This is a genomic window from Bacteroidota bacterium (assembly GCA_016715945.1).
In the GTDB taxonomy this organism is placed as follows: Bacteria; Bacteroidota; Bacteroidia; order Bacteroidales; family F082; genus JALNZU01.
In genome coordinates this window covers 288358-346028 of record JADJXJ010000003.1, presented here as the reverse complement: position 1 = coordinate 346028, position 57671 = coordinate 288358, and the positions used below count along the sequence as shown (strand labels likewise).

The following is a 57671-nucleotide window of genomic DNA, read 5'->3' as shown; positions in this document are numbered from 1 at the left end:
ATTGTCAGCGTGACTGAAGACCGCACTGTTGATGGGCCGTATGTGTTGCCCGGGCTGGTGGATGCACATGTGCACATCGAGAGTTCGATGCTCACCCCGGCCGAGTTTGCACGCATTGCGGTAATCCACGGCACGGTGGCCACGGTATCCGACCCGCACGAGATAGCCAATGTACTGGGTTTATCCGGGGTGGAGTTTATGATAGACAACGGAAAACGGGTGCCCTTTCACTTCTATTTTGGCGCACCCAGCTGTGTACCGGCCACTGGTTTCGAAACTTCCGGCGCCAAACTTGGTGTGGATGCCCTCGATGTGCTGATGGCCCGGCCGGAAATCAACTACATGGCCGAAATGATGAACTGGCCCGGAGTGATCTTTGGTGATGCCGAAGTGCAGGCCAAACTCGCTCTGGCCAAAAAATACGGCAAGCCGGTTGACGGACATGCCCCGGGCTTGCGGAGCGAACAAGCAGCAAAATATGCTGCCGCAGGTATCACCACCGACCACGAGTGCTTTGAACTGGACGAAGCCCGCGAAAAAATAGCCCTTGGAATGAAGGTGCTGATCAGGGAAGGCTCTGCAGCCCGCAATTTTGAAGAGCTTCTGCCGGTGCTCGACGAATCGCCCGACATGGTGATGTTCTGCTCCGACGACAAACATCCCGACGAACTCGTGCAGGGCCATATCGATCTGCTTGTCAAACGTGCCATTGCTGCAGGATACGATCCGATGAAAGTGATCAGGTGCTGCACCCTCAACCCGGTCAGACATTACAGGCTCAACACCGGCCTGCTGCAACCCGGCGACCCGGCTGACTTTATTCTTGTTAATAACCTGAACGATTTCAAGGTGCGCGAAACATATGTTGGCGGCCGGATGGTGGCATCGCATGGCCAATCGCTTATAGAAAGGGTCGAAAGCCACAGGCCAAACAGGTTCGAGATCATCGAACTCTTGCCCGGGCAACTTAAAGTGCCCGATAACGGCAAACCGGTAAAAATCATCAAAGCCATTGAAGGACAACTGATTACCGAAACCCTCATCGGGCGTCCCCGCCCGGTGGATGGTTATCTGGAAAGCGATACCAGCCAGGACTTTCTGAAGATTCTGGTCATGAACCGTTTCGAACCAGCTCCGCCGGCCATTGGTTTCATTCATGGATTAGGCCTCAAACAAGGTGCCATCGCTTCGACTGTTGCACACGACAGCCACAACATCATCGCTTGCGGCACCAACGACGACGACCTGCTTGAGGCGCTCCGGCTGCTCGCACAAAGCAAGGGCGGCATTGTGGCCGTCGATGGAAAATCGCATGTGCTTGTCCCGCTGCCTGTTGCCGGATTGATGTCGGACAACGACGGTTTTGAAGTGGCCTCGAGCTACGAAAAAATCAATGCCTTTGCTGCCTCGCTGGGCAGCCGCATGCAGGCACCGTTTATGACACTTTCGTTTATGGCCTTGCTTGTCATACCTCAGCTCAAACTGAGCGATAAGGGCCTCTTCGACGGCAGCAAATTTGAATTCACAAGCCTGGAAGCAGACACGGTCAGTTAAATATCTCTCAGCCTGATCTTTAGATGTTTACTGCGCAGCAGCCGGGAAGAACCGTCAATAAACCCACTAAGGTTCAGGGGGTGCTAATTTAGATCACATCTGAATTAGCTTCATATGTGAATTTTTCCATGTGTTACTGTTCAAAAATTAACAGTATGGATTTACTTTTGCGGCATGGAGGAGCGACACATGGAAAACATTGAACTGAACGTATATAAGCTGGAACAACTCTCGGCCAGGCTGAAGGCCATGGCCCATCCCGTGCGTATTGCTATCATCGAGATGCTGACCAATACCCAGCAGATGAGCGTCACTGAGATTTACAATCAACTTTCGATTGAGCAGGCAGCGGCATCGCATCACCTCAACATAATGAAAAACAAGGGGATACTGATGGCAAGGCGCGAAGGCAAAAAGATTTATTATTCGCTGGTCAACGAGTCGCTCTCCGACATTATTCGTTGTCTGGGCAAGTGTAAAGAGGCCGATACAACCCGAACCAAGCAGATAGAGCGTCAGACCGCCTGACCGGTTCAAAAGCTAATGGCCCATTCCTCTTCGATGTCCCAGTTGGGCCGCACGTCCAGATCCTTCTCGAAATAGGTAACCCATTCAGGTTGCAGGCGTTTCACCACATCGCCCGTATCCCAGCGCTTGTTGCCATTGGCATCGTTTATGGCCTTGAGGCGATATTTCCCCTGCCGCAGCGGGCCAAAGGTGTATTGCCCTTTTTCGGTGATGGTGATGCGCTGCACGACCTCGTCCTTGGGATCGACCAGCTGGATGATAACAAGGCTGTGGGGCAGGTCGGTGATAAGCACCTTGATGGTACCGTATTCAGTCAAAGGTGGTATCTTGAATGAAATTTCTGTCCGTTCGTTTACCGTGCCGTTGAGCCCGAAGAATACGGAGTCGGGGATGATCATGCGGATGTTTTCGTTCATTTCCGGAATTGGACCGGCAAGCTCGAAAATCAGGCCTGTTTGATCCTTTGCCCTGAAATCAAGCACATTGAACAGGGTGTCATTATTGCGGATGAAGATGTTGGTATCGCGCATGGCATAGTGCAGCACTGGTTCGCTGAAGCGGAGCTGAAGCACATTGCCCGGATCGAGGCGCTGGCCACTGGTATTTGTGGTGATGTGCAGCAGGTTAGCAGGTTCATTCTGTGCTGTTCGCCGCACAGCCTGCTGCCTTGGTTTGAGGGCAAGTCGCAGCGTGTCGGCAGCTGTGGTATCGGTCTGCACCACAAGACGAAGGCTGTCGGCCAGCCCATCGCGGAAATACCACAACAGGGTATCGCCTGCCGGATTGCTCGTCTTCACCAGGCTGAATTCCTCAGGCAGACTATCCAATATCTTGATTTTCAAATCTTTGGCGGGATAACGAAACGCAAACCGTAGCAGACCAGTGCGGGGCACGTCGGCCCTGAGCAGCTTCTGCGTCGAGTCGACTTCGGCAAACATTCGCAGGCTTTGCAATGGCATGGAAGCGTAATACAGGCTGTCGGTAATTTGTTTGTATCGGATCCTGCCGGCGGCAGAGGTGATGGTATCGGCTGCAGTATCCGACACCGGCCTGCCTTTGAAAACCGGAAAAACCAGGCTGTCGGCAAACGCAATGTGCTCGCTTCCTTTATCGTAGAGCAGGTTGTTGTTCTTGTCTTCGATGGCAAAGAGGTGATAGGGCTCATTGCGCAGGTTGGTGAATCTGAAACGCCCTTGTTTGTCGCTTCGGGCTACATAATAAGGCTTTGCGCGAAATTGCAGGGAGTCAAGCGGAATGCTGTCGGGCTGCTGGCGGTAGAGCATCACAAACACGCCTTCGGCAGGTTTGCGGTTGAACGCAAATTCGACCTTGCCGGCCAACGACATGGAGTCGAGCACCGGGCCGGTGGAAAACACAAAGTTGAATCCCTCGATGGGATTGTTTTCCGTCAGGTCAACGATGGCATTGCCAAAAAACAGGGTGTATGTGGTGTTTTCGAACAGGTCTTCGACAAACCTTACCTGCAGGGTTTTGCCTTTGATGCGGTATTCGGGCCGCGTGGGTGGTGCGGGTGAGATGAGCGACTGCTGGTTGATCTTGTCGAGTTTGACGAATTCGTCGAAAGTAATGCTGACCATACGGCCGGTGAAGTTGACCCCGCCTGCCGGTGGAACAGCGTGCACTACCTGGGGAGGTGTAAAGTCCTTTTCGCCCCCCAAAGGCATCACAGGATTGGCACAACGCACCGCAAACAACAGCAGTATGCCTGCCAATGCTGTGGCCCGGAAAACAGTAAACAATGGCTGCATCATGCGGCAAAGATGCGAAATATAGGCTTAGGTTGGCTGGTCGTCGAGCCGGCAGAATCGGTAACCCAGTTCAGAAAAATGTTGCAATGTGTGCTCCAGCGCAAACAACATGCGCGGTGCAGCCTTGAGGCTGTCGTGAAACACCACAATGCTGCCATCGCCGGCATGACGCATCACCAGCTGCAGGCATTCCTCCCCGGTAATCTGCTGGTCGAAATCGTAGCTCAAAACCGACCACATCACAATGTTGAACTCCTTGCGCAAGGTATGTATCTGAGCCGGAGTGATGCGGCCGTAGGGCGGTCGGAACCAGGCTGAATTGACCAGCTCGCGGCATTTCATCACGTTATCGTAATACGTGCCCAAAGGAGTCTTCCAGCCATTGAGGTGGTTGTACGAGTGGTTGCCCTGCAAATGACCAAGCCTGGCTGTTTGGGCAAATACCTCCGGATGCCGTTCCACATTCTGACCCACACAAAAAAAGGTGGCCAGTGCATTGTAGCGCCCGAGCAACCCGAGCACAGCGGGCGTCACCTCAGGATCGGGGCCATCGTCGAAGGTGAGGTAAATTTTCTTTTCGCCGGCAGGCTTCTGCCAGATCAGACCGGGCACAAACATGCGCAGAAAAGCGGGAACGGTTGCAGGCTTCATGCTACAAATTTAGCCTTCGCAATCCAGGCTTCAAAGCGTCCTTGTCATAAATTTGCTCGACGAATTGCACGAACCTGATTATCCACCTAAAATAAGGAATTATGAAACGACTTGTGTTGATGCGACATGGCGAAAGCACCTGGAACAAGCTGAACGTGTTCACAGGCTGGACCGATGTACCATTGTCGGAACAAGGCATTGAAGAGGCCCGCAAAGGCGGTCAAACGCTTAAAGCTCATGGTTTCAGGCCCCGTATGGCATATACTTCCTACCTGTCGAGGGCCATCAAGACACTTTGGCTGGTGCTCGAGGAAATGGACATGATGTATATTCCCGAAATCAAATCGTGGCGCCTGAACGAAAAACACTACGGTGAGCTGCAAGGGCTTAACAAAGCAGAAACGGCGGCTAAGTTTGGCAACGAACAGGTGCTGCTCTGGAGGCGCAGTTTCGATGTGCCGCCGGCGCCTCTGGCCGAGGACGACCCGCGCAATCCGCGCCTCGATCCCCGCTACGCCGATGTGGAACCCTCCCTGCTGCCCCTGACCGAATCGCTCAAAGAAGTGATCGAGCGCATGCTGCCATTCTGGGAATCGGACATTAAACCCTCGCTCGAAAAGCATGACGAAATTCTGGTGGCAGCACACGGCAACAGCCTCCGTGCCCTGGTGATGCACCTAAAAAATATGACCGAAGACGAAATCATCGCCTTCAATATCCCTACCGCCATCCCCTACGTTTTCGAATTCGACGACGAGATGAACCTGCTGAAGGACTACTTCCTGGGCGACCCCGAAGAAATCAAAAAGCTCATGGAGGCTGTGGCCAACCAGGGCAAAGCAAAATAATCAGATCACCTCAATTTATGAAAAAGGCAGAAGCGTCGGCTTTTGCCTTTTTTGTTTCATCACCGGCTGTAAAAAAAGTGATAACTTCGGTGCGTCTATCGCAGCCCGACATGAACCAACGCAGCTGGGTAATCCCCGACATACATGGTTGCAGCAAAACCCTCAAAGCGCTTATCGAGCAGCAGATCAGGCCTGGTGCGGGCGATGAGCTCTGGTTTTTGGGCGACTATATCGACCGCGGCCCCGACAGCAAAGGGGTTGTGGACTACCTCATGAAGCTCGAGGCCGATGGATATAACCTAAAACTGCTCATCGGCAACCACGAAGACTACTGCATCAAGGCGTGGGAAAGCGACCGCAACACCAAGAGTTTTCTTGGATTCAGATTCAAATCCAAGACCCAAAAAATCTGGGAAATGCACGGCGGAGCGCAAACCCTGGAGAGTTTCGGGGTGGAGTTTGCCGGCGAAATACCCGAAGAATATATCGAATGGATGCGAAAACTAAGGTATTATGCCGAGCTGGAAAAACACATCATCGTGCATGCAGGGCTCAACTTCAGCATCGACGACCCGCTTACCGACCGTTTTGCCATGCTTTGGACCAAAGACTTCAAAGTGATGCCTGAAAAGATACGCCACAAAAAAGTTGTGCATGGCCACACCCCCATCGACCTGGAGTTTATGGACCACGTTATTCGCTCGGGCAAATATCACTTTATCGACCTGGACAACGGGGTGTATATCACCAACCGGCCCGGCTACGGAAACCTCACCGCATTTGAGCTCAAAACAGGCCAGCTGCTTGTGCAGCCCAACATTGATTTCTGAAGATCCCCGTGGGAGTCTCCATTCCTGCAACAGTCGTATTAAAACCTGAATGCGCCCTGAATCTAAGCGCATCAGGGCACAGACACAACATTGAGAATTTGCTTCAGGCTGCATTCCCCCCTGCCTTGTCGCCATTCGCCGACCATTTTCTCCAGCTGGCCGAAAAAACCTTGAGGCCGCCGCATCCCCGCCTTACTTTTGCGTCATATTCAACATGTTAAAAACCCTTAATCGCATGAAAACTCAAACGGGAAATTCAAGCACCTTAGACAGAAGAATGGTAGCCGGATTGCTGCTCATAGCCGGAGGCGCACTGCTTCTGCTCGATACGCTCGGTTTGATCGACGTCAACCTGAGCCACTACCTGATCAACTGGAAGACACTGCTCATCTTTATCGGGCTCATCACCCTGACCGGCAAAGGCAACCAAACCACCGGCTGGGTGCTCATCGGGCTGGGCGTAATCTTCTGGCTTCCGGAGCTTTTCGACTATCGCCTGCGCCTGCGCGATATCCTCTGGCCATCCGTCCTTATCGGCATCGGCCTGGTCATCCTCACACGCAACGACCGCAAACTGAACAAGAAAATGGAAGAAGCCGGAGAATACTTCCGGTCCAACTTTCATCAGGGCGAGAGCGATCAGGAATTCTTTAACGAGACAGCCGTTTTCGGCGGTGGCGATATGCGCTTTATCTCGGAAAACTTCCGTGGCGGAAAACTGACCAATATCTTCGGCGGCTCGGATATCAACCTGATCAAAGCCACCCCGGCTCCACAAGGATGTGTCATCGATGCGGTGGTCATCTTTGGAGGTTCAAACCTGATTGTACCCGACGACTGGCAGGTTAAAACCGAAGCCGTATCCATTTTTGGCGGAGTGAGCGACAAACGCATTATGCCGGCAGCCTTCAATCCGGATAAGACTTTGGTAATCAAAGGTGTAGTGATTTTTGGTGGCATCGAAATCAAAAGCTACTGATCGCAATTAAAAAGGCAGTGGCAAGCTGCTGAACCCCAAACCCACACACAAAGCCCAAAACCATGCTCAACCCCATCGTAAAAAACCGCAGCTACCTGATGGCCTACCTGATGGTGCTGTTTTTTGTCGTGGCGGTGCAAACTGTGGTGCTCAACTATTATCAGGACCTGGATGTGCTGGCCAGCCTGACCGATGCGCTGGTATTCAACCTGATGATGGCCATTATCGGATTTGTGCTCTGGTATGTGTTGCGCTTCAACCTGAAAGAAAAGACAGAGCTCTTCGACCTGGTGGTAAATCATGCCCTGGTGGCTATCCTGTCGGTGACCATATGGCTGGGAGGCGGTTATTTCATCATGCAGACCATTGAAAACAACAATACCGAATACCTCGACTTCCTTCAGGCTTCGCTTCCCTGGAGGGGTATCATTGGCAGTTTTTACTACCTGGTGTTCGTACTCCTATATTATATAATGATGTATTATGAAGACCTGCAGCACAAGATGAAAGCCGAAGCCGAGCTGAGCCGGTTGGTGCGCGAGGCCGAACTCAATGCCCTTAAATCGCAGATCAACCCTCACTTTCTGTTCAACAGCCTCAACTCGATCAGCTCGCTCACCATGACCGACCCCGACAAAGCACAGGAGATGGTCATCAAACTTTCCGATTTCATGCGCTACGCCCTCAGCCACGACCGGCACGAAACCACCTTGCTCCGCAATGAACTGGAGAATGCCGAACGCTACCTCGACATCGAAAAGGTCCGGTTTGGCAAACGCCTGAAATACAACGCCATCATACCCCCTGCCTGCCTCGACGCCCAGATTCCAAACCTGATTCTGCAACCGCTACTCGAAAACGCCATCAAACACGGAGTGCACAACAGCACCGAGGAAGTGCTCATCGAATTGCGCTGCGAACCCAACAACGATTTCATCGAGTTGCATATCATCAACGACTTCGACCCCGAGGCCACCCGCCCGAAAGGCGAGGGCATCGGCCTGAGAAACATCCGCCAACGCCTGCAACTGCTCTACCACCGCAACGACCTGCTCGAAATCAAACTCGGCAAAATAGAATTTGAAGTAATTTTACGCATACCCAGGCAAAGGATTGGGTGAAGGTTGGAGAAATTCGATGATTCAAAAATTCAAAGATTCAAAGATTCAAAGATTCTGAAATTCAAAGAATTTGGATGTGATTTGCAACCAACCCAGTAACCCGAACCAAGCATCCTGCGCCAAGCAACCTGAACCCAGTAACTGAACCCAGAACCTCAGCCCAGCAAATGCAAACACGAATCCGCACATTAATCATCGAAGACGAGGAGCCGGCACGCAACCTGCTTCGCAGCTTTCTGACGCAAATGCCTGAAATCGACCTGCTTGGGGAGTGTTCCGATGGTTTCAAAGGCCTGAAAAGCATACAGGAACTTCAACCCGATCTGATTTTTCTGGATATCCAGATGCCCAAGCTCACGGGTTTCGAAATGCTTGAGTTGCTTGATACCCTGCCGGAAGTTGTGTTTACTACGGCTTACGACGAATTTGCCATCAAAGCCTTCGAACTCAACGCAGTAGATTACCTGATGAAACCCTTTTCGCGCCAAAGGCTCAGGCAGGCAGTGGATAAGGTTGTGGAGCGGTTCAGGATGAAACAATCCAACCAGGCAGGCGTGGAAAAGCTTGTTCAGCAAATGGTTGCAACAGACAAACCCCTGGAACGCATTGTGGTGAAAAGCGGAAGCAAAATTCACGTCATTCCTCTGGAAGACATCCAACAGATTGAAGCTCAGGACGATTACGTAATGATCCACACGCCTGAAGGGCGCTTTATGAAAAAAGAAACCATGCAGCGCCTGGAGTCGCAGTTGCCGCAGGAGCGTTTCATCAGGGTGCACCGCTCGTTTATTGTGAACATCAACCAGGTGCAACGCATTGAGCAATATGGCAAAGAGAGCTACCTCCTTATACTTAAAAACGGCAACGAAGTAAGCGTGAGCAAGAGCCGCATCAAAGACCTCAGGCGGGAGTTCGACTTCTGACCCACTCCCCGGCTCATCAGCACCCAGTTGGATTCCACACGGTTTCTTTGGCTGGCATATCCGGCCAGGCTGCAACCCACTGATCTTAAAAAAAACCGATGCAAAGGCAACCATCTGGCCTTTGCATCGGTTTTGAATATAGCTTTCTGCTAAGCCTCGTAGTGAGGTTCGTGGCAGAAAAATCAGTAACGGTAATGTTCGGGTTTGTAGGGACCTTCCACGGGTACGCCTATGTAGGCAGCCTGTTCGGGGGTAAGCCTGGTGAGCTTTACTCCAATGTGTTCCAGGTGCAGGCGGGCCACTTCCTCATCGAGGTGTTTGGGCAGGCGATACACATCTACCGGGTATTTTCCGCGGTTCTTCCAGAGGTCGATCTGGGCCAGGGTCTGGTTGGTAAACGAGTTGCTCATCACAAAGCTGGGGTGGCCGGTGGCGCATCCCAGGTTGACCAACCTTCCTTCGGCGAGCACGAAGATGGAGTTGCCATTTTCGAAGGTGTATTTGTCCACCTGAGGTTTGATGTTGGTACGCACCACGTCCGGAGCAGCATTGAGGCGGTCCATCTGAATCTCGTTGTCGAAATGGCCGATATTGCAGACGATGCTCTGGTCTTTCATGCGGCGCATGTGTTCGAGTGTGATGACATCCTTGTTGCCGGTGGCGGTCACATAGATGTTGCCAATTTCGAGTGCGTCTTCGATGGTGGTCACTTCATAACCTTCCATGGCGGCCTGCAGTGCGCAGATGGGGTCGATTTCGGTGACCAGTACGCGTGCGCCATAGGCCCTGAGCGAGCGTGCCGATCCTTTGCCCACATCGCCAAATCCGAGCACCACGCAAACCTTGCCGGCCAGCATCACGTCGGTGGCCCGTTTGATACCGTCGGCCAGCGACTCGCGGCAGCCATACAGGTTGTCGAATTTCGATTTTGTCACCGAGTCGTTCACATTGATGGCAGGAACCAGCAGTTTGCCGGCTTCTTTCATCTGATAGAGCCGGTGGACGCCGGTAGTGGTTTCTTCCGAAACTCCGGCCCAGCTTTCCACCGTGCGGTGCCAATGCTGGGGATCAGCTTCAAAGGTCTCGCGCAGTATCTTCATGAAAGCAGCTTCTTCGGCATTGGAGGGCTTTTCGTCGAGCAAGGCCGGGTTGCGCTCTACGTCGTATCCCCTGTGAATCATCAGCGTGGCATCGCCACCATCGTCCACAACTAGGTGCGGGCCGAGGCCATCCTCGAAAGTCAGGGCCTGTTTGGTGCACCACCAGTATTCCTCGAGCGTTTCGCCCTTCCAGGCAAACACCGGGATACCGGCAGCAGCAATGGCCGCAGCGGCATGATCCTGGGTGGAAAAGATGTTGCAGCTGGCCCAGCGCACCTCGGCCCCAAGCTCAACCAGGGTCTCAATGAGCACGGCAGTCTGAATGGTCATGTGCAGGCTGCCCGAGATGCGTGCACCCCTGAGCGGTTTCTCTTTGCCAAACTTGGCGCGGAGCGACATCAGCCCCGGCATCTCCTTTTCGGCAATCTCTATTTCCTTACGGCCCCAATCGGCCAGCCTGATATCGGCCACTTTGTAGCGGAGATCAATGTCAGTTTGAACGTTTTGCATGTAAAATCAATATGTTGTGTAAAAACGGATGGCAAAATTAATTGTTTTAGCCACACCCAAACCAACGTTCGGCGCTTAGCTTTGTTCAAAAACAGCATTGGTGTACCAAAATTTAACTTTTGCGAAAAAACATTGAGCAGCAATGAGCTGCCATACCGAAAACAATTATTTTTGCCCCAACATCAATCCCTCCCTTTATCAGCTGAGGCATTGATTTATAAAGAAGAGCGGAGAGATTAGGCTCAGCGAAGCTCTAGCAACCTTCCCCCCGGGGAGTGGTGCTAAAACCTAATCCCGCCACGGAAGGTCCTTGGCGAGGAGATTATAAATTAAATGTGTCTGAAGTCATGTGCGCAGAACAATCGATTGCCTGTAGGGTTTAAGTTTCCTGACAACAGGAACGTATCTCTTTTGCCGGCATACGCCATTCGGGGCGCATGACACAATATGCTCATTATGAACACATCGAAACCAACTTTAAGCGAACTCATCAGGCAAAGGGTGCTTGTGCTCGATGGTGCCATGGGCACCATGATACAACGGTACAAGTTGCAGGAAGAAGATTACCGCGGAACGCTTTATCCCGATCACCCCCACAACCTCAAGGGCAACAACGACCTGCTTTGCCTCACCCGCCCCGACATTGTGCTGGCCATTCACCGGCAATATCTGCAGGCCGGAGCCGACATCATCGAGACCAACACCTTCAATGCCACCAGCATTTCGCAGTCCGATTACGGCACCGAGCGCTGGGTGCGCGATATCAACCTGGCAGCGGCCCGTCTTGCCCGTCAGGCTGCCGATGAATTTACCGCCCTCGACCCTTCGAAGCCCAGATATGTGGCAGGCGCAATAGGGCCTACCAACAAAACAGCCTCGATGTCGCCCGACGTTAACGACCCTGGCTACAGGGCAGTTACATTCGACCAACTGGCCGAGGCATATTACGAACAAGCCGCAGCACTCATCGAAGGCGGGGCCGACGCCCTGCTGGTAGAAACCGTCTTCGATACCCTCAATGCCAAGGCAGCCCTGTTTGCCATACAGCGGCTGCAGGAGGAGTTGGGGCGCAAGCTTCAGGTGATGGTATCGGGCACAATTACCGATGCCAGCGGACGCACCCTGTCGGGCCAGACCGTGACCGCCTTCCTGCATTCGCTTGCACATGTCGATTTGCTGAGCATAGGACTCAACTGTGCGCTGGGCGCAAAGGAAATGCGACCTTATATAGAAGAGCTTGCGCATCATGCACCTTTTGCCGTGAGCGCTTACCCCAATGCCGGACTGCCCAACCAGTTCGGCGAATACGACGAAAGCCCTGAGGAGATGGGCGAGCACATCCAAGACTTTCTCACCCATGGTTTTGTGAACATCGTTGGCGGCTGCTGCGGCACCACACCCGAGCATATTTCCCGTTTTTCCGGCCTGGCACGTAGCGCCCGACCCCGTCCGTTGCCCGACCGCCTCAGCTTTGAAGGCACTACTGTGGTCACTGGCCTTGAGCCTTTAAAAATCAGTCGTCAGTCGAACTTTATCAACATTGGCGAACGCACCAATGTGAGTGGCTCGCGCATGTTTGCCAGGCTGATCCGGGAAAAAAAATATGAGGAAGCCCTGAGCATTGCCCGCCATCAGGTGGAAGGCGGAGCACAGATCATAGATGTGAACATGGACGATGCCCTGCTCGATGCCAGGGAGGAGATGGTGCGTTTTCTTCACATGCTCATGTCCGATCCCGAAATAGCCCGTATTCCGGTGATGATCGACTCTTCCCGTTTCGAAGTCATCGAAGCGGGGCTGAAATGTCTGCAGGGAAAAGCCATCGTGAACTCCATCAGCCTCAAGGAAGGCGAAGAAGTATTTAAAACACAGGCCCGCACCATCATGAAATATGGCGCTGCCCTGGTGGTGATGGCTTTCGACGAGAAAGGCCAGGCCGACACCTTTGAGCGAAAAATAGAGATTTGCAGCCGGGCCTATCGCATTCTAACAGGGGAAGTGGGTTTTCCGGTACACGATATCATCTTCGACCCCAATATCTTAGCTATCGGGACCGGCATTGAGGAGCACAATAATTATGCAGTGGATTACATCCGGGCAACTGCCTGGATCAAGCAACACCTGCCTCATGCCAGAGTAAGCGGTGGGGTGAGCAACCTCAGCTTTGCCTTTCGTGGCAACGATACAGTGCGCGAAGCCATTCACTCGGTGTTTCTTTATCACGCCATCAAAGCCGGAATGGACATGGGGATTGTTAACCCCGGCCAGCTTCAGGTTTACGACACCATTGAGCCAGAACTGCTCGGGCTGGCCGAAGACCTGGTGCTGAATCGCCGGAGCGATGCCACCGAGCGCATGCTGGCCTATGCCGAAAAGGTGAAATCAAAGAGCACTGCAGGCGCAAAGGAAGATGAATCGTGGCGCCGGCTCAGCGTTGAAGAGCGGCTGAAACATGCTCTGATCAAAGGCATTGCCGAACACATTGAACAGGATGTGCTCGAAGCCAGACCTAAATATCAACGAGCACTCGACGTGATCGAAGGCCCGCTTATGGACGGTATGGCCGTAGTGGGCGACCTGTTCGGATCAGGAAAAATGTTTCTGCCTCAGGTGGTCAAAAGCGCAAGGGTGATGAAAAAAGCAGTCGCCACGCTGCTACCATACATCGAAGCCGAAAAAGTGAGCGACAGCAGCTCGGCAGGCAAAGTACTGCTGGCCACGGTAAAAGGCGATGTGCACGACATCGGAAAAAACATTGTAGGCGTGGTACTTGCGTGCAACAACTTCGAGGTGATTGACCTGGGCGTGATGGTTCCGGCCGAGAAAATATTGCAAACGGCCAAAGAACAACAGGTAGATATCATCGGCCTGAGCGGACTGATCACACCTTCGCTCGAGGAAATGGTGCACGTGGCATCCGAAATGGAACGCCTTGGGCTGCATTGGCCATTGCTGATCGGAGGAGCCACAACCTCAGAGGTGCACACGGCCGTGAAAATTGCACCCGCCTACAGCAAACCCGTGATTCATGTGCGCGACGCCTCACGTGTGACCGGAGTGATCAGCGAACTGCTTGCCCCACCCGAACGACGCGATAACTTTTTGCGCAGCATGAAGGAACGCTACCAAAACCTGAGACAGAAATACCAGAAGAGCAAAGCCGAGGAATCTTTCATCAGTCTGGACGAAGCACGCAAAAACAAATACATTGGCGTGTTCAATTCCACAACCGTTTACGCTCCTGCCAAACAAGGAATCACGGTTTTCAACGACTTCCCGCTCCAGGCACTTGAGCCCTACATCGACTGGACGTTTTTCTTCCATTCCTGGCGGCTCAGCGGCAAATTCCCGCAGATTTTCAACGATCCCGTCAAAGGCGAAGAGGCCCGCAAGCTCTACAACGATGCCCGTGCATTGCTTAAGCACATCATCGACAACAAATTGCTCCGGGCCGATGGCGTGGCCGGTATTTTTCCAGCCTTGTCCGAAGGCGACGATGTGGTGGTGTTCGACAGCCAAAAGCCCCTTGAACAGGTTTGCAGGTTCTCGTTTCTGCGCAATCAGCAACTTAAACCCGAAGGCATCCCCAACCTGTGCCTGGCTGATTTTGTGGCACCTCGCGAAGCCGCTATCCGCGATTATATCGGCGCATTTGTGGTCACGGCCGGGCATGGTGTCCAGGAACTTGCCAACCAGTTCGAAAAAGACAACGACGATTACAATGCCCTGATGACCAAGGTTTTGGCCGATCGACTGGCCGAAGCCTTTGCCGAGTGGCTGCACGAGCACGTGCGAAAGGTAATCTGGGGCTATGCTTCCGGTGAAAACCTCCACATCAGCGAGCTGCTCGCCGAAGCTTATCAGGGAATACGGCCCGCACCCGGCTACCCGGCCTGCCCGGAACACTCCGAGAAAGAAATTCTTTTCCAGCTGCTCGATGCACAAAAGCATACCGGCGTTTCGCTTACCGAAAATTATGCCATGCAACCCCCGGCCGCTGTAAGTGGGTTCTATTTTGCTCACCCCGACAGCCAATATTTCAACGTGGGAAAGATAGGCCGTGACCAGCTGGAAGACTATGCCCGACGCAAAAACCTGAGCATGGCCGAGGCCGAACGCCTGCTCAATGCAAACCTGAATTACAAATAGTTACGACATATTCACCTGTACACTGCACTCATCAAATCTCAGCTACCGGATTATGTTCAATCTACCTAAAGTAACCGAAAAAATTGCCGCATCGGATCGCACATTGTTTTCGTTCGAGCTTTTGCCACCGCTCAAAGGACAAAACATCGAAAATATCCAGAAAACCATCGACCCGCTGATGGAGTTCGACCCGGCTTTCATCAACGTCACCTATCATCAGGAAGAGTTTGTTTACAAAAACCTGCCTAACGGCCTGATAGAGCGGCGCACCATCCGCAAGCGTCCGGGCACCGTAGGCATTGCAGCAGCCATCATGTTTCGCTATGGAGCCAATGTGGTACCACACATCATTTGCGGCGGCTTCACACGCGAGGAAACCGAAAACGCCCTGATCGACCTTCACTTTCTTGGCATTAAAAATCTTCTGGCCATTCGTGGCGATGCCCAGGCCGGCATGAAATATTTTCAACCGGAAAAAGGTGGCCATGCCCATGCCATCGAGCTGGTGAAACAAATCGCCAACCTCAACAAAGGCATCTACCTCGAAGACGACCTGCTCAATGCCACACCCACTGATTTCTGCATTGGGGTGGCCGGTTATCCCGAAAAACACATCGAAGCCCCCAATATGGATTCAGACCTCTATTACCTAAAGAAAAAGATTGAGGCAGGAGCTTCGTTTGTGATCACCCAGATGTTTTTCGACAACTCAAAGTATTTCAGCTTTGTAGCGCGTTGTCGCGAAGCAGGCATCATGGTGCCAATCATCCCGGGGCTGAAACCTCTGGCCAGCCTGAATCAGCTCTCAACCCTGCCCCAAACATTCAACATCGACCTGCCTGAAGCCCTGATGAAAGAGGTGCGCAAATGCACCGACAACCATCAGGTGCGCAAGCTGGGTGTGGAATGGGCTGTGGCTCAGAGCAAAGAGCTCAAAGCTACAGGCGTGCCGGCCATTCATTACTATACAATGGGCAGGGCCGACAACATTGCAGCCATTGCACGCGAAATATTCTGAGACCAGCCAAAGCTGTGTTGAAAAACTTTTAAAACGAATACTTTCAAAATGGCTAAATTTGGGCAATCCAATTGCCCGCCATGCCTGTTTATGACCATTTTCTGAAGCCCGGCCGCAAGTTTGCCGTCCTGATCGATCCCGACAAACCGAGCGACAAATCGCTGCACACCCTTGCAGGTTACGCTGCTGAGGGGGGTGTGGACTTTTTCTTTGTTGGCGGTTCGCTGCTCACCAACGACAATCTCGAAAGCTGCATCAAAATCCTGCGTGCCGAAGCCAAACACATCCCGATCGTTTTGTTTCCGGGCAATTCCTACCAGCTGAGCAGGCATGCCGATGCATTCCTTTTTTTGTCGCTCATCTCGGGGCGCAATGCCGAAATGCTCATCGGCAGGCACGTGATTGCCGCGCCTTACCTCAAAATGAGCGGCCTCGAAGTAATTGCGACAGGCTACATGCTTATCGACAGCGGCCGGCCTACTTCGGTGAGCTATATGAGCAACAGCGTACCCATTCCGTCGGACAAAAACGACATTGCCATCTGCACGGCTATGGCTGGTGAGATGCTGGGCCTGAAACTGATATTTATGGATGCCGGCTCGGGCGCCTTCAACCCTGTGCCCACAAGCATGATCCGCGAGGTTCGCAAAAGCATCGGGGTACCCCTGATTGTTGGCGGCGGCATCCGTGAGCCGGAGCTGGCCGGCCAAATGGCCGCAGCCGGAGCCGATGTGGTGGTAGTGGGCAATATCCTCGAAAAACAGCCCGGGCTGACACCCCAGTTCGCAGCCGCTATCCGTCAGATATAAACCAAAAAACATAGAATATCTTCCTGATCATGAAACATTTGCTCAGCCTTGCCACCTGGCTTTTGCTGCTTGTTCAGCCCCGTGGCGCACAACACCTCGCGCTTACCCCCGAAGATGCCGCAGGCATAAACCCTGCCCTGTTTCCCCGCGGCCTGAGTCAGGTGCAATGGACCTCCAATGCCGGAGAATACACCTGGGTTTCGGATAATTACCTGATAAAAAACACTGTCAGTCAAATAGCGAACGACACCCTTTTCTCGCTTCAGCAGCTCAACAAAAGCCTGCGCGAAAGCGGTCTGGATAGCCTGAGGCGATTTCCCCAATTTCAATGGGTTGCTTCCGGCAAGGCCTTGTTCCGGAGCGGACAGGATTATTATGTTCTCATAATCAATCCTCTACAGGTCGAACGACTGACAAGCCTGCCGAAAAATGCAGCACAGGCCGAGATCCATCTTCCCACCCTGAGAATTGCCTACACCATCGAAAACAATGTATTCGTGTTTGATGGCTTGGAACACCGGCAGGTGAGCAACGAACCCCCGGGGGTGGAATGCGGCAAAAGTGTACACCGGAATGAGTTTGGCATCAACAAAGGACTGTTCTGGTCGCCCGATGGCAGCAAACTTGCTTATTACCGCATGGACGAACGCATGGTGACAACCTATCCCCTGGCCGACATCGCCCAACGTATTGCAAGTCACCAGCCCATCCGCTATCCTATGGCAGGCATGACCAGCCACCAGGTGAGTCTGATGGTGTACGACCTGGCCGAAACAAGCACTGTGGCCATGCAAACCGGCGAACCCGCCGAGCAATACCTTACAGCCGTCACCTGGCATCCCGATGGCCGCAGCATCTATATCGGTTTGCTCAACCGCGGGCAAAACCACCTGAAAATGAACCGCTACGAAGCAGCCGGTGGCCGGTTGATGGCTACCATTTTCGAAGAAAAGGCCGACACCTGGGTAGAGCCACTTACGCCGCTATACTTCCTGCCGGGGAACAGCGGACGCTTCGTCTGGCCCAGCCTGCGCGACGGTTTCAACCACCTGTATCTGTACGAAGTCGATGGCAAGCTCATCAGGCAGCTCACCTCAGGAGCCTGGATGGTGACCGAAGTGATCGGTTTTGACCAGAAAGCCACACAGGTCTTCTTTCTGGCAACGCGCGAAACCCCGCTCGAACAAAACGTCTATGCCGTCAACCTGAGAGATGGCAAACTACGCATGCTTTCCTCCGAGGGTGGCCAGCACAAAGCCATGCTTTCGGCCGACGGCAACCACCTCATTGATGCCTGGTCGAACATTGTGACCCCCCGAAAAACACAAATCATCGACCGCAATGGCAAAACATTGAAAACCATACACGAAGCCCAGAATCCGCTGGCAAATATCCTCATGCCCGACATTGAACTGGTACAACTCAGGGCCGAAGATGGGAGTACGCTTCATGCCCGGCTGATCAAACCTGCCGGTTTGATTCCGGACAAGAAATATCCGGTGGTTGTTTACGTATATGGCGGGCCACACGCCCAATTGGTGACCAACAGCTGGCTCGGAGGCGCAAACCTTTACATGCTATATCTTGCGCAACAGGGTTTTGTGGTGTTCACCCTCGACAACCGCGGCTCGGCCAACCGCGGAAAAGCCTTTGAGCATGTGATCCACCGCAGGCTTGGCCAGGTGGAAATGGCCGACCAGCTTGTTGGCATTGATTATCTGCAAAGCCTTCCTTTTGTGGATGCCGAAAGAATCGGGGTGGACGGCTGGAGCTACGGCGGTTTTATGAGCATCAGCCTGAAACTCAACCACCCGGAAATTTTCAAAGTGGCCACTGCCGGCGGTCCGGTAACCGACTGGAAGTACTACGAAATCATGTATGGCGAACGCTATATGGATACCCCCGATGAAAATCCCGAGGGGTACCAAAATACCAGCCTGCTGAATCAGGCCGCAAAACTTCAGGGCAAGCTGCTCATTATGCACGGCGACATGGACGACGTGGTGGTGATGCAACATAGCCTTGCCCTGCTGCGTCGGTTTGTGGAAGAAATGAAACTGGCCGACTTCTTTGTGTACACCGGTCACCCGCACAACGTGCGCGGACGCGACAGGGCGCATCTGATCAGGAAAATTACCTCATATTTCATGGAAAACCTCTAATGATAAACTTTCTGATTTTTGGAAGAAATTATTAAAAATGGAAAAGCCCTTAATTTGAACACCTTCTAATCATTTGTTTTATAGTCTTTTATGACTTTGGCACTTAATTTGGGATCGTTATATGTGACAAAACTAATTGAACCTGTCCATGATGTTTTCAGCAACCTTACCTATGACTGAGCGGCCAAAACAGATACAAAACTCAACATCAAACCTCAGGGTGCTGGTGGTTGACGATCTCAGGGTAAATTTCCTGCTGATCAAAGCCATGCTAAGCAGGCTGAGGGCAGAGGTTTACTGGTCTTCAAATGGTTACGACGCAGTCGGCCTGATCGAAGAGGGACAGCACTTCGACCTCATACTACTCGACTATAATATGCCAGGCATCGACGGCATGGAAACCGCGAAGCGGATCAAAAACATTACCAAGCGCATCCCGGTGATTTCGATGAGCACATTCACCGAAAGTCCGGCTTTCGACCGCACCAATGCCCCTTTCGACGGATATCTGGGTAAGCCCGTGGACAGCGAAGAACTGTTCAAAATCATTTACGACAAATCCGAAACCCTGAACTGAGCCATCATGGGATGTGCTCAGATGGTTCAAGACAAATTGTTGCTCCGGCCGAATATTCAATTAATTTTCTGATATTTGCCTTATTAAGCTCAATGCGAAAGGGATGTATTCACGGCCAGTCCTGTTTTTAATCATTTTACTTACTACTGCTTTCAGTTTTGCCAAAGCAACCAGTGCGCCTGAACTCCAAAGCACTTCAAGGCACCTGGACCGTGAAATCTTACTTCAAAGCCTGCTCGATTCCGCCCGGAAAGCTCGCAAATTCGATGTCCAATTCTCCCTGCGCCTGGCAAACCAAGGCATCGCCAAGGCCGACTCGCTTGCTGAACCCTTGTGGAAAGCCCGGTTTTATTGCAACAGAGGAATAAGCCTCCGCATGTTGAATCTCTACGACGAGGCAGTCAAGAGCCAATACGAAGCATTGTCAGTATTTCAGCAATTCAGCGACTCCACGCACATCGCAAAATCGATGTACGAACTCGGGCAGCTCTATGCGTTGACCAGGGACTACGACCGTGCCTTGTCTTACCATTTTAATGCCCTCTATTTGCGGGAGTACGATACCAACCTGATTGCAAGGGCAAAAAGTTATCTGGCCATAGGCGAGGTTTTGACTCTGATAAACGACAGTTGGAGAGCGTTGGATTTTTTGCTCAATGCCCGGCTGATTCTCGAAAAACGTCAGGAAACAAGCTTACTTGCTACCACCATGTTTCGTCTGGCCGAGCTGATGCTTCGAATGCAACGCTACAACGAGGCCCTCGACCACATCGACAAAGCTTTGGCCCTTGCTGCTGATGATGCCCGGAAATCAGAATTCCAACTCTTAAAAGCCAGGATACTTTGGCAGGTCAATAAAACAGATCAGGCCGTTGAAATACTCAGGGAAGTGCAACCCGGGCTGGAAGCTCGCCGCAATTTCGCCGCCCTGATCGAGCTGCATACTCTGCTTAAAGACATCAAAAAGAACCAGGGCAATTTTGAAGCTGCACTTGTCCATGCCGATCTGCTGAATACTTTCAGCGACTCTCTCCGAAGCCGGCAGCGAATCGAAGAAATATCCCGGCTTCAGTTGAAATTTGAAACCAGCCAGCTCGAAGCCAACAACGAAATACTCAAGCTCAAGCTCAAAGAAGCCAAATACGAAAACCGGAGGATGGCATTGATTATTGTCATCCTGGTGATGGGCATGCTGATTGTTATTGCCATAAGGGTAGTGATGCGCAACAGGCGCGCCAACCGCAGGCTGCAGGAAATGAATCAGCTGCTTGAGCAGAAGGTGGAGGAGCGCACCTCCGAATTGCGACAGCAGAGCAACAACCTGCAATCAGCCAATGATGCCCTCACAAAAAGCGAAACAATGCTCAGGGCTATCATCGAAACCGTGCCCCTGGGTGTGGTCGTAACTTCGCCTGATGGCAAAGCAAGCCTTTTCAACCCTCAGCTCAAGGACCTGGGCTTTAGTGCCGAAGAGCTTCAGAAAGCCGACTGGTTTAAGCATATTGTACCCGGTGAGCAGCAAAAAATAAGGGAACTCTGGTTTGGTGCGCACACTCATCACATGCCCCTGCCCGAGACCACATTCCGCATCATTCTGAGCAAGCAACTGAAATGGTTGCGTATGCGTGGCAAATGCCTGCATCTGGATGGCAATTTCAGCGGAATGGTAATCATCATTGAAGACTTCTCGGAGGTAAAAAAATACGAAACCGACCTGATCAAAGCCAAAAACAAGGCCGAAGAATCCGACAAGCTCAAGTCGGCATTTCTTGCCAATATGAGCCACGAGATCCGCACACCCATGAATGCCATCCTGGGATTTGCCGACCTGCTGCCGTCCGATGACTACGAGCCCGAAGAAAAGCAGGAGTTTATCAACACCATCCAATCCAGCGGCCAGCTGCTGCTCAACCTGATCAACGACATCATCGACATCTCGAAGATTGAAGCTGGCGAGCTGAAAATCATCCCCGCCACCTTCGAACTGGGCGCCCTGATGGAAACCTTGCAGCAAACTTTCAGAAAACAGCTCGACCTCAACGGGAAAAACGACGTTAAGCTTGTGCTCTCAAATAAAGAGGCCAGCGAGAACTATACCGTGCATACCGACAAACTAAGGCTCCAGCAAATCCTCACCAACCTGCTAAGCAATGCTGTGAAGTTCACACATCAGGGAAACATTGAGTTTGGTGTGATACGCGTGGACGACCAATATGAGTTTTATGTGAAAGACACAGGCATCGGCATTCCCGAGTCGAAGCTCGATGTCATTTTCGACCGGTTCAGGCAGGCCGACGATTCACATACCAAGCAATACGGAGGCACCGGACTAGGTCTGGCCATATCGCGCCAGCTGGCCCAGCTGCTTGGCGGCAAGATGTGGGTGGAATCCGTGGAGGGCAAAGGCACCACTTTCTATTTCACCATTCCCTGCCAGTTTACCGACAAAGATGCCCTCAAAGACTATCCCGACTATTCGGACAAGAAAGTATTGGTTGTCGAAGACGTCGAGGCCAACTTTCACCTGCTCAACAACATGCTCAAGCGATCAGGCATCACTGTGCTGCATGCCTCCAATGGATATACAGCCATAGAAATCGCCCGTGAAGAACAACCCGACCTTGTGCTCATGGACATCCAACTGCCCGAACTGGACGGGGTGGGCGCTTTACGTGCATTGCGCAAGGAAAAATATACCAAACCCATTGTAGCTATCACAGCCTTTGCACTGGCCGGCGATGCCCAATATTATCTCCGTCAGGGCTTCGACTCCTACCTGAGCAAACCACTAAGCCTGGAAAAGCTTTATTCCCTACTGCAATTGTTTTTCGATCCCGAAACCAGGCTCGGTCAACCTGTAGAATTCCTTCACGATGATCAAGGTGATGCTGCCCAATAGGACGTTCAGAACCTTATTGATCGCAGGCCTGATGTTTTCGTTGCCTGCGGTGGCTCAGGTGTTCCAGGCGGTAAACACCAAAGCGCCGGGGCTGGCGAATGCCAACGCCGTCTGGTTTAGGAGTGGCAACAGGCTTCATGTGCTTGCTACCGGTGAGGCAAAGGCGAGTCCCTCGGTCAGAACTTTGATTATCAGACAAATATCAAGAAACGAATTTGCATCACAAGCCTCCGGCCTACCCCAGGTGGTGCATGGTGCAGTGGATGCTGCCGACTTTGATGGCGATGACCTGCAGGATATTGTCATCAGCGGCTTCGGCCAGGGCGGTCAACCTGTAGCCGGCATCTGGCTTCAGCAACGCGATGGCTCATTCAAAAAATCTGCAGCCCAGGTACCCGCTCTGGCAGAGGGATCGGTGCATTTTGCCGACTTCGACCGCGATGGAAAAATTGACCTGCTGCTCACCGGCCGGGATGCGCAGGGGAACTTTCGCACCATCGTACTTAAAAACGAAAACGGCGCATTGCGCGAGATCCGAAGCAGCCTTCCGGGGGTAAAACATGGCCTGGCCATCTGGCAGGACGTAAACAAAGATGGCTGGCCCGACATCCTGATCAGCGGACAAACAACCAACGGACTGATAACCCGCATCTACACAAATGTCAATGGCACCTTCAGAGAAAGCGGCCAGTCGTTTCCCGGACTCAAATACAGCGCTGCAGTGTTCGCCGATTTTAACAGGGATGGCTATCCCGACTTTTTCATCACCGGCGAAACACGCAGCGGCAATCCTTTTTCGACCTATTATCTGGGCAGCGCCTCCGGAAGGTTCTCCGAGGGCAACAGGGCTGGTATTCGTCAGCTGATGCATGGCTCGGTGGATGCTGCCGATTACAACGGCGACGGATGGCCCGATGTGGTCATCACGGGCGAAAGCCTCGAACGACCTTATACCATTGTTCTTGAAAACCAGTCAGGAAAAGGCTTTCGCGACATTAAAGGAGGCCTTCCCGGCGTGGTTAACGGCGTGGCTCGTTTCGGCGATTTTGACAACAACGGGTCTCCCGATCTTTTCCTGGCCGGCATTGATGTGTGCTTCGACCTCCATGCCACGGTGTACCGCAACACCCTGAGGGTTCGACCCTCTGAGGAGGAATATCCTGAGCCACAACCACTTCCTATGGAAATTGCTCAGGGACCCAAGTATTATTTTGTGTTCTCATCGTGCTACTGCGACCCGGAGAATACGGGCAAGAAGGCCTACCATGGTTTTGTGAGCAACATACATCAGGAAAAGAAGGACTTCGATCTCAACTACGAATTCAACCACCGCCTGATCAGCCGCTATCCCGGCTGGGGGTGGGCCGACCGCGGGCACCGCACCAGCAATGCCTTTGTGAGTGTGCAGGATGCCGAAGAAGGCCGGCAAACCGTGATTGCCCGCTACCGTCAGGACGGCTACATCATTCACTACATTAACTGGTAAACACCAACAAACCAATATCTTGGCAGCGTCAGTCAACCACGAAACGCCGCTAAAGCTGGCCGAAGATTTCGTTAATTACACCAATACCCACATCTTTCTGACTGGTCGTGCGGGTACGGGCAAAACCACCTTTCTGCGCAGCTTGTCATCGCTCACCGCCAAACGCTTTGTGGTGCTGGCGCCCACGGGTGTGGCGGCCATCAATGCAGGAGGGCAAACCATCCACAGCTTCTTTCAATTGCCTTTGGGACCCATACCGCCCGGAACTGCGCTGAAACGCAATGATCCGAATGGCAACAAGTCGTTCGGGATGCAGATGCGCAAATCGAAGCTCGACCTCATCCGAAGCCTCGACCTTATTGTGATTGACGAAATCAGCATGGTGAGGGCCGATCTGCTCGATGCCATCGACGAGGTGCTGAGGCATTACCGAAAAGACAGCCAGCCGTTTGGGGGCGTCCAGCTTCTGATGATAGGCGATCTGCTGCAACTGCCCCCCATCGTCAAAAACGAAGACTGGGAGCTGTTGCGCGCACATTATTCCGACCTCTTCTTCTTCAACAGCATTGCGCTCAGCCAAAGCCGGTTTGTAACCATTACCCTCGAGAAAGTCTTCCGCCAAACCGACGATCGTTTCATTGCCATTCTGAATGCCGTGCGGGGCGGAAACCCGTCGAAACAGGTACTCGATGAGCTCAACCAAAGATTTAATCCCGACATGAGCCAATTCGAAACCGAAGGTTACATCACCCTGACCACGCACAACCGCATGGCCGACGAAATCAACCAATCGCGGCTGGCGGCCATCAGAGCACCTGTATCTGAATTTAATGCAAAGATTAAGGGCGACTTTCCGGAACACATCTTCCCCACCCAGCAGGTGCTCGAACTAAAGCCAGGAGCACAGGTAATGTTTGTGAAAAACGATCCGGGACCGGAAAAACAATACTATAACGGACTGATAGGCAAAGTTGTACACATTGACGAGGATGACAACACGGTGGAAGTGGCTTGCGAAGGGATCAGCGAACCCATCAGCGCGAGGCCCATTGAATGGCAAAACATTGTGTATGATCTTGATCCGGAAACGAAAAACGTAAGCGAGAAGGTTATGGGCACCTTTGCCCAACTGCCGCTGCGCCTTGCCTGGGCCGTAACCATCCACAAAAGCCAGGGCCTTACCTTCGACAAGGTAATCATCGATGCCGCACAGGCATTTGCACACGGCCAGGTGTATGTGGCCCTGAGCCGCTGCCGAAGCCTCGAGGGGCTGGTTTTCAAAAGCAGCATTCCCGCCCATGCCATCATCAGCCAACAAAACATCAACAACTGGCTCGATGAGCAGAAGCTTGCCATGCCGGGGCCTTCGGAATTCGAAGCACACAACAGGGCTTTTGTCGGTCAGCTGCTCACTGCCCTGTTTAGTTTCGGAGATATGCTGGCTGCACACGAACAACTGCTGCGACTCGCGCGACGTAACAGCAACAGCCTTATGCCGGGCTTAGCCGAAACACTGGCCGAATCGCTTGCCTTTGCCCGCAACCATCTGGAAGATATAGGTAAAAAATTCGAACCTCAACTAAACTACCTGGTCAACAAAATTCACCAACCATCTGGTGAACAAGCGCTTAAAGAGCGTTTGAAGCAGGCAGCAACCTATTTCAAACAGCAGTTGGAAATTTATTTCAAAGCATTACCTGAAAAGATTGAGACCGACGACAAAATGCTGCAAAAATCAATCGAAGAACTGCAAAAGGAAATCCGAAAAGCTGTTCACCTCAAACAAACTTGTCTGACGCAACTGGAAGAAGGTTTCAATCTGGGTAAATTTCTCCGGGTCCGTGCACTGGCAGTGATGGAAACTCCGTCCAGAGCCAGGCGCGAAAGCCCACAGTCTGATGAAGAAAGTTCGCTGCTCAAAGTGCTGCTCAAATGGCGCCGCGAGGAGGCACAAAAAAGAGGACTGGAACCATCGAAAGTGATTCCCCGCAGCAGCTTATACGAAATCGCCCGACGGATGCCGGCAAGCGTTTCCGGTTTAGCATCGGTAAAAGGAATGGGTAAGAAGAGGATTTCGATGTACGGCTCCACGCTTATGGCTTTGATGGATGAATATCTGAAGAGGCCAGCTTCCACACCTGACGTACAGGCGGCAAAAAAAAGCACCCGCGAGCTTACGCTCGAAATCTACCTGAACAATCCCGGATGCAGTATCGAAACCCTTGCAGCGCTGAGGGGCTTATCTCAAGGAACGGTATCGGAACACCTCGCAGCTGCAGTCGAAGAAGGAAGGATCGGTATTTCGGAGCTTGTGGATGCGCACAAAAGGCAGATGATTGAGGAATATTTCGAATCGGTGGACGACGACCGGCTGGGGCCGGCCCGCGAGGTGCTGGGCGAAGAATTCAGCTGGATTGAGCTCCGGCTGGTGAGGGCTGCCTTGCGGCATAAAGCCCGGTTCAAAAACAACACTGCACCCTGATTTTATCTTTGTTGGCGCATGAAGACCGCTCGCTTCACAAATGCAGGCGCTTCAACAAATTGTACCTTTGCCGCCTGCTGCAATTTACAAACCTGCCCTGCATGAAAGTCGCATTGATCCATTACCGCCTGATTCATTTTGGAGGCCTCGAAACCCGGCTCAAAAATTACATCAGCTATTTCCATCAGCAAGGTCATGAGGTGGACGTGGTATGTGCAAAGTACAACCCTGAAATAGTGTTGCCTCAGGGCAGCAAAGTGCATAAGATTGGGGCAGGCATCCTGCCCCGACCTTTCAGACAGCGGGGATTCGATCAACGCCTGGGAAGTTTCATGCGCCATCATTCCTACGATTTCAGCCTCTCGCTCGGGCGTACCAGCCACCAGCAATACGTACTCAGCCCCGGAAACCACCTTGGCTACCTGCGCAGCCTGGAACGCAAGGCCTGCTCGCTCAGCGACCTGGAACAAATTCGACTCGACAGGCGCTCGTTCGAACACTCCAGGCTGATTTTTGCAGCCTCGAGGATGATGCAGAACGAGATGGTTGAATTGTACAACATCCCGGCAAAGAAAATCAGGGTAATTTATCCGCCACTGAATACCCATAGTTTTGCCAGGGCCGATAGCCTGGAACGCGCGCAAATCAGAAAACGTCTGGGTTGGCAGCAGGACATACGATATTTTCTTTTCTCCTCGCTTGCCCATCGTCGCAAAGGACTGCCCCTGCTTCTTAAGGTGTTCGAAAAACTCAGGAACACTAACAATGAGCTGATAATCATCGGCGCACCCGAAGTAAAAACAAACCTGCCAAATGTGCATTATCTCGGATTCTTCGATCATCCGCGCGATTTCTATGTGGCCGCCGATGCCCTCCTCCATCCGTCGGTGTATGAGCCTTACGGACAGATTGTTGCCGAAGCCCTGCAGTGCGGGACTCCTGTGATCATTTCGGACAAGGTGGGCGCAGCCGAAATAGTTCAGAGCACTGAAGGACTTATCCTTGCCCACAATCAGCCGGAACAGTGGATTGAGGCCATAAGCAATTTCGACAGAGAAACATTTTCCATCCCAGCCAATTTTGCCCAAACGAGGAAAATCACCCTGGAAGACCATATGGAAGCTATGTTGCACCATGCCGGAAAATCAGAGGAATAAAAAATCCCGCGCATTTCTGATTTGCTATGTAGGCCAAAGATGTTTAATTTTGCAGCCTTGTTTTCAGGGCGGGGTGTAGCGCAGCCCGGTAGCGCGCTTCGTTCGGGACGAAGAGGCCGCTGGTTCGAATCCAGTCACCCCGACAAAACCAAAAAGCCATCCAAAGGGACGGCTTTTTTGTTGTTGGACGGCTAAACGAAGTTTAAAGCCGGACAGCAGCAAAAAAGACGCGCTGCAGCGCAGCGGTGGCTTTTTGGGTTTGATTCACCCCCATTAACGGATCACCGAAGGTAATCCAGTCACCCCGACAAAACCAAAAAGCCATCCAAAGGGACGGCTTTTTTGTTGTTGGACGGCTAAACGAAGTTTAAAGCCGGACAGCAGCAAAAAAGACGCGCTGCAGCGCAGCGGTGGCTTTTTGGGTTTGATTCACCCCCACAATTGGATCACCGTAGGTAATCCAGTCACAACGGGTGTCGGATAAATAGCTAAATAACAGCCTATTATCCTAATTAAAAACAACGTGCGCAATATACAAAGCTCTGACCTCCAGCTCGCGTGATTCGGTTAACTTTGCAGCCGCATGAGCGCATTCCAATACTTCGTGATTTGCTGTCCGGCCTGCCATAGCCGGCTTTCTGGGGTTAAGATCAATCCAGAAGAGGTTCAATACTCGGAGCTGTATTCCGACGGCCTGATGTTGTGCGATGGCCTGATGGCAGAGGAACAGAAACTGATCTCCTGTCCGGCTTGTGCACATTTGTTCTGGGCGCCCACAGTCGAGAAGCATGCCTGCGATGCCGACACCTGCGAAACAGATCAGACCATTTATCCCCATGGGAGCTGGTATCAGTTTGGATGCAACACGAGCAACTGCGACGGCAAAATAGCCCTCATCGAACACTATCGCCAACTGCTGCAATGCATTCGCCCTCTGAACAGCGAGCTGGAGATCTACCTGCGCAAAAAATTGCTCTGGGCCATCAACAACCTGATCAGGCAACGCAGCGAAGCCAGCATAAGCCAACTGCTCTCGGGAAAATCAAGTTTTGCACACTGGCGGGCCAGCCGTCGGAATCAAACCAGGCAAAACCTGGCCTTTATGGGATACAGGCAACTGCATATCAGCAACATACAACGACTCATTGAACTATTGCGCAGCAACGAAGAGCGAGAGCAGAACCGGCTCTTCCTCTGTGAATTGTACCGCGAAAAAGGCAATTTTTCGAAATGCCTCGAAATGGTTCGCCAGCTGAAGCGGTCAACACACTTCCTCACGCTGATTGAGGAGAAAGCCCGCCTGCACAATAGCTTTGTATTCAAGGTGGCAGGATAAGTTTCAACGGCCGGCCAGTTGACGTACAACCACCGATGCGCACGCAATTCCGAAAGCTGCAGGCATGTAGGAAATCGTACCCACAGTGCTTTTCTTATTCAGCTCACCTTCAAGGAGTTGGATTGTATTTTTGCTTACCGTTTCCGGCGAAAAAACAGCAGTAATCCCTTCGTAAACCCCAAGCTTGTGAAGTTTTTTCCGGATGTAATAGGCCAACCGGCACGTATGAGTCTGGCTGATATCGGCCACCTGAATCAGCGTAGGGTCGAACTTTCCGCCGGCCCCCATGGAACTTACCGTGTTGAGTCCGAATTTTCTGGCGTAGTAAAGCAGATAAACCTTTGGCGCAAGCGTGTCGATGGCATCGATCACATAATCATACGGATGCAACTGCAACAGATCGATCAGGGGCTGATCTTTTACATATGCCCGGACCACATGCAGCTTAAGCCCGGGGTTGATGTCCATGAGCCTGTTGGCCATCACCTCAGTTTTGGGCTTACCTTCTGTGCTCATCAGGGCCGGAAGCTGACGGTTGCGATTGGAAGCATGCACGGTATCTCCATCCACAATGGTAAGGCTTCCGACTCCTGCACGTGCGAGCATTTCGGCAGCAAATGCACCAACTCCGCCAAGACCCACCACGAGCACATGGCTTTGGGCCAAAGCCGCAACACCCTCATTGCCAATAGCTAAAACCGTCCGGCTGTTCCAAACTTCTTCCATCAGGGCTGCAGACTGAAGCAGGCGGCAAAATTACGCCAAATGACTGAAGCCAGATCCAGTGCCCCAATACCCCTCAAGGCAGCTGCCCGGGCGTAAAGCTCCCTAAGTGACATCCCGTTATCGTCGGTTTCGAGAAATATCCTGTCGTCCGGACAATATCTGAAAGCTTCAGTTAATGCCTCATTTCGACGCAACAAGGCTGCTCCGAACGACAAATAAAATCCCGCATCGAGGTATTGGCAGGCGATAGACCTGCGCGACGAAAAGCCATGCACTATCCATGGTTTGGCAGGCCTGAAGCTTCGTTTTAAGGCGATAAGCTGCGTATGACTTCGCACGGCATGCAGAATCATGGGTTTGTTCAGGCCTGTGGCTATTTCAACCTGATTTTCAAATATTTTTTTCTGCGCCTCAGGATTTGGCCTGAGCATATCAATGCCACATTCGCCAATGGCAATTAGCCTGGGATGGCTGGTTAACTGATAGAGCCATCGAAACTGTGCTTCAGGGTTTTCCGTCCCGACCCTCCAGGGATGGATGCCCGAACTGAAATATTGCTTTTCGGGCGGGGCATCGCCCGGCATCAGGTTCAGGATGGCCAAAACCTCATCGTCTGACCCTTGCTTGTGGGTATGGATGTCGAGAAAGTTCTTTTGGCTGTGCATAAAAAAAATCTCCGGTCAGATGACCGGAGACGAAATTATGCAATAAAACAGCCCATTGGCTTATTTGGATGGCACCTGATAGATGTTTGCATCGTTGCGGTATCCGGCCAGGTTCTTGAACCAGTCGGGGAATAGCACCCCGCCACTGGTAGCCCAGTCGGCAAACTTGAGATGGGCATTCACAATATCCACCTTTTCGTTAGGATAATCGAACTGCTCGTAGATATCGATTGCCCAGGGAAGATTTGTCGCTGTTTTGTAAAAACGATTGGCTGAGGGCTGGGTGTTGTCGTCCCACATTCCGAAGAAAGATGGATCGGCCAGGTCGGTGGGTGGGTAATCGGGCAGATGCACTTCTTTTCCGCGCTCTTTGTTGATGATCAGGAAGGGATTGAAATTGGGTACATCCAGGCTGGTGTAAAGCGGACGAGGCGAGGCAAAGTTGATGGTAATCAGCAAGGTATCCGGTTGCACGTATGGCGCTCCGGGTGTGGTGTTCACGCCAAGTCCCGAGCCAGGATGAGGCAGGCGGCTGAAGGCATTGTCGAAGGCAATGATGGTGGGTTTCGACTGTCCGTTTTCCAGTCCGTTGGCTCCAAGGCTGATAAAATTCTCTGTCAGGTCGAAGCCTGTAACGCTTACGAGCGACTGATCGATGGCGGCATTTGGAAACTGATACCCGAATCCGTTCTCAAGCGAGGCGCCTATTGCCCTGACAACAAGTGTGTTATAAATCTCTACTACCTGATTCTGGGCATTGGTAACGGTGTGGAAGCGATAATCTACTACCAGGTCGTTGAAATCGTAGTCACCCTTGGCAGGCCACAAATCTTCGAAAGCAAGCGAGCCGAACCCATTGGCAGGGAAGTAGATGTTGTAGGCACGCTCTGGGTCGTTTGGATATTCATCTTCATCATCCGGCACCCCATCGCCATCCGAGTCGGTTGCTCCGCCACCGCCGCCACCACTTCCGGGCAGTACAGCACAATCTCCGCCATTGTTGTTCGAGGGGTCGGCAGCATAAATGCCCGGAATGCTCACATCATCCAGATGTCCGCGCGAGGTGCCTCCGGAACCATACCAGCTCCAGCGAACCTTGTAAATGCCATTCACTGTGATTGGAATGGTTTCGGTGAACAGGCTGTTGTTGGTGTAGGTATGCGAAAAAATCAGGGTTTGGTTGTTGTATTCATCAATAAGATAAACATCCAGATACTTACCCGCTCCATTCAGTACATCAATTTTGTGCTTGAACACCAGATTGCCGCTTCCGGGCATGTTCACCCAGGGCGAAATCAGGGTGTGCTGATTGGTCATGCTCGACATCTGGCCGGTGCGCATGCTGAACTGACCGGTAATGGCATTAGCCCCACCTACGATGTTGGTGCTGGCGAAAAACCAGCATTTGGCAATCTCTGCATTTCGCGAACCCGACTCAAAGTCCTGAGTTACCTGTGCACTGAGCGGAAACGCTGCCATAAAGGCTATGCCCAGTACGATTTTGGCACTTAATTTTGCTGCTATTGTTTTCATGGCTTAATCCCTCTGAATTTTAATCAATTATCTGTCTCAGGAAGATTGGGAATATAGTTAAAGACAACTTTCCCGTTTTGAATTGGGAGGGTTTTGCTGATGGTTCCAAAACTTACCTTTAGCTCGCGCAAATAGGCCGGCACGACGATGTTGTAGGTGACGTTGGCATTCATTGCCTGCATGCCTTTATAAAACACAGCCTGTTGCCCATCGCTGATCACAATGGTGCGCTGCACCTGCACCGGCAGCTGTAGTCCTTGCACCTGAACTTCGACGTTTTGGGTCGTTTTCCAATCAAATTGGTTGCTTACCTTGAGGTCCGCCATACTGCCAGGCTTTTCAGGTTTTATGATCGGATCCTTCTGGCACGATGAAAAACCAAGGATAAGTAAACCGGCTAAAAGGATGAGATATCTTTTCATGGCTTAGAGTTTTCTACGCAGGAAACAAATTTTGTACCATTTATCATAATTACTTTTTTATCAGACAATTGCATTTTATGCCCTTGATTAAAAAATTCCTGTAATGAATCAATTCTCCAATTTTGGGATATAGGTTATTGTTTGCTCGCGGTATCGAGTTTCAAATATAAAAAAAGCCGGGTCAATGGTAGCCCGGCTTTTTTTAACGGTTGCGTGTATGAAACGTTTGGCATTTCGAAGCGATTTCCTATCAAGTTACAACTACTTTTGATACGATCTATATCGCTCGATAAACCACTGACTGCCAAATGTTTTATACACGATGTTAGGTGCTTTTGTTATTTTTTCAGTAATAAATCAATCGTATGTTGAACTAAACTCATATCACCCCACATTCCATGATGTGGTATCACAATACTTGCAGTTTTATATTTTTCTTGTACTTTTTTCATTGATATAGGCCATTCAGCAATATTTGCATCCCCTGTAAATCCAAGATTTTGATATGATAAAGCTTTAACCATACAACCTCCAAATAATAAATTACATTCTTTTATATAAACCACTAAGTTATCCGGAGAATGAGTTTCTCCAGGAAAATACACATCAAAACTTAAATTCCCAATTTTTAAAAATATTCCTTCTTCAATTTTAAAGATTTTGTTCGGTTTTACAAAAACCATTTTTTCATATACTTTTTTTATTCTTTCTTGTTCAGGTTTCAACCAAGAGATAAGTTGTTGTTGTGTTTGCTTTCCTCTTTCGTCAATCAAATTACAAGTCTTATCAGCACCATAAATGTCTATTCCTCTTTCTCTTAAATATTGATTTCCTCCTAAATTATCAACAAGAAAACCTGTATTTAGTGCTGTGATTTTATCAGGATTCAAATTGGTTTCAACCCAGTTCAACATTAATGCAGTAGACGTGGTGTCATATGGTGTGTCAATTAAAACGACTTCTTTGTCAGACGCTTTAACAATTAATGAATTTGATTCCCAAGGAAAATAATGTGTAACCACATAAATTGTGTCTGTCAGTTTTGAAATAAATAATTCCTCACTTAGTTTTGTCTCAAATTGAGCGTAAATCGTGTTAGTATAAGTTATCAATACAACACATAAAAAAAAAACTTTTTCATCCTTTATATTATTATCTCATTGATATTTCGTTTCTTACAATTGCACCTAAATCATAGATAAATTTCAACAGCCTCCGGCAGCCTTTTTCACTTGTGGAGTGCCGGAAGGCAGCGCAAAATTGGCGGCAGGCGCCGTTGGCCTGGAAGCGGTACCAAAAAAACGGCTGAAGGCGTACCTGGCTTGCTCTGAGGTTGTTTGTGCCCATTTGGGAAGGTAGTTTTCAAGCACGTTTTTGGCAATGAATTCGGCATCGGTTGCAACAGCAAACACCTGGCCGAAACCCTTTGCACGCAGCAACCAGGCTGCCGCAAGTGCTTCCGATTCGTCGGGTGCCACCACGAGTGTTTTACCGGCAGATTTGATGAACTTCATGCTTTCGTCCGATAACAGTCTGTCGGTGGTCACGCTGATCTGGCGACCAAACTTTTCGCTTTGTGGGATTTGGGCACCGTTGAGCTGCACCAGGGCAAACTCCCCCAAGGCATCCTGCGCTTCAATTTCATGAAGTTGCCAGGGTTTAATCAGCATTTCGCCCGATGACAGCTGGCTATGCAGGCTGAGGTTATCGGTTTTGTATGCCGGAGCAAGCCACCATTGCAGCAGGAGGGCTGCCAGCAACAGCCCGACAAAAAGTACTGCCGCTGCGGTGAGCATTTTATCGTTTATATTTTGCATATCTCATTATGTTTTAACTGATTAACATCCACCTTCGGCGCGATTAACATCCACCTTTTGCGCCTGAGACAGTTTTCATACCAGCCGGAATGGCGGCAGGAGCGGCGGTTTTTGCACCTGCTGCCTGGCCGGTGCTGAACCTGCTGCGGGCTTCCTGACGGAAACGCTGACGAAACTGCTCGGTTTCGTCTTTAATTTTAGCGATGAAGTCATTGACAAAAATGTCTTCCACAAATCCATTCAGGCCGCCTTTAAGCAACCGGATATTTTCCAGGCCTGCCCTGCCTGCGGCCAGCCAGGCAGCCTGGGCATCGGTGGAACCATTGCTGATAAAAACAATTTGTCCCTTTGCACTGCGCAGGCTGTTGAGCGATGCAGGCTCAAGCAGCTCAGCAAGAGGAATATTGATTGAGCCGGGCAGGCTGAACAGGGCAAAGTCCTCCGAGGGTCGCACATCCACGATGTAGAGGTCGTTGCTTTGCGGATTGAGCAGTTTCCATGCCAGCTCGTCGGTATCGACATAGCTGGCCGGATTGGCCATTTTTTGGATTAGTTCTTCAGCTGCCACTTCGTTCCACCTTGCTTTGGGCCGCTCGGGAAGCACAAAAAACAACACAGCCAGCCCAAGCATCATTGCGAACGGCCCGGTGTAGGATGGATGAAAGATGCCGGCAGATACCGGTAGCCCGTTCACCTTGTCTTCAATTTTGCGGGTGATGATGAAAGCAGAAAGCGCAATCACTACAAGCAGAAGCACAAAAACATTGCGCGACAGCCCAAGCGATTCGTACACAAAAGGACTGCCAATAAAACTGCCTGTGTAAACAGGTTCGAAAATGCTGTAGGCTTCACCGAAGATGAAAATACCGATCAGCATGCCCAGCACAAACACCATGGCGTCAATTTTTCCGATCACGGCGGCAACCATGCTGGTTCCGGGGCAAAAACCGCCCAGAATAAAACCAAATCCCATGATCACGCCTCCGGCAATGATCGAATAAATGTACGTAGGGTTGATGTAGAGCAAGTCGAATTCGATCCAGCCGAGGTATCTGAACAGTTGCAGGCCAAGCATTGCGGTGATGGCGGCAGTGAAGAATACCCTGAGCACGACAAAATCGTAACCGTAGAAAACACCGGCGAGTTTACGTGAATTCGAAAACCCGCCCTGTTCGAGCACATAGCCAAATCCCAGACCAATCACAAAAGCAAAGAGCAGGTTCAGGTCGGGGTTGATAAATCCTTGTGGAATAAGTGGTCCCATAGTTGTGCTGCGTTAATGTATCCAGAGTTTACGGAAAAAGTAAGCGATGACATAGCCGGTTCCGAAGATGAAAATCATGGTCAGGAAACCGGCGGTGGAGAGCACAGCCATCCCGCTGAGGGCGGCGCCGCTGGTGCATCCGCGTCCGAACTGGGAGCCGATGCCAAAAAGTATACCTCCTAACAGCGCAAACAAAAGCCGTGTACCATTGCTGATGCGCGGACCTTTATCGATGGCCAATCCTGCCCTGCCGGACACAAAGCCCGAGAAAAATGCCCCGCCCAGCAATCCGGCCACCAGATAAACCAGCCAGTTTTTCATGGGACGGCCATCGCCATCGGCAAAAAATGCCGCATAAAACGAATTGGACTTTGCATGTTCAGGCGCCATGTGGCCCACTGTTTCAATAACTACGCTCTTGGCTGCACCACTGGCGCCAAGCCCGCGTCCGGTAATAAAAAACGAAGCCAGCAATACCAGTCCAAGCAGGAAACCTGCCAGGTAGGCATTCATGTAAGGTTTAGGTTGTTCGTTCATGGTCTTGAATTTTTTTTTATTTAACAGCCACCCTGAGCCGCTTTTTTGATTTCGCCGGCCGGATTGACAGGCAATACCGCACTGCTCGAAAGGGGGTATTTACGTTTCTGCAGTTCGCTCCATTGATGTGAGGCTGGCCAGCCATCCCGTTGCATCCTGCTGTGCATAAACGAGTTGGCACCATAAAGCAATGAGTAGGCATCGTAGCCCAACATGCGCAGATAGGCCACAGCATGTGCCGAATGATGTCCGGTGTAGCAATAGACAACAATCTTCTGTGTGGTGGGGATTGAAAGCAACTGTGCATCGATTGCAAGCGATTTTCGCGGGCTAAACTGCCTGGCAGCGGGAAGATGTCCGACAGTTTCGTAATCGGCCGGCGACCAATAGTTGATGATGAAGTACTCTTCCATGTGTTTTGCCAGCGAATCGAATTCGAGAAAATGAGAGGCGCTGCTTTCGGCCAGCAATGCGGCCGCCCTGTCGTGAGCAATCTGATATAGGCTTGATTTTCCAGTTGATACAACAGGCAGATCGTTCACAGCTTTGGGAAAATCCGGCATTCCTGTTACCAATTGGTCGGCCCATTTGTCGCTTATTGCTTTATCCCAGCCTTCGTTTGCCAGGGTAGCGTCCCAGGCATTCATGCCAAACCGGATCGAATAGGTATTGTCATAGCCCAGCAAACGCACAATGCCGTTGACCCATGCCGAAAGCTGCCCTCTTGAACACACGAAGACAACCTTGTCAAATGCATTGATATCCAGCCTTTTGTCAAGATAATCAAGTAATTCCTCCGGTCTGATGTTGATTGCATTGGGGATGTGTCCTGCGCCATACTGCGAGGCATCGCGCAGGTCGATAAACAAATTATTGCCATTCAGGAGCTCATACGCATCGTCGGCCGAGATGACGGCCGGCACCTTATCCGAGTTGATCCAGTTGCCGTTCTGGTTCAGCCATTGCACGAGCTGTGCTGATTCGCCCACAGCTGATGCGGGCGGGATAGCGGATTTGTTGCAGGAACTCAGCAATACCAGCGCCATCAACGCAATCCAGCCTGCGGAAACTATTCTCAGTGATTTCATTTCTCTTCTTCTTTTTTAGGTTCGTCAGCAGGGGTATCTTCATCTTCCTCGAGCTCTTCCCATCCGGTGATCATAGCTTTGAGGTTGGAAGTGAGGGTGTGCCCGGTGGTGATCAGATAGAGGTGCACCACCACAAACGAAAGCAGCACAAAAGCTCCGAGGGTATGCAGCACGGCCACAAGCTCAAGGTTCTGGATATTGGTAATCTCAATCCGGTCGCCCTGCGGATAGCGGTAAAACATATAGGCAAGTCCGGTGGTGACCATGACCGGGATGACCAGCAATTTAAGTCCGAGATAGACAAGGCGTTGCAGAGGATTGAGCTTGCTGAGCACGGTTTTTTTGGTGGGATGGGGCGCGTTGCGGAAAATTCCGAACAGGTAGAAATCGAGCTGAGCCTTAAGGTTTTGGGTTGTGGGCAGGTATTGTTTCCACTCGCCTGTCGTAAAGTGCCAGAAGATGGCAAAGATGATGAGCACAATGAATCCCCATGCCGCTTTGTTGTGAATATCCACAGCAGTGTCGTAGCCCAGAAGGTTGTAGGAACTGTGGATTTCGAAGCCTGTGATGGCGAGGATAAAAATCAGCAACGACTGGTTCCAGTGCCAGAATCGCTCGAATCCTTTGTAGATGTAAACCTTTTTAAAATTTTTCATGGCGTGGGTTGTTAGGCATTTTTACGGTTTTTTCTGGAAGCCATAAACCGGATACCGGCATGACCTGCCACTCCGACAAAAGACAAGATCAGCAGCAATCTGCCGGCAAAGTCTGCGGTGTCGTTGCGGTCGCGGCCGGGCATATAAAAGTCGCGAAGCTGTGCAAGCCGGCCTTCCTCACTTCGGGTGTGACACTCCTTGCACGACACAGTTTCTGCACTTGGCGAAACCATGTGGTTTACAGGAAGATAGACCTCTGTATCAATAAACGCATATTTTCCGCTGTAGGGCAGCCCTACGTACTCCATACCTTTAATAATTGCACTGTCCCAGTTAAGGTCGAGCCACAGGGCCCCCTGACCGGGCTGGCGGTCCCACAACTTGGCCTGCAGCACATGCAGGGTTTCGGGATCGTAGGGCTGGCGGCCACGATGAACTTTCACAGGAACAATCTTGCTTTTCTGGTCTTTGTATTCGCCAAAAAGTCTGTTGATTTTAACCACGCCCTCGGTGGTATCAATCTTATCGGTAATCAGCAGGTGATCGGCCGTGCCATTGAACCATGAGTATTCGGGTCTGACATTTTTCTTCCACACAAAGTCGCCCTTGGCCGAGGTATAGATGATGTTGCCATCCTCGTCCTTAACCTCAAAGCCTTTGCCATCGAGCTTTTTGGTGGCTGTGCTCCAGTCCCATTCCATTTTGGTGGCATTCACTTTGGCATAAACCGGGATATGGCAGGCCTGGCACGACACTTTGATGGTGTGTTCGTTGAGAATGCTGCGCACGTGCGGTGTGGAGGTGTGGCAATCTTCGCAGCTCAGGCGATTGTTGCCGGTGGCTGTGATGCCGAAATAGCGTCCTTTCATCTTGTGATTTTCTGCCGTGTGGCAATCCACACACTTCATGTGGATGCCATCGACACCCATATGCACATCCACCTGTCGGCCGGAGGTGAGCAAGGCAACCTCCAGATCACCATGCTTCACATTGTTTCCGCCCCCACCAAAAAAGTGACAACTGCCGCAGTTCTGGCTGGCCGGAATGCCCACACTGGCCAGAATAGCCTTGAAATCAGGGCCTTTGTCGCCCCCCATTTCCGGATAACCGGCCATACCCGACGCTTTCTGATAGGTTCCTGTATTGTCGTGGCAAACAATGCAGTCGATGTTGAATGGGTTTTTGAAATCGAACGACTTGTCGGCCCAGCCATAACCGGCGTGGCATTTCATGCAGCTCCCTTCGTTGGACTGAACCCCGGTGCAGAAATTGTTGATGAGGTTTTTCTTGCCGATGTACACCACCCCTTTTCCGGGGATGAAGTCTTCGCGTTCCCAGGTAAAGTGCGGGCTGGACAGCAACTCGTGCCCGCGCTCGGTATGACACGAAAGGCATGCTGCCGTGATCTGGTGCGGATTGTCGAAATCCTGCTGCAAAACCGCAAATTTGCCGTGATCTACCCCAGGCTGTCGAACTTTCGTGTACCTTTCACGCAATTCGTTGAGTCGGGTCTTGTCGTCGGCAGGCCTCCGCAATGCCAGGGTGATGATGACAAGCGGAGCGATGATGGCCAGGAAAAAGACCAATGCTTTTGTTACTGGTTTCATTATCAACCTATTTTAGTTATTCAATTGATTCAGAGTAAATTAACTTGATGTTAAACTTTGAACAATTTTTTCAGATAAACATATGCAAATGTATAGATATAATATCCGTACTTTTGTTGGCACAATAATTTACCGCTGTTCTAAATAAAATCGCAAGTTATTGAATATTAATTTTTTAAGTTGTATTTCCTTATTTAGAATCGTTATAAATTTCAGGTTTCTAAATCTGACGCGAGGAAAAAATTGAGCACATCCGGCCGAAGGTTTGTTTATGCATTCACACAAGCTTATAGCTTTGCATGGGGAATCATTCGCCGGATTGTCACCCAATGACGAACTAACTTCAAATTCACAGATCAATGGATGTTGAAATACTTTCACGGATTCAGTTTGCTTTCACAGTTTCCTTTCACTACATCTATCCCCCGCTCAGCATAGGTCTTGGGCTGATGATGGTGATCTACGAAGGTGCCTTTTTGCGCACCGGTAATAAGATGTACGAGCAGCTGGCGCGTTTCTGGACGCGCATTTTTGCCATCACCTTTGGGCTAGGTGTGGCCACGGGCATCGTCATGGAGTTTGAGTTTGGCACCAACTGGGCCACCTACTCCCGCTTTGTAGGCGATGTGTTTGGCAGCGCCCTTGCAGCCGAGGGTATCTTCGCCTTTGCGCTCGAGAGCGGCTTTTTGGGCGTATTGCTTTTTGGCTGGAACAGGGTCAGACCCATTGTGCATTTCATTGCAACCCTGGGGGTTTGGCTGGGCTCGATGTTTTCGGCCGTATGGATTGTGGTGGCCAACAGCTGGCAGCAAACGCCGGCCGGCCACCATATCGTGGGGCACGGCAACCAGATGCGGGCCGAAATCACCGATTTCTGGGCGATGGTTTTTAATCCATCGAGTGTCGATCGCATCCTGCACACCTGGATCGGAGCGCTTATTGCCGGCGCTTTTCTGGTGATGAGCGTACACGCCTGGTACATTCTCAAAGGCCGGTATGTGGAAATGTCGCGCAAGGCTTTCGGGCTTGCCCTCATTGTGGCCGCCTTTTTCTCGGTCATGCAGCTGGTCACAGGCCACAGTTCTGCCTCAGGGGTAGCTAAAAATCAACCCGAAAAACTTGCCGCCTTTGAGGGCCATTACAACCAAAGCGACCCGGCCCACCTGTATCTCTTCGGCTGGGTGAACCATGAAAAACAAAAAGTGTATGGTCCATATGTCCCGGGCGGCCTCAGCTTTCTGATACATGGCAACTTCGATACCCCTGTGCCCGGATTGAACGACTTTCCCAAAGATGAAATCCCCACCCAGGTGAATGCCATTTTTCAATTCTACCATTTGATGGTTGCTTTCGGCCTGTTTTTTATAGCCCTCACCCTGTTTGGTTTGTGGATGTGGTGGCGGGGCAGGCTATTCGAGACCAAATGGCTGCTGTGGATATTCGTGTTTGCCGTAGTGCTGCCGCAACTGGCCAACCAGTTTGGATGGTTTGCGGCCGAGATGGGACGTCAGCCATGGGTGGTATATAAACTACTGCGCACCAGCGATGCTTTTTCGCCCACCGTAACAGCACAAAACGTGCTTTTCTCCCTTATTCTGTTTACCCTGGTCTATGCCCTGCTCTTTGTGTTGTTCATTTATCTGCTGGACAAAAAGATCAAAGCCGGACCGTACGATGAGCGTAACGAGGAAGGCAGGCCCCTGCAGGAGGACATTGCTAATCAGTTGGTTAAATAAAGAATTCGTGAGCCATGGAAACTTTTTTAGGAATAGATTATCCCACCTGGTGGTTTTTGGTGGTAGGCGCACTCTTTTCGGGTTATGCCATTCTGGACGGCTTTGACCTGGGAGCAGGAGCATGGCATTTGTTCTTAAAGGGCGACCGCAACAGGCGCATTGCACTCAACGCTGTGGGGCCGGTGTGGGACGGAAATGAGGTTTGGCTGGTTATCGGAGGCGGTGCCCTGTTTGCCGGCTTTCCGGTGTTGTACGCCTCAGCATTCTCGGCCATGTACATACCTTTTATGCTGTTTCTTGTGGTGCTTATCTTCCGGGCGGTATCCATCGAATTCCGGAGCAAGGAAAAGATGTACTGGTGGCGCCAGAGCTGGGACGTGGCCTACAGCCTTTCGAGCATCATGATGGCGCTGTTGCTGGGTATTGTGCTGGGCAATGTATTGCAAGGCATGCCGCTCGACGCCGAACACCACTTCACCGGTCATTGGCTCGACTTCATCAACCCTTATGCAATCATGGTCGGCATCACTACCCTGGCCCTGTTTATGATGCATGGTGCGCTCTATCTGGCGATGAAAACAGAGGGACAGCTGTTCGAAAAGGTTAACCACCTGCTTCGCAGCGCCATGATCTTTTTCATCGTGGCTTATGCGATTGTGACCGTTTACACCCTCATTTACCTGCCACACCTTTCCGATACCATTTCCGAAAACACCGCCTTGTTTGTGGTACCTGCCCTGTCGATGCTGAGCATTGCCAACATTCCGCGGCTGGTCAGCAAACAAAAATATGTGCAGGCCTTTTTGTTTTCGGCACTCACCATGAGTTTTCTGCTTATTCTGGTGGCCATCGAACTCTATCCTGTGATGATCTTCTCGACCATCAATCCGGAATACAGCATCACCATCTACAATGCCGCATCGTCCGACAAATCGCTGGGCATCATGCTGTTGATGACGATCATCGGGATACCGCTAGTAGCTATTTATACCTTCTTTGTGTATAAGACCTTCTGGGGCAAGGTGAAAATGGACGAAACCTCGTATTGATTTTGTTCAACTGCAAAAGGCAGGCATACACAAACAGCCCTTGATTCACCAACCAGGGTGAATTGCCGCCATCTTCAAGCAGGAAATAAAGTATCTTTATTCCCTCAACAAACACCTTTTTATTTTATGCGGCAACATAAAATAGCTTTATTGCTTTTATTCCTGCCCTGGTTGGTCGTTGCCCAGATGCCCGGCAAGCTTCTCGTTGTGGGAGGAGGCAGCGAAAACTACAATAGCTGGAGCGATGCGCCCTACGCCTGGGCTGTTCAGCAGGCGCCCAACAAACGTGTGGCCATCATTGGCACCGAAACCAATCCCAGTTCGTGGCTCCCCACTTATTTTGTGGCCAGGGGTGCTGTGTTTGCAAAAAACTTCCCGGTAGCTACACAGGCCGCTGCCAACACACAGGCTTTGTACGACAGCCTTAGTACCTACGACATGATTTTTTTCCGTGGTGGCAATCAGGCCAATTACTACAACCGTTACCGCAACACCCTGCTGCAGCAGGCTGTGGAAGTGGTGTTCAACCGAGGCGGCGTGGTTGGCGGAACATCGGCCGGGTTGCATATCCTTTCGAAAGTGGTGTACACAGCTGTAAACGGGACCGTGTATCCCGACGAAGCCCTGGCCAATCCGCACAACCAGTATATGACCCTGAGCGACAACTTTTTCCAGTTTTTGCCGGGGGTTGTATTCGACAGCCATGTGGCTGAGCGGGGCCGGTTTGCACGCACCCTGGCTTTTGTGGCCAAGTGGAAATTCGACCAGAACCTGGACATCGTGGGCATTGGCGTGGACGATAAAACGGCCGTTTGCATCGACCAGAACCTCAATGCCACAGTTTATGGCACCGGAGCCGCCGGCATATACCGTAGCGGGCCTGGCAACCAGTTCAGCCTTGGAGGCACCAAGCTGCTTGCCAGCAATGTGCTGGTTAGCCAGATGATTCATGGCTGCACATTCAACATTGGCAGCATGGAAATGAACGGCCTGACACAGATGGTGCCGCCGCGTTCCGATGGCACACTTCCCGCATCGCATATCTGGTTAAGTGCCACCGAAACCCTTAGCAAGAATCAACTGATGTTGAGTCAGTTGGGGCAACACGGCAACCCAGGCGACACCATTGTTGTTGTGACCACAGGAACCGAAAGCAGTGTATCTGTCTATGTCAATTGGCTCACCACCAACGGCAAACCCACTTCAGTTCTGGTGGCATCGGCTGCCAATGGCAACAATGCCGGATGGCTGGCCAAAGCCGGACGCAGCAACAAATTCCTGTTTGCAGCATGCAGCTACCAGCCATTGATGGACTTTATGGTGACTCCCGTCGGGCAGGTGTTGCGCTCCCGGCTATTAGCTTTGGGCTCGGCAGTGGCATTTGTGGGCGGCAACAGCAGGTATGCGGGCCGCACCCTCTTGCTCAATTACGAGCAGGCCTACGCCAGCTACGATGGCCTGATGGATTTCCGGCCGGGCCTCGGTTTGCTGCGCTCGGCCATTGTCATGCCCAATACTTTCACTGGTTCGCCGACCACCGATGTGGAAAACACGGCCACCGGAGTACCTTACGCCATGGTACGCGACAGCCTGCAATATGGTTTCTGGCTGCACGACGACGCCATTGCCCACTTCAGACCCAATGGTGCACAGTTCGAACTAACCGCCTTCGGCAACTTCCCGCTTATTGTGGCCGAAAACCCGGGAACTACAGCTGCACTCACCACCCAGAGCGCCGTCAGCAGCGGACTCCCGCGTGGCGTTGCCGGCTTCAGCCAGTTCCACTTCAGCCTGATGGACCAAAGCACAACAAAAATCATTGACACCTATGCCTCGCTGACTGACAATACCCGAACAAGTGCTCGTTTGTGGATCTCACCCAACCCCTCCACATCTTTCATCCGTTTTGAAGGACTCGAAGCCGGAAGTTACCTGCTTCGCATCTACTCAATGAACGGAACCCTGATAAAAAGTGAAAAAATCTCCACTAATCGTCCGTTCGATATCAGCAGCCTGAAAAAAGGCTTGTATCTCGTCAGCCTGCAGGCCGATCAGGGTCAGACCAGCACCACTAAATTTCTCAAGCAATGAAAAAACCTAAGCTGACATTCTTTGCCCTGCTGGTTTTGATGTGTATTGGTTCCGGTGCAAGGGCTTTTTCGCAGGGAGCATTGTACATCATTGGCGGCGGCAAGCGCCCGCTCACCATGGCGGCCGAGATGGCCTCGATGGCCGCACTCGATCGGCCGGGACATTACGCCGTGGTGTTGCCCATGGCCAGCAGCGAACCTGATACCGCGTTCTATTACTTTAAAAAAGACTTTGTGGAACTGGGATTCGACAGGGTGTACAAATTAAACATGCCCACAGCCGGACACTTCACTTCGGCCAGGCTCGACTCGATCCGTAAGGCTTCGCTGATTTTTATCAGTGGTGGCGACCAAAACCGGTTTATGGAGCTGGTGCTGAACACCCCTGTGCACCAGGCTATTCTCGATGCACACCGCAATGGAGCTGTGGTGGGCGGCACAAGCGCCGGAGCTGCCGTGCAAAGCAAAATGATGATCACCGGCCGGCAACTGCTCCACCAGAACGATGAATCAGGCTACCGCACCATCGAAGCGGGTAATATTGAGATTGCGGAGGGCCTCGGTCTGCTTGAGGGCGCCATTATTGATCAACACTTTATCCGGCGTCAGCGGATGAACCGCCTGATTGCAGCCGCCCTCGAAAACCCCGGAACCCTGCTCGTTGGCATTGACGAATCGACCGCATTGGTGGTAGAAGGCCAAAAGGCAAGGGTAAGCGGCCTCTCTCAAATTATTACATTGAAATACAAAGACAGGAAAGCCAACCTCAAAGACAAACTCCTCGGAGGCCATGGCCTGGAACTGAATGTTTATCTGCCAGGTGAGGAGTTCGACCTTCAATAACAAAGAATGCCCGCCGGTTGAGCGGGCATTTTTGTTGACTGATGAGGGATTTCAACGACGAATCTGAATCTTTTTATCCACAGTTCCTTCGTTGGTGATGAGCCTGAGCAGATAAAAACCAGCAGGAAGGTGGTCAACCGCAATGCGCAGCTGAGCCTCGGCTGCAGGCGAGGCATACACCTGACGTCCGCGCAGATCGGTCAGCACAACTTGCAGGATTTCGGTCTGAGCGCTGATATTCAGCATGTTGCTTGCAGGATTGGGAAATATGGTCACCTGGGGTGCCGACATTTCGGCATTGCCCACAAATCCCACATACACCTGAGGGGTGATGAGCCAGTTGTCGGGGGTGAGCGGGTTGGTAGCCCACGATTCGCTGCGCAGGGCCGCATTGCCCTGGCGCACGCCAAAGAACCAGTTACGGCCGTCGTTGTCGGCGTCGATCTTGGTCCAACCTTCAGGCAACCATTCTTCACCGGCCGGATCGTCTATCCCAGCCTGAAAATCTTCGTTGAGCAGCAGGATATCGGGTTGTCCAGCCTCCACGATCTTTAGCTTCACATTGTCGATCACCACACGGTCCATGTCGGTGATATTCCAGTGGCGGAAGGCCACATACACATTCTGGCCGCCATAGGTGTTGATGTCGAGCTCGCGCGGCTGGGGTTGCCAGTTGGGTATGCTGGTGGAGAGGGTTTCTTCGAACAGCATGGTAAAGTCAGCCGGATTGGTGCCCGTGGTGGAGATGAACACTCCGTAGTGTTCGGCACGGTAGATGGCTGTGTTGGCTGTGGAAGCTACATCCCAGGTGAGCTTGTAGCTTACGGCGGAGGCATCGCGCTGTGCATGGAGGCTAACCATTGCCAGCAGGCCAAGCAGGAGTAACATTGTTCGCTTCATAGGCATTTGTTTTTATTGATGTTTGACGTTTGTTTGCAACATTGTAAATGTAATATCATTGTTTCTCCGAACCCTAATCCCGCACAAATATCTCGATGTCGTCGAGCACGATGCGGTCCATGTCGGTCACATTGTAGTGTCGGAAAGCCACATAGATATACTGACCTGCAAAATGTGAGATATCGAGCTCGCGGTACTGATAAACCCAATTGGTATTATCGGTGGTCAGGGTTTCTTCGAAAATGAGGTTGGTGAAGTCGGCTGCCGCTTTACCGGTGGTGGATACGAACACCCCGTAATGTTCCTGACGGTAAATCGGGGTATTGGCGGTGGGGCAAACCCCATATCTGACAATAATCTGCTTTCCGGCCGGGATGGTAGTCAGGTCCAGTTTCGGGGTAATGAGGTAATTGTCAGGGATGAGCGCTTCGCCCGTGGCGGAGTTGTACGATTGCGACCTGGCCTGACCGTTGCCCTGACGCGATCCCCAGTACCAGCTCAGCCCGTCGCCATCCACATCGAGCACGGTGAAGATATCGGGAATGGTATCGGTGTTGTCGAAGTTCTCGGAAAATGGCAGCGGCACGGCATCGAGGATGGCCGTCAGGGTGACCGATTTGGTGAGGCGGTTGTAGTGCAGCACTTTGCTGCTGCCCACGGTGAGGGTGATGGTATATTGTCCGCTTTGGTAATAATACACCGTTGGATTTTCCTCGGTCGAAGTTTCGCCATTACCAAAATCCCAAAGGTAAGAGGTGGCATTCAGGCTTTTGTTGGTCAGTTCCACTTTGAATCGGAATCCAAACGGGGCGGTGTTGTCCTCTTCTTTTGTGGAAGTAAAGGAAAAATCGGCCTGGGTCGAGGCCTCAGGCACAGGGAAACCCTCGTCTTTGCAGCTCACGGCCAGCATCAGTGCGGCAACCGTCAGCAGAATCACAAACGAAATGCTTGTATATTTCATGGCTTTAGGCGTTTTCGGGTTCAATAACATGGGTTTTGATCAGTGGTCTGAATGGCTTCGTTGGCCTGAATTTCGCTCAGCGGTATGGGGAAAAGTTTGTAGCAATCGGGCAGTCCGGGGATGATGGCCTGTACCCTGTTGGTACGCACCAGGTCGAACCAGCGGTGTCCTTCGAAGGCAAACTCGAGCCTGCGTTCGTTTTCTATGGCCAGCAGCAGCGCGGCAGGATCGGCAGTGGTTACGGGAGGCACACCTGCGCGATTGCGCAGTATGTTGATATGATTGCGCACCTGGGCAGCATCACCGCCTTTGAGGGCAATGGTTTCAGCCATGATCAGGTGCATCTCGGCCAGGCGAAACACGGGCACCTTATCGCTTCCATTGGCTATGTCGCTGTATTTGAGGCCATATGGCCCATCGGATGCAATAGCCAGGGTGGCTTTCAGCCGAAGGGTGTCGTTGTTTCCGTAAGCTGCAATCAGCCCTGCGGAAGGCGAAAACTCTTTCCTACCACTCAGGGTGCGGGTGAAAAAGTATTCGGCCAGGCGGTTGCGGTCCTGGGCAATAAAGTCCACGTAAAAAATGGTTTCCTTGTTTGGCGTGCCTTTAAATAAATTGGCAAATACAGGCTCAAGCTCATAGCCAAAGTCGTTGATGACTTTTCCGGCATAAAAAGCAGCCGAGTCGAGGTGGGCAGCATTGCCGGTGATGCTGTAATAAGTGAGGTAGGCTCTGGCTGAAAGCGCCATGGCAGCGCCACGGCTGGCCCTGGGCGAACTGTTGCCCACCGGATTGGCCTGACGCGCAACCACCAGATCGGCAAACACCTGATTATAAACTTCATTCACTGAGTTGCGGGGCACGTTGAGGTCGCTTTCGCGGGCCTGTACGGGCTTGGTGCGCACGGGTACTCCGCCAAACATCCTGACCAGGTTGAAATGATGCAAAGCCCGCAGGAAGTGTGCTTCGGCATTGTATTGCCGCTGCTGATCGGGGGTGAGGTCGGTCAGGCCGGGAATGGCATCAATCACATGGTTAACCATGTTGAGGGCCGTGTAGATGCTGGCCCAGATGCTTTCGACGATGCCGTTGTCGCTCAGGATGCTGTTGTTGTCTATCTGGTTGTATCCGGCAGTGGTTCCGGTCCACACGAGGTTGTCGGCCACCAGGTCGGGCACCACAAGGTATTCGCGTCCGTAATAACCTGCCGATTGCAGGGCATCGTAGCTGCCGGTCAGGGCGCGTTCAAGGCCGGTGCGGTCTTTGATGGCCTCCTGTGCAGGGATGCTCTGGGTAGGCTGCACATCCAGCACATCGCAGGCGGTGGCAGCAAAAATCGTTACTATGCTTAAGAATATGAAATATCTTTTCATGGCCTTGTCTGTTTTTTAGAATCCGACATTGATACCAAAGTTGAAATGACGCGCCTGGGGATAGGTGAAGAAATCGGTACCCATGCGCAGATCGTCGTCACCGCTGTAATGCACCTCAGGGTCCATGCCCGAATATCGTGTAAAGGTGAGCAGGTTGTAAGCAGATGCATAGACACGCATATTATTGATTTTTAGACGTTTGAGCTGGTCTTTTGTAAAATTGTAGCCCAAAGTCAGATTCTTGAGACGCAGATACGACCCATCCTCGATGAAACGGGAGGAGATGCGGTTGTTGTTGTTGGGGTCTTCTTCGGTAGCCCGCGGTATGTCGGTAATGTCGCCAGGTTTTCTCCAGCGGCGGAGCACTGCGGTCGACTGGTTGTCCGAGCCTTTCATGGATTCGATGTAGATGCGGGTGCCGTTGAAGATGTCGTTGCCATAGCTGAACTGGAAGAAGATGTTGAGGTCGAAGTTTTTCCAACGCAGGTCGTTGTTAAACCCGCCGATGAAATCGGGGTTGGGGTCGCCAATTTTTACCCTGTCGGCAGCCGTGATTTGTCCGTCGCCGTTCACGTCATCAAACACAATGTCGCCTGTAGTAGGGTCAACGCCCAGGGAGCGATAGCCATAAAAGATGCCGGCGGGCTGGCCTTCCTCGAAACGGTTGCTGCCGCGTCCGAGGTTGTCGAGCGGGGTGCCTTTGTAAAGCTTTTTGATCTTGTTGCGGTTGAAGGTCATATTGAGCGAGCTGCTCCATTCAAATGCACCCCTGAGGTTATCGGTTCCGAGCACAAACTCAAAGCCTTTGTTTTCGAGCTGACCGATATTGGTGGTGATGGAGCCAAAACCTGAAGTGAACGAAACCGGTCGCGAAAGCAGCAGGTCGCGTGTCTGGTTGTTATAATAGTCCACATTCAGGTTGATGCGTTCATCAAGCACCGAGATGTCGAACCCGATGTTGAACTGTGCGGTGGTTTCCCATTTCAGATTGGGATTTTCGAGCTGTACCGGGGCAATGCCTGGTTGCCCGTTGTAGTTGTACCCGCCACCAAACAGGGCCAGGTTGCGAAAGTCGGGGATGCCGTCGTTGCCGGTGAGTCCGTAGCTGGTGCGCAGCTTAAGCTCGTTGATATTGGCAAATTGCTTCATGAAATCTTCCTGGGTGATGCGCCACGAAAGTGAAGCTGCCGGGAAAAAGCCATAGCGGTTGTTGACCCCGAACTTTGAGCTCCCGTCGTAACGTGCCGTAAAGCTGGCCAGGTATTTATACTGGTAGTTGTAGTTGACGCGTCCGAACCACGAATTCAGACCGCGGTCGCGGGCGCTGGCCGAGGCATTGGTGATGGTTGCCGCCGAAGCCAGATAGCGGAACTTCTCGTTCGGAAAATCGGTGCCCCGAATGAAAGCCGAGCGCACGGTAAGTTTTTCGAAGCTATAGCCCAATAGGGCGTCGAGATTGTGTCGTTCGGCAAAAGTCTGAGTATATTTTAAGGTGTTGTTCGACACGGTGTTGAGCACATTGTTGCTGGCAAAGATGCCTATGCCGTTGGAGCGTTTGCCCTGGCGCGTAGTGATGGGATCGTAGCTGTGCTCGCGGAGGTTAAGCAGGTCGATGCTCCACTTTGTGCTGAATATCAGATTGTTGGTGATGGCATAGTCGGCAAATACATTGCCCAGGGTTCGGTAGGAGTGGGTTTCGTTGATGGCTTCTTTGGCAATGGCCACCGGATTGGCAAACGCGCCGTCTTCGTTGTAGGTGCCATCGTCGTTATACACCCTGTTGATGGCCAGGAGCGAAATGGCATTCGGGAGCGGACCGTTGAGCGACTGGTCGCCTTCCACACGGTTGTTGAGCGAATAGGTAAGCCCGAGGTTGGAGCCGATGGTCAGTTTCTGGTTCACTTTGTGGTCGAGGTTCATCCTTCCGCTCAAACGGCTGTAATCGGTGCCGAGCAGGATACCGGTTTGGTTGTACACGTTACCCGAAAGAAAGAACTTGGTCTTTTCGTCACCGCCACTGGCCGAAATCTCGTAGTTCGACATGGGAGCAATCCTGAATACCTCATCGAGCCAGTCGGTATCCACGCCATTGGGCTGCAAGCCCTTGTATTCGTTCCACTGCTCGGCATTCATCATTTCGAGTTTTTTGGCCAGTTGCTGCACCCCCTGGCTCAGGCTCACATTGATGGCCGTTTTGTTGAGCGATCCCCTCTTGGTAGTGATCAGGATAACCCCATTGGCAGCCCTGGCACCGTAAATAGCTGCTGCTGAGGCATCTTTGAGCACGGTGATGGATTCAATATCGTTGGGGTTAAGGTCGGTGATGGCATTGATGCCCTGACCCGAAAAGCCCACCTGCCCGTAATTTCCGGCAGTAACGGGCACACCGTCAACCACATAGAGGGGCTGGTTGCCAGCCTGAATGGAGCTGTTGCCCCGGATACGCACCGTCATGGCTCCACCTGGCGTACCGGAATTTTGCTGCACATACACCCCTGAAGCTTTGCCTTGCAACACCCCGGTGATGGTGCGTATGGGTATCGACTTGATGTCGTCTTCCTTAACCACATCCACTGAGCCTGTCACCAAACGCCGGCTTTGGGTACCATAACCCACAACGATTACTTCTTCCAGTCCGAGTCTTTCTTCCACCATCAGCACATCAATCAGGTCGCTCTGCCCGATGGTCACTTCCTCGGTGCGCATGCCTACAATGGAAAACACAATGATTTTGGCATCTGCCGGGATACGCAGCTCATATTTTCCGTCCAGGTCGGTGGCAGTGCCAATGGTAGTTCCTTTGATGTACACATTCACGCCGGGCAGCGGTTGCCTGTCGGCCCTGGCCCTCACCGTGCCCCTGATGGTGCGCCGCTGTTCCTGCTGTGCGTTGTTAACGGTGGCCTTTGTTGCCTCTGCTGCCGGTTTGAGCACAATGTAATTCTCCACAATGCGATATTCCAGGCCACTGTTTCGCAAGGCCTCACGCATGGCCTGATCAAAAGGCGCATTGCTGAGATTTAGCGTAATACGCTGATTTTGATGAGCCTGCTTCTCGTTGATAAGAAACAGGTAATCGGTTTGTTCCGCAATCAGCCTGACCACTTCATTCACTGTGGCGTCCTTCACATTAAGGGTGATACCCGCCTGAGAATAGACCCCGGCTGTAGCCTGAAGAAAACTGAAAAAGGTGAGCAGTACAAAAACTTTCATACGCAACATTCGGATAGTGAACCTGCTTCGGTTCGAGAGCGGAGGTTCAGGTGATTTTTTCTTCATAACTTTGTGCGTTTGTTGAGAATCTTTTGACCCTTTTTCCGTGTTAAGTGGTTAATTGATTTTTCTGACTGCGCCGGAAAATGTTGCCGCATTTTCCGGTTTTTATTTGATGATTACCTGTTTCCCATCGATTTCGTATCTGATGCCCGAAGCTTCAGCGATGAGTGCAAGCAGAAAGTCGAGCCGGCGGCTGTTTTCAACTGCTCCGCTGAAGATCAGTCCGGCTGTTTTTTCGTTTTCAAAACGAATCTGCACATCGTACCACCGCTCCAGCTTGATGCCCAGTTCCTTCAGGCTCACCCGGTTGAAATAAATCACTCCTTCGCGCCAGGAGGTATAAAATCTGGTGTCGACCTGATTGATCTGCTGTTCGAGCGTCTTTTGGTTAAATCTGTGCTGTTGGCCGGGCGCGAGTGTGCTGCTTTTGCCGTTGGGCAGGCTCACCTGAAGCGCTCCGCTCACCAGGGTAGTTTCGAGCACATCGTCATCCTCGTAGGCCGACACATTGAAGCTGGTGCCCAGCACCTGAATGGTACTGCCGCCTGTCTGAATCACAAACGGACGGGAGGCGTCGGAGGTCACCTCAAAAAAGGCCTCACCCGACAGCACAACTTCCCTTGGTCCTTTGCCAAACACAACCGGATACACCAGGCTGGAGGCTGCATTGAGCCAAACCTCGGTTCCATCGCTCAGGCGAAGCTGAAAGCGGCCACCTGGTGGCACAATTATCTTGTTGGTTTTTAGTGCAATATCCTGATCAGCTATGGATGCCTCGTATGCAAGACCTTTTCCGCTGCTGCCGCTGATGTGGGCCAGTCCGGCCTCGCTGAGCTGCAACAATCCTGTGCTGTCGAGGGCAATCATGCGCCCGTCAGAAAGCTGGAGCAAGGCTTTGTCGGTGCGCTCCGGCACGGGGTTTTGCACCCGCATGGGAGCAGCATCAGGCGTGGGCTTCTGCCCATCGAGCCACCACCAGAGCGCGAACGAAAGCACCAGTGCAGCAGCAGCCGACAGCAATTGAAGTGATCGGCGCACATACATGCGACGGGCAACACGCATGCGTACAACTTTAGCAGCTGAAGCCTGGCTGAGCCTGCGCGCATATTCCACAGATGAATACAAATCCGCCAGGCGGGCTTCCTCATCTGTCAAACGGGTATCGGACAAACTATCCGGCTGTGCTTCGGGTAGATTTTTTTCCATCATGCCCCTAAGACACAAAAGCTCGCTCAAGGGGTAGGTAAATTCGAAATTATTTTTTCAAAAAATAATCCTTAATGCCCGGGTGGTTGCGCAGGCTCGAAAGGGCTGTTTTCAGGTGCCATTTTACGGTATTCACCGAAACATCCATTGCCATTGCCGTTTCGCGATAGGTTTTGTTTTCAAAGTACACCAGCTCAAAGGCCCGGCGATTGCGCTCATTCAGGATGTCGAGCGCCGACATGAGCACGCGTTGTTTTTCTTCGTCAAGCATCACATCCATGGCCAGCCGGGCTGTCTCCTCGAGATCGGCCGGCAAAGGCATGGTGGCATATGGTAAACGGCGCAGGTGATTCAGGCAGGCATTGCGTACTGCCGTAAACAAATAGGCCGGTGCCGACTGCATGGCATCCAGCGTGCTGCGGCGCTCCCACAAACGCACAAAAAGCTGTTGTACAACATCTTCGGCATCTTTACGGTCGCGCAGATACACAAAAGCAGCCGCACACAAAGGCTTGTAGTACTGTCCGAACAGCCATTCAAAATCCGGACGATCAAGCTTGTTGTTGTGCTCCTTGCCCATTGCATACAATGCCTTCTCAAAACGCAAAGTTATTTTATTTGGCCTGTTTTTTTGCCTAAAGTTGCGAACCCACAAGCCTGGCAGCAATCCAACAGGCTGTTTGCAGGCATACCCGTACTGAAACATTCATGTTTTTACATATATTCGTGGACAAATCTCTGTCGAATGCAATACCCCGGGAAAGTAACCATTGGAGACATTACGGTACGTGATGGCTTTCAGCACGAGGAAAAATTTATTCCCACCGAAGCCAAGCTCTGGCTGGCCGAGGAGCTGCTTTTGTGTGGCTTCAGGCATATCGAGCTCACCAACCTGGGCAATCCCAAGGGCATGCCGCAATTCAGGGATGCCGACGAACTGCTGAAACAGCTCAGGCAGAGCAAACGTGTGGCTCACCTGTTGCCATCGAGCACCATCACAGCCATCACCATACGCGAAAAAGCCATCGAAAGGGCTATAGAAGCCCGAAGGCAGGGCCATGGCCCCGACAGGATATTGCTGATGGTGAGCACCAGCGAATCGCATCAGAAAAAGAATTCGGGGCTGAGCATTGAGGAGTATTTTGCCATGGCTGAAAAATATGTGCCCATGGCCCGCGAAGCAGGTTTGAAAGTGAACGGCACCGTGAGCACCATCTGGGGTTGTCCCATCGAAGGCCCCACCGATATGAAAAAAGCCATCGCATTTACCAAAAGGTGGTTCGACATTGGCGCTACCGATGTGGAGCACGCCGACCACGATGGTTCTGCCTCGCCCGACAGGATTTACCGCTACTTCTCCATGCTCATGGATGAGTTTCAGAACCCCGCGAAACACATCGTGCACCTGCATACCACCCGCGGCTGGGGGCTGGCCAATGTGCTGGCTGCCCTGCAGGCAGGCATGACCAATTATGAAAGCACCATGGGCGGCATTGGCGGACAGCCTGCGAATTTTGTGGATGGCGTGCCTGTAGCCGGAACGGGAGAATATTACTATAAGGACTCCATGGCCGTTGGCCTGGTATGCACCGAAGACATGGTGGTGATGATGGACGAAATGGGCATTGATACCGGACTGGACATCGACCGCATCCTGCGCACCGGCAAAATGGTCGAACGCATTGTAGGCCGCAAGCTGCGCTCCGAAAGCATCAACCAGGGACGCATCCCAAAAAGCATGAGCGGACGGGCTTAGGAAGCACAGACTTCGGGTGTTTTGCTTACTTTTACAAAAACACGCTGAGTGCAGATGATCCGCATTACCGAAACCGTTCGCGATGCCTTTCAGGGCTTAAAAACACCCATCCCAACCCACCAAAAAATTGCCTATTCCAGGCTGCTTCTGCATGCCGGTTTCGACATTCTCGATGTGGGAAGTTTTGTGTCGCCCCGCGTGATTCCTCAGATGGCCGACACGCCTCAGGTTGTCGCTGCCATGGATGCGCATGCGCAGCCCACAAAAATTATGACCTTGGTAGTCAATACCAAAGGCGTGGAGCAGGCATTGAAATTTCCTGTGATTGAGGTGCTCTCCTATCCCTATTCCGTATCACCTACTTTCCTGAAGCGCAATCTGAACAGCAGTCCAGATCATGCCCTTGAGCAGCTTGCCAATATGGTTGCAATGACCAATGCACACCCCGTCAGTTGGGTAGTTTACCTGAGCATGGGTTTGGGAAACCCCTATGGCGACCCATGGAGTGTGGAGCTGGTGGCCGACGCAGCTGAAAAGCTCTACAAACTCGGCATCCGTAGCATGCCCCTTTCCGACATCCTGGGACTGGCCTCTCCCGACACCATTTTCGACACCTATGCTCAATTGATACCCACCTTTCCGGATGTGGACTTTGGGCTGCACCTCCATACCCTTCAATCCGACAGCTTCAACAAACTCGAAGCAGCCTGGGAAGCCGGTGTCAGGAGTTTCGAAACAGTGCTGGGCGGCCTGGGGGGCTGCCCTACGGCTGCCGACGAAATGGTTGGCAACCTGAATACCCTGAGCCTGCTCGAATTTTGTAAAAGAAAAAAAATTCCCAACCGTATTGACGAAAAAACACTGCTTGAGGCCCTGAGGCTTGGCAGCAGCTTTTCGATTGACAGCGATATGGCCAGCGCTTAACTTTGTCGCAATTAAACTCAATACCAGGGCTGCGCATGACCATCAACCTTATCTACAATTTCTCCGTACTTGTTGCATTGAGTGCCCTGTCGGGCATGATCGATCAGCTTGCCCACCGCCGCACCCTGGCAGGAAAATTGTTACAAGGCCTGCTTTTTGGCGGTTCAGCCATTGTAGGCATGCTTTATCCCATGCCGATCACCGAAGGTATTTTTTTCGACGGCCGATCGGTGGTCATCAGCCTTGCCGCTTTGTTTTTCGGCCCGATAACAGGCGGATTGAGTACGCTCTTAGCCGGGCTTTACCGCCTGCATGTGGGTGGACCGGGGATCTGGATGGGCCTCAGTGTTATATTATCCTCATTTTTAATAGGTTGGGGCTTCCATCAACTCCGTAAAACCGGAAAGATTAAGGCTTTGCGCTACAGGCACCTGCTCCTGCTTGGATTTGTGGTTCACCTGGTCATGATTGCGCTTACCATCCTTTTACCCTCACCTTTCTATTTTGAAACGCTTCAGAAAGTGGTATGGCTCATTTTGATCGCCTATCCTTTGGTGACCCTCGTTATGGGTACGATTCTTCACGACCAGGAACAGAACCGCAAATTGTTCGAAGACCTGAGCAAGAGTGAGAAATATCTGAGCACGGTGTTCGAGCGCATAGGCGATGCGCTTATCAGCCTCAACAGTCAGGGAAAAATTGTAGGCATTAACCAATCGGCCGCACAGCTGCTTGGCGTGAAACCAGAGCAAGCCAAAGGAAAACACATTGATGAATTGATTGGTCTGAACGGACATGAAGGCACCATTCAAGCATTATTTCCGGTTAATGAAGCCTATGTACCCATTCCACCCGTCAGAATAACAATACATCCCCATTTGGAAACCATTCCTGTGAGTGGCACCATATCGGCCATTACAGACTCCGATCACACGCACAGAGGCTGGGTGCTTTCGCTACGCGATTTGCGCAGGGAGCAGGAATATGAAACCCGCATCAAGGCTTTGGACGATTCGTACAAAGGGCTGTTCAACAGCATCCAGAGTGCAGTGTACATTCAAAACGAAAAAGGTGAATTTCTCGACGTAAATCAGGCAGCAGCAGCCCTTTATGGTTATCCTTATGAAAAGTTCATCGGAAATACCCCGGAGTTTTTGGCTGCCCCGGGCATGAACGATCTCACCGAACTGGCTCATCATATCAAGACTGCCTTCGAGGGCAAAGCGGTTCAGTTTGAATTTTGGGGCAGGAAAGCCACAGGCGAAATTTTTCCGAAAGAAGTATTTCTGTTTCCGACCAATTATTTCGGCAAACAGGCTATTGTTACCATTGCCAACGACATCAGCGAACGCAAGGCTGCCGAAGAAAGCCTTCGGAACAGCGAATCGAGGTACAAATACCTCTTCGATTCCAGCCCGGTAGGTATGCTGGTGTTGGATCTCAGCGGCACCATAATGTCAGTAAACCGGACTTTTTGCGAAGATTACGGTTACGAGGTTGTGGAGCTCGCAGGCAAACACATCGGCATGCTGGCCCACCCCGAAAACAAAGACCTGGTAAACAAAAATATCAGCGAAATTATCCGGCAGGGAAATCTTGTGAGCAAGATCAAAGCACGCACCAAAAACGGACAGGAAATTTACCTCGAGCTCAACGAATCGCTCATCAACCTGCCGGATGGCCGCAAAGGTATCCTTTCGATCAGCAAGAACATCACAGCCGAAACATTGGCAGACCGGGCAAAACAAGCAAGCGAAAAACGCACTTCCGCCATCCTTAAAGCCCTGCCTGACATGATCTTCGTGATTTCGAACGATGGAATTTTTGCCGAATTTCATTCCAGCTCACACGATCAGTTGCTGATGCCACCTCAGATGTTTTTGAATAAAAGTGTAGATGATGTGCTTCCGCCTTATCTGGCCACACTCACCCGCGAGAAACTTGCACAGGTCAGACAAACCGGCCAGGTGGCGGAATATGAATACGATCTTTTTGTTGATGGAAAAATAAGAAACTACGATGCCAGGATGGTGCCTGTGGATGAAACGAATGTGCTCGTTGTGGTGCGCGACGTAACAGATAAGAAGTCCAGCCAGAAAGCCATCATGCAACAAACTGCGTTCATTGAGACCCTGCTCGACTCCATACCCAATCCTTTGTTCTACATGAACAAAGAGTCGGTTTATCTCGGTGTGAATAAGGCATTTACAGAATTCTTCGGAATTGACCGCATGGAGATTGTAGGCAAGTCAATGTTTGCGTGGGATGATTTTGATGTGGCAATGCGCAATCGCGAAGATGATCTTTTGATCTACGAAGGAAAGGAGAAAGCGCAACAACACGAGCGCACCATT

General features: G+C 51.6%; 44 protein-coding genes, 1 tRNA gene and 1 riboswitch (2 of these 46 only partly in view). Of the genes, 25 read left to right on the top strand and 20 right to left on the bottom strand.

What is annotated here, in order from left to right:
* Positions 1 to 1554, top strand: the 3' portion of a protein-coding gene (gene ade / locus IPM52_11745) for an adenine deaminase (protein MBK9292282.1). Its footprint begins 99 nt before the window's first position; the window shows 1554 of its 1653 coding nt (coding positions 100–1653); its start codon lies beyond the left edge, outside the window; the stop codon is at positions 1552 to 1554.
* 189 nt (positions 1555 to 1743) lie between these two features.
* The gene (locus IPM52_11740) at positions 1744 to 2082 is read left to right on the top strand and encodes a winged helix-turn-helix transcriptional regulator (protein ID MBK9292281.1); all 339 of its coding nucleotides are present in this window, start codon (positions 1744 to 1746) and stop codon (positions 2080 to 2082) included.
* A gap of 5 nt (positions 2083 to 2087) precedes the next feature.
* On the opposite strand, the gene IPM52_11735 is transcribed toward IPM52_11740, so the two are convergent.
* Entirely contained in the window at positions 2088 to 3854 is a 1767-nt protein-coding gene (locus IPM52_11735) for an Ig-like domain-containing protein (protein ID MBK9292280.1), read from the bottom strand.
* 24 nt (positions 3855 to 3878) lie between these two features.
* Positions 3879 to 4502: a polysaccharide deacetylase family protein gene (locus tag IPM52_11730; protein MBK9292279.1), complete on the bottom strand. Its 624-nt coding sequence runs from the start codon at positions 4500 to 4502 to the stop codon at positions 3879 to 3881.
* Between the two features lie 101 nt (positions 4503 to 4603).
* On the opposite strand from IPM52_11730, the gene gpmA reads away from it, so the two are divergent.
* The 5 genes from gpmA (at position 4604) to IPM52_11705 (ending at position 9203) form a co-directional block, all read left to right on the top strand.
* The gene (gene gpmA, locus IPM52_11725; protein MBK9292278.1) at positions 4604 to 5350 is read left to right on the top strand and encodes a 2,3-diphosphoglycerate-dependent phosphoglycerate mutase; all 747 of its coding nucleotides are present in this window, start codon (positions 4604 to 4606) and stop codon (positions 5348 to 5350) included.
* A gap of 17 nt (positions 5351 to 5367) precedes the next feature.
* Positions 5368 to 6180 carry a serine/threonine protein phosphatase gene (locus tag IPM52_11720; protein ID MBK9292277.1) on the top strand — a complete coding sequence of 271 codons (813 nt, stop codon included), beginning with the start codon at positions 5368 to 5370 and terminating at the stop codon, positions 6178 to 6180.
* Between the two features lie 235 nt (positions 6181 to 6415).
* Positions 6416 to 7159: a hypothetical protein gene (locus IPM52_11715; protein MBK9292276.1), complete on the top strand. Its 744-nt coding sequence runs from the start codon at positions 6416 to 6418 to the stop codon at positions 7157 to 7159.
* Positions 7160 to 7221: 62 nt separating this feature from the next.
* On the top strand, positions 7222 to 8280 hold the full coding sequence (locus tag IPM52_11710) for a histidine kinase (protein MBK9292275.1): 1059 nt from the start codon (positions 7222 to 7224) through the stop codon (positions 8278 to 8280).
* A 167-nt stretch (positions 8281 to 8447) separates the two neighbouring features.
* On the top strand, positions 8448 to 9203 hold the full coding sequence (locus IPM52_11705) for a response regulator transcription factor (GenBank protein MBK9292274.1): 756 nt from the start codon (positions 8448 to 8450) through the stop codon (positions 9201 to 9203).
* Between the two features lie 182 nt (positions 9204 to 9385).
* Here IPM52_11705 and IPM52_11700 read toward each other — a convergent pair whose 3' ends face one another.
* Complete coding sequence (locus IPM52_11700) at positions 9386 to 10813, bottom strand: adenosylhomocysteinase (protein MBK9292273.1); 1428 nt, start codon at positions 10811 to 10813, stop codon at positions 9386 to 9388.
* Positions 10814 to 11025: 212 nt separating this feature from the next.
* A riboswitch (SAM riboswitch) is annotated at positions 11026 to 11144 on the top strand.
* A gap of 125 nt (positions 11145 to 11269) precedes the next feature.
* Between IPM52_11700 and metH the strand changes: the two genes are divergently transcribed.
* The 11 genes from metH (at position 11270) to IPM52_11645 (ending at position 28888) form a co-directional block, all read left to right on the top strand.
* The gene (metH, locus tag IPM52_11695; GenBank protein ID MBK9292272.1) at positions 11270 to 14962 is read left to right on the top strand and encodes a methionine synthase; all 3693 of its coding nucleotides are present in this window, start codon (positions 11270 to 11272) and stop codon (positions 14960 to 14962) included.
* A 52-nt stretch (positions 14963 to 15014) separates the two neighbouring features.
* A complete protein-coding gene (gene metF / locus IPM52_11690; GenBank protein MBK9292271.1) occupies positions 15015 to 15980 on the top strand; it encodes a methylenetetrahydrofolate reductase [NAD(P)H] in 966 nt (321 codons plus the stop codon).
* A gap of 80 nt (positions 15981 to 16060) precedes the next feature.
* Positions 16061 to 16789 carry a geranylgeranylglyceryl/heptaprenylglyceryl phosphate synthase gene (locus IPM52_11685; GenBank protein ID MBK9292270.1) on the top strand — a complete coding sequence of 243 codons (729 nt, stop codon included), beginning with the start codon at positions 16061 to 16063 and terminating at the stop codon, positions 16787 to 16789.
* 29 nt (positions 16790 to 16818) lie between these two features.
* Positions 16819 to 18951 carry a S9 family peptidase gene (locus tag IPM52_11680; GenBank protein ID MBK9292269.1) on the top strand — a complete coding sequence of 711 codons (2133 nt, stop codon included), beginning with the start codon at positions 16819 to 16821 and terminating at the stop codon, positions 18949 to 18951.
* A gap of 148 nt (positions 18952 to 19099) precedes the next feature.
* Positions 19100 to 19528, top strand: coding sequence for a response regulator (locus tag IPM52_11675; GenBank protein ID MBK9292268.1), 429 nt, complete (start codon positions 19100 to 19102; stop codon positions 19526 to 19528).
* 103 nt (positions 19529 to 19631) lie between these two features.
* Positions 19632 to 22427, top strand: a complete 2796-nt coding sequence (locus tag IPM52_11670; GenBank protein ID MBK9292267.1) for a response regulator — start codon at positions 19632 to 19634, stop codon at positions 22425 to 22427.
* Positions 22402 to 23913, top strand: a complete 1512-nt coding sequence (locus IPM52_11665; protein MBK9292266.1) for a VCBS repeat-containing protein — start codon at positions 22402 to 22404, stop codon at positions 23911 to 23913. Before IPM52_11670 ends, IPM52_11665 begins: the two co-directional genes overlap by 26 nt.
* A gap of 19 nt (positions 23914 to 23932) precedes the next feature.
* Positions 23933 to 26395 carry a helix-turn-helix domain-containing protein gene (locus IPM52_11660; GenBank protein MBK9292265.1) on the top strand — a complete coding sequence of 821 codons (2463 nt, stop codon included), beginning with the start codon at positions 23933 to 23935 and terminating at the stop codon, positions 26393 to 26395.
* A 101-nt stretch (positions 26396 to 26496) separates the two neighbouring features.
* The gene (locus IPM52_11655; protein MBK9292264.1) at positions 26497 to 27552 is read left to right on the top strand and encodes a glycosyltransferase family 4 protein; all 1056 of its coding nucleotides are present in this window, start codon (positions 26497 to 26499) and stop codon (positions 27550 to 27552) included.
* A 69-nt stretch (positions 27553 to 27621) separates the two neighbouring features.
* Positions 27622 to 27695 (top strand) — tRNA-Pro (locus IPM52_11650).
* Between the two features lie 440 nt (positions 27696 to 28135).
* Complete coding sequence (locus IPM52_11645) at positions 28136 to 28888, top strand: hypothetical protein (protein MBK9292263.1); 753 nt, start codon at positions 28136 to 28138, stop codon at positions 28886 to 28888.
* Between the two features lie 3 nt (positions 28889 to 28891).
* Here IPM52_11645 and IPM52_11640 read toward each other — a convergent pair whose 3' ends face one another.
* The 11 genes from IPM52_11640 to IPM52_11590 form a co-directional block, all read right to left on the bottom strand.
* Positions 28892 to 29614, bottom strand: a complete 723-nt coding sequence (locus tag IPM52_11640; protein ID MBK9292262.1) for a tRNA threonylcarbamoyladenosine dehydratase — start codon at positions 29612 to 29614, stop codon at positions 28892 to 28894.
* On the bottom strand, positions 29614 to 30279 hold the full coding sequence (locus tag IPM52_11635) for a TatD family hydrolase (protein ID MBK9292261.1): 666 nt from the start codon (positions 30277 to 30279) through the stop codon (positions 29614 to 29616). Before IPM52_11635 ends, IPM52_11640 begins: the two co-directional genes overlap by 1 nt.
* 60 nt (positions 30280 to 30339) lie before the next feature.
* Positions 30340 to 31812: an LruC domain-containing protein gene (locus IPM52_11630; GenBank protein ID MBK9292260.1), complete on the bottom strand. Its 1473-nt coding sequence runs from the start codon at positions 31810 to 31812 to the stop codon at positions 30340 to 30342.
* A 23-nt stretch (positions 31813 to 31835) separates the two neighbouring features.
* The gene (locus tag IPM52_11625; GenBank protein ID MBK9292259.1) at positions 31836 to 32234 is read right to left on the bottom strand and encodes a hypothetical protein; all 399 of its coding nucleotides are present in this window, start codon (positions 32232 to 32234) and stop codon (positions 31836 to 31838) included.
* A gap of 338 nt (positions 32235 to 32572) precedes the next feature.
* Positions 32573 to 33346, bottom strand: coding sequence for an MBL fold metallo-hydrolase (locus IPM52_11620; protein ID MBK9292258.1), 774 nt, complete (start codon positions 33344 to 33346; stop codon positions 32573 to 32575).
* A gap of 93 nt (positions 33347 to 33439) precedes the next feature.
* Positions 33440 to 34051 carry a hypothetical protein gene (locus IPM52_11615; protein MBK9292257.1) on the bottom strand — a complete coding sequence of 204 codons (612 nt, stop codon included), beginning with the start codon at positions 34049 to 34051 and terminating at the stop codon, positions 33440 to 33442.
* Positions 34052 to 34094: 43 nt separating this feature from the next.
* The gene (locus IPM52_11610) at positions 34095 to 35315 is read right to left on the bottom strand and encodes a YeeE/YedE family protein (protein ID MBK9292256.1); all 1221 of its coding nucleotides are present in this window, start codon (positions 35313 to 35315) and stop codon (positions 34095 to 34097) included.
* A gap of 12 nt (positions 35316 to 35327) precedes the next feature.
* Positions 35328 to 35852 (bottom strand): YeeE/YedE family protein, encoded by a 525-nt coding sequence (locus IPM52_11605; protein MBK9292255.1) that lies wholly within the window; start codon positions 35850 to 35852, stop codon positions 35328 to 35330.
* 20 nt (positions 35853 to 35872) lie between these two features.
* On the bottom strand, positions 35873 to 36940 hold the full coding sequence (locus IPM52_11600; protein ID MBK9292254.1) for a rhodanese-like domain-containing protein: 1068 nt from the start codon (positions 36938 to 36940) through the stop codon (positions 35873 to 35875).
* Positions 36937 to 37596: a cytochrome b/b6 domain-containing protein gene (locus IPM52_11595; GenBank protein MBK9292253.1), complete on the bottom strand. Its 660-nt coding sequence runs from the start codon at positions 37594 to 37596 to the stop codon at positions 36937 to 36939. Before IPM52_11595 ends, IPM52_11600 begins: the two co-directional genes overlap by 4 nt.
* A gap of 11 nt (positions 37597 to 37607) precedes the next feature.
* Entirely contained in the window at positions 37608 to 39203 is a 1596-nt protein-coding gene (locus IPM52_11590) for a tetrathionate reductase family octaheme c-type cytochrome (GenBank protein MBK9292252.1), read from the bottom strand.
* Between the two features lie 359 nt (positions 39204 to 39562).
* On the opposite strand from IPM52_11590, the gene IPM52_11585 reads away from it, so the two are divergent.
* The 4 genes from IPM52_11585 (at position 39563) to IPM52_11570 (ending at position 44921) form a co-directional block, all read left to right on the top strand.
* The gene (locus tag IPM52_11585; GenBank protein MBK9292251.1) at positions 39563 to 40939 is read left to right on the top strand and encodes a cytochrome ubiquinol oxidase subunit I; all 1377 of its coding nucleotides are present in this window, start codon (positions 39563 to 39565) and stop codon (positions 40937 to 40939) included.
* A gap of 14 nt (positions 40940 to 40953) precedes the next feature.
* On the top strand, positions 40954 to 41988 hold the full coding sequence (cydB, locus tag IPM52_11580) for a cytochrome d ubiquinol oxidase subunit II (GenBank protein MBK9292250.1): 1035 nt from the start codon (positions 40954 to 40956) through the stop codon (positions 41986 to 41988).
* Between the two features lie 126 nt (positions 41989 to 42114).
* Positions 42115 to 44079, top strand: a complete 1965-nt coding sequence (locus IPM52_11575) for a T9SS type A sorting domain-containing protein (protein ID MBK9292249.1) — start codon at positions 42115 to 42117, stop codon at positions 44077 to 44079.
* A 38-nt stretch (positions 44080 to 44117) separates the two neighbouring features.
* Positions 44118 to 44921 (top strand): cyanophycinase, encoded by an 804-nt coding sequence (locus IPM52_11570; GenBank protein MBK9292248.1) that lies wholly within the window; start codon positions 44118 to 44120, stop codon positions 44919 to 44921.
* Positions 44922 to 44972: 51 nt separating this feature from the next.
* Here IPM52_11570 and IPM52_11565 read toward each other — a convergent pair whose 3' ends face one another.
* From IPM52_11565 to IPM52_11540, 6 genes are all read right to left on the bottom strand, one after another.
* Positions 44973 to 45821 carry a choice-of-anchor J domain-containing protein gene (locus tag IPM52_11565; GenBank protein ID MBK9292247.1) on the bottom strand — a complete coding sequence of 283 codons (849 nt, stop codon included), beginning with the start codon at positions 45819 to 45821 and terminating at the stop codon, positions 44973 to 44975.
* Between the two features lie 73 nt (positions 45822 to 45894).
* The gene (locus tag IPM52_11560) at positions 45895 to 46812 is read right to left on the bottom strand and encodes a choice-of-anchor J domain-containing protein (protein ID MBK9292246.1); all 918 of its coding nucleotides are present in this window, start codon (positions 46810 to 46812) and stop codon (positions 45895 to 45897) included.
* Positions 46803 to 48155: a RagB/SusD family nutrient uptake outer membrane protein gene (locus IPM52_11555; GenBank protein ID MBK9292245.1), complete on the bottom strand. Its 1353-nt coding sequence runs from the start codon at positions 48153 to 48155 to the stop codon at positions 46803 to 46805. Before IPM52_11555 ends, IPM52_11560 begins: the two co-directional genes overlap by 10 nt.
* Before the next feature lie 15 nt (positions 48156 to 48170).
* Positions 48171 to 51434, bottom strand: coding sequence for a TonB-dependent receptor (locus tag IPM52_11550; protein ID MBK9292244.1), 3264 nt, complete (start codon positions 51432 to 51434; stop codon positions 48171 to 48173).
* A 102-nt stretch (positions 51435 to 51536) separates the two neighbouring features.
* Positions 51537 to 52640 (bottom strand): FecR domain-containing protein, encoded by a 1104-nt coding sequence (locus IPM52_11545; GenBank protein ID MBK9292243.1) that lies wholly within the window; start codon positions 52638 to 52640, stop codon positions 51537 to 51539.
* 46 nt (positions 52641 to 52686) lie between these two features.
* A complete protein-coding gene (locus IPM52_11540) occupies positions 52687 to 53244 on the bottom strand; it encodes an RNA polymerase sigma-70 factor (protein ID MBK9292242.1) in 558 nt (185 codons plus the stop codon).
* Between the two features lie 138 nt (positions 53245 to 53382).
* Between IPM52_11540 and IPM52_11535 the strand changes: the two genes are divergently transcribed.
* The 3 genes in view from IPM52_11535 to IPM52_11525 are tightly spaced (at most 54 nt apart) and all read left to right on the top strand, a layout consistent with a single transcriptional unit that may run on beyond the window.
* Positions 53383 to 54393, top strand: coding sequence for a pyruvate carboxyltransferase (locus IPM52_11535; GenBank protein ID MBK9292241.1), 1011 nt, complete (start codon positions 53383 to 53385; stop codon positions 54391 to 54393).
* Positions 54394 to 54447: 54 nt separating this feature from the next.
* Positions 54448 to 55317 carry a hydroxymethylglutaryl-CoA lyase gene (locus IPM52_11530; GenBank protein ID MBK9292240.1) on the top strand — a complete coding sequence of 290 codons (870 nt, stop codon included), beginning with the start codon at positions 54448 to 54450 and terminating at the stop codon, positions 55315 to 55317.
* Positions 55318 to 55352: 35 nt separating this feature from the next.
* Positions 55353 to 57671: the 5' portion of a PAS domain S-box protein gene (locus IPM52_11525; protein ID MBK9292239.1), read on the top strand. Its footprint extends 1260 nt past the window's final position; only the first 2319 of its 3579 coding nucleotides appear in the window; it begins with the start codon at positions 55353 to 55355; its stop codon lies off the right edge, out of view.

Bases quoted from the DNA above. Each gene is read 5' to 3' on its own strand.
- IPM52_11740 (MBK9292281.1), top strand. From the start codon at position 1,744: ATGGAAAACATTGAACTGAACGTATATAAGCTGGAACAACTCTCGGCC.
- IPM52_11735 (MBK9292280.1), bottom strand. From the start codon at position 3,854: ATGATGCAGCCATTGTTTACTGTTTTCCGGGCCACAGCATTGGCAGGC.
- IPM52_11730 (MBK9292279.1), bottom strand. From the start codon at position 4,502: ATGAAGCCTGCAACCGTTCCCGCTTTTCTGCGCATGTTTGTGCCCGGT.
- gpmA (MBK9292278.1), top strand. From the start codon at position 4,604: ATGAAACGACTTGTGTTGATGCGACATGGCGAAAGCACCTGGAACAAG.
- IPM52_11720 (MBK9292277.1), top strand. From the start codon at position 5,368: ATGAAAAAGGCAGAAGCGTCGGCTTTTGCCTTTTTTGTTTCATCACCG.
- IPM52_11715 (MBK9292276.1), top strand. From the start codon at position 6,416: ATGAAAACTCAAACGGGAAATTCAAGCACCTTAGACAGAAGAATGGTA.
- IPM52_11710 (MBK9292275.1), top strand. From the start codon at position 7,222: ATGCTCAACCCCATCGTAAAAAACCGCAGCTACCTGATGGCCTACCTG.
- IPM52_11705 (MBK9292274.1), top strand. From the start codon at position 8,448: ATGCAAACACGAATCCGCACATTAATCATCGAAGACGAGGAGCCGGCA.
- IPM52_11700 (MBK9292273.1), bottom strand. From the start codon at position 10,813: ATGCAAAACGTTCAAACTGACATTGATCTCCGCTACAAAGTGGCCGAT.
- metH (MBK9292272.1), top strand. From the start codon at position 11,270: ATGAACACATCGAAACCAACTTTAAGCGAACTCATCAGGCAAAGGGTG.
- metF (MBK9292271.1), top strand. From the start codon at position 15,015: ATGTTCAATCTACCTAAAGTAACCGAAAAAATTGCCGCATCGGATCGC.
- IPM52_11685 (MBK9292270.1), top strand. From the start codon at position 16,061: ATGCCTGTTTATGACCATTTTCTGAAGCCCGGCCGCAAGTTTGCCGTC.
- IPM52_11680 (MBK9292269.1), top strand. From the start codon at position 16,819: ATGAAACATTTGCTCAGCCTTGCCACCTGGCTTTTGCTGCTTGTTCAG.
- IPM52_11675 (MBK9292268.1), top strand. From the start codon at position 19,100: ATGATGTTTTCAGCAACCTTACCTATGACTGAGCGGCCAAAACAGATA.
- IPM52_11670 (MBK9292267.1), top strand. From the start codon at position 19,632: ATGTATTCACGGCCAGTCCTGTTTTTAATCATTTTACTTACTACTGCT.
- IPM52_11665 (MBK9292266.1), top strand. From the start codon at position 22,402: ATGATCAAGGTGATGCTGCCCAATAGGACGTTCAGAACCTTATTGATC.
- IPM52_11655 (MBK9292264.1), top strand. From the start codon at position 26,497: ATGAAAGTCGCATTGATCCATTACCGCCTGATTCATTTTGGAGGCCTC.
- IPM52_11645 (MBK9292263.1), top strand. From the start codon at position 28,136: ATGAGCGCATTCCAATACTTCGTGATTTGCTGTCCGGCCTGCCATAGC.
- IPM52_11640 (MBK9292262.1), bottom strand. From the start codon at position 29,614: ATGGAAGAAGTTTGGAACAGCCGGACGGTTTTAGCTATTGGCAATGAG.
- IPM52_11635 (MBK9292261.1), bottom strand. From the start codon at position 30,279: ATGCACAGCCAAAAGAACTTTCTCGACATCCATACCCACAAGCAAGGG.
- IPM52_11630 (MBK9292260.1), bottom strand. From the start codon at position 31,812: ATGAAAACAATAGCAGCAAAATTAAGTGCCAAAATCGTACTGGGCATA.
- IPM52_11625 (MBK9292259.1), bottom strand. From the start codon at position 32,234: ATGAAAAGATATCTCATCCTTTTAGCCGGTTTACTTATCCTTGGTTTT.
- IPM52_11615 (MBK9292257.1), bottom strand. From the start codon at position 34,051: ATGCAAAATATAAACGATAAAATGCTCACCGCAGCGGCAGTACTTTTT.
- IPM52_11610 (MBK9292256.1), bottom strand. From the start codon at position 35,315: ATGGGACCACTTATTCCACAAGGATTTATCAACCCCGACCTGAACCTG.
- IPM52_11605 (MBK9292255.1), bottom strand. From the start codon at position 35,852: ATGAACGAACAACCTAAACCTTACATGAATGCCTACCTGGCAGGTTTC.
- IPM52_11600 (MBK9292254.1), bottom strand. From the start codon at position 36,940: ATGAAATCACTGAGAATAGTTTCCGCAGGCTGGATTGCGTTGATGGCG.
- IPM52_11595 (MBK9292253.1), bottom strand. From the start codon at position 37,596: ATGAAAAATTTTAAAAAGGTTTACATCTACAAAGGATTCGAGCGATTC.
- IPM52_11590 (MBK9292252.1), bottom strand. From the start codon at position 39,203: ATGAAACCAGTAACAAAAGCATTGGTCTTTTTCCTGGCCATCATCGCT.
- IPM52_11585 (MBK9292251.1), top strand. From the start codon at position 39,563: ATGGATGTTGAAATACTTTCACGGATTCAGTTTGCTTTCACAGTTTCC.
- cydB (MBK9292250.1), top strand. From the start codon at position 40,954: ATGGAAACTTTTTTAGGAATAGATTATCCCACCTGGTGGTTTTTGGTG.
- IPM52_11575 (MBK9292249.1), top strand. From the start codon at position 42,115: ATGCGGCAACATAAAATAGCTTTATTGCTTTTATTCCTGCCCTGGTTG.
- IPM52_11570 (MBK9292248.1), top strand. From the start codon at position 44,118: ATGTGTATTGGTTCCGGTGCAAGGGCTTTTTCGCAGGGAGCATTGTAC.
- IPM52_11565 (MBK9292247.1), bottom strand. From the start codon at position 45,821: ATGAAGCGAACAATGTTACTCCTGCTTGGCCTGCTGGCAATGGTTAGC.
- IPM52_11560 (MBK9292246.1), bottom strand. From the start codon at position 46,812: ATGTTATTGAACCCGAAAACGCCTAAAGCCATGAAATATACAAGCATT.
- IPM52_11555 (MBK9292245.1), bottom strand. From the start codon at position 48,155: ATGAAAAGATATTTCATATTCTTAAGCATAGTAACGATTTTTGCTGCC.
- IPM52_11550 (MBK9292244.1), bottom strand. From the start codon at position 51,434: ATGAAGAAAAAATCACCTGAACCTCCGCTCTCGAACCGAAGCAGGTTC.
- IPM52_11545 (MBK9292243.1), bottom strand. From the start codon at position 52,640: ATGATGGAAAAAAATCTACCCGAAGCACAGCCGGATAGTTTGTCCGAT.
- IPM52_11535 (MBK9292241.1), top strand. From the start codon at position 53,383: ATGCAATACCCCGGGAAAGTAACCATTGGAGACATTACGGTACGTGAT.
- IPM52_11530 (MBK9292240.1), top strand. From the start codon at position 54,448: ATGATCCGCATTACCGAAACCGTTCGCGATGCCTTTCAGGGCTTAAAA.